Below are 56,525 nucleotides of genomic sequence, written 5' to 3'. Positions count from 1 at the left end.
CTCACCGCCATCGGCATCCACCGCGACGGCGGCTTTGCCGACTATGTGGTGATTCCGCAGAAACAGGCCTTTGTCCTTCCCGCCGATCTGAAGCCAACTCATGGTGCTTTCTGCGAGCCGCTCGGCTGCTGCCTGCACGGCGTCGACCTTGCCGAGATCAAGCCAGGCAGCTCGGTGGTCGTGCTCGGCGGCGGCGTCATCGGCCTGCTCACCGTGCAACTGGCGCGGCTGGCCGGGGCGACCACCATCATCCTGTCGACACGGCAAGCCTCGCGGCGCGCGCTTGCCAGCGAACTCGGTGCGACGGCGACGGTCGATCCCGCCGCCACCGATGTGATCGAGGCCATCGCCGGTCCGGCCGGACTAATGCCTGGTGGCGCCGACGTGGTGTTCGAATGCGCCGGTGTGCGCGAGACCGTCGAGCAGTCGATGCGGCTGGCAAGGGCGGGCGGCACCGTCGTTATCGTCGGCGTGACGCCGCAAGGCATGAAGGTGGAATTCGAGCCCTTCGACCTGTTGTTCCGCGAACTCAAGGTGGTGGGCTCATTCCTCAATCCCTACACGCATCGCCGCGCCGCCGAGCTTATCGCGTCGGGCGTGATCGAGATCGATCAGTTGATCTCCAGGCAAGTCACGCTCGAGGAGGCGCCAGGGGTGATCGCCAATCCGCCGGCTCCGGGTGAAGTGAAGGTGCTGGTGGTACCAGCTATGGGCTGAGGTTCAGGCTTCGCGGCATTTGGCGATTGCCGTCGCCGTCGAGCAAAGAAAAGCCCCGGGGAACAAAAATGCCCCGAGGCTTTCGAAAAGCAAAGTACGATCGCCTACAGCTTGCCGCTGCGCTGCTGGACCATCATGAAGGTGTCGTAATTGTATTCGGCCACCTGCGCCCAGAGATAGTGCTCCTTGCGGAAGCCCTTGATCGATTCCCAGATCTTCTTGAACGGCGCGTTCGAGGCTTCCATTTCGGCGTAGACCTCGTTGGCCTTCTCGAAGCAGGCGGCCATGATCTCCTGGCTGAATGGGCGCAGTTTGGCGCCGCCGGCCACCAGCCGCTTCACCGCCGGAGGGTTCACATAGTCGTATTTCTGCAGCATGTTGGCGTCCGCGGCCTGGGCGCACGTCCGCAGCAGCGACTTGTAGGTCGGCGAAAGCTCGTCGTATTTCGCCTTGTTGAACATCAGGTGGACGGTCGGGCCGCCTTCCCACCAGCCGGGATAGTAATAATAGGGCGCGACCTTGTAGAAGCCGAGCTTCTCGTCGTCATAGGGGCCGACCCATTCGGCGGCGTCGATGGTGCCTTTTTCCAGCGCCGGGTAGATGTCGCCGCCGGCGATCTGCTGCGGCACCACGCCGAGCTTCTGCACCACTTTGCCGGCAAAGCCGCCAATGCGCATCTTGAGGCCGGAGAGGTCGGCGACGGTGTTGATCTCCTTGCGGAACCAGCCGCCCATCTGCACGCCGGTGTTGCCGCCCGGCAGGCCGAACAGACCTTGCGTGGCGAGAAACTCATTGAACAGATCGATGCCGCCGCCATGGTAGTGCCATGCATTCATGCCGCGCGCGTTGAGCGAAAAGGGCACCGCCGCACCCAGCGCCCATGTCGGGTCCTTGCCCCAGTAATAATATGCCACCGTGTGGCAGGCCTCGACCGTGCCGGCCGTGGTGGCGTCGGCGGCCTGCAGGCCGGGAACAAGCTCGCCCGCGGCAAAGACCTGGATCTGGAAATTGCCGTCGGAGGCTTCCGACAGCATCTTGGAGAACACTTCGGCCCCGCCATAGATGGTGTCGAGCGACTTCGGGAAGGACGACGCCAATCGCCATGTCACCTTGGGGTTGGACTGGGCGATTGCCGGTGCGGCGAGCGTGGCCGCCGCCGCGGCTGCGCCGACGCCGGTGACGCCGGCCTTGCGGATAAATGAACGACGATCCATGCAGTTCCTCCCTTTTGGACCAACAAACCGACGTTCGGGAAATCCTCGGCTCCCGCATCGGTTCGCTCGAAACAATACACGGGCAAGGAGTCGAGTCCAGCACGCCGGCCGGATTTGATGGCGAAGCCATGCGACCCTGCAACTATAGTCTAACAGGCGGTTTCGTGGCCCATGCGACACGCTGAGACTTGGCTGGAAAAATGGCCGGGGATCGCTTAATTTAAAGGCAGGATATCCCTTGCCAGATGGAAGACAGACCCAAAATGCAGCAGCCGCTCGTCGCCATATCGACCGACGTCCGTCAGTTCGACAACTACACCTGGCATGCCGCCCCTCAACAATACCTGGAAGCAGCAATCGCAGGTGCCGGCGTTTTCCCACTGCTCGTGCCATCGTTCGGCGACCGGCTGGACTTCGACGAACTTCTGTCGTCGGTCGACGGCGTCATGCTGACGGGCTCGAAATCCAACGTCGACCCCTCGCTCTATGGCGGCGATGCCAGCGAAGCGAACGGCCCTTATGACACCGCGCGCGACGCCACGACGTTGCCGCTGATCCGGAAGGCGATCGAGCGCGGCGTGCCGCTGCTCGCCATCTGCCGCGGCATCCAGGAATTGAACGTGGCGCTCGGCGGCACACTGGGCACCGAGATCCAGGAGCGCGAGGGGTCGCTGGACCACCGTGCGGCGGTGAGCGACAAACAGGATGAGCGCTTCGCCATTCACCAGACCATTTCGATCAAGACAGGCAGTTGCCTGGCCGGCGTGTTCGGCGCCGGCGACATCAAGGTCAATTCCTTGCATCGCCAGGCGATCGACCGGCTGGGATCGAAGCTCGAGATCGAGGCTGTCGCCACCGACGGCACGGTCGAAGCGGTTTCAGTCAAGGGTGCCCGCGCCTTCGCCGTCGGCGTCCAGTGGCATCCCGAATACTGGGTCAAGTCGGACAGCAATTCCGCCAAGATTTTTCGCGCTTTCGGCGATGCGGTGCGCCTGCATGCCGCCGCGAAAGCCGGCGCGCGGGCGGCGGCGGAGTAGTCAGTCTCTAGGTTTCAAGCCACCGTCTGATGCCAGCGACAGCAACGGCAGGGCCGGCGCGTAGGATTCGTAGCCATCGCCATCAGCCACGGCAAAGGTGACGATCGGATCGATGCCGTTGGCGCTGAAGGCAACGGTTCCGTCGTTTTGCTCGCGCCAGAATTTAGCCCGCTCGAGGCCCGGCAGGAGCCGTCGGCAATTCGGCGCCACCGTCAGCAGCGACAGGCCATCCGAGACCGAGGCGCCGCGCGTGACCGCGCATGCGCCTTCGTCGCCGTTGGCAATCAGTCTGTAGGCATTGGAAGGCGTGGCCTCATTGGCAATGCTTTCCCCGCTGCCGTCATGAAACAGCTGAACGCCGCCAAACAGCGCGGCGGCACCGATCAATGCGAAAAGCGTTTTCATCATTCCTCATCCAGCACACAGGATGAAGAATGATTTCAAAGGGTTAAGCCGACGTTAATAAATATGGCAGTGCCACCGCTCAAGGGCGAGCCTTCACATGCGCCGTCTCGGGCACTGGTGTCAGCGGCCTGCGGTCGCTGAACCACGACACCAGATTGTCGACGCATAGATCGGCCATGGCGCGGCGTGTGTGCTCCGAGGCCGAGCCGACATGCGGCAACAGAGAGGCGTTTGGTAAGCCGAGCAACGCCTTGGGGACATTCGGCTCGTCGGCGAAGACATCGAGCCCGGCGGCGGCGATGGTGCCGTCGGCGAGAGCGGCCGCAAGCGCCGCCTCGTCGACGGTGCTGCCGCGGCCGATGTTGACGAAGACGCCGTTCGCGCCGAGCGCCGACAGGATCTCGGCATTGACCGCTTTCTGTGTCGAAGCACCGCCGGGCGCCACCGAAATCAGCGTGTCGACTGCCTCGGCCAAGCCCTTCAGCGTGTCGTGGTATTGATAGGACAGGCCTTCGACCCGGCGTCGGTTGTGATAGGCGATCGGCAGGCCGAAGGCCTCCAGCCGCCGTGCAATGGCTTGTCCGATGCGGCCCATGCCGAAAATACCGACGCGGCGCGCGCGCAAGGTCAGCCGGCTCAGCGGATAGTTGCCCTTCTTCGCCCAGCTGCCGTCACGCAGCCAGGTTTCGGCACGCGGCAGATCGCGCACCGTGTTGATCAGCAGCCCGATCGCGGTGTCGGCGACCTCTTCGGTCAGCACGTCGGGCGTGTTGGTGACCATGATGTTCTTCGCCGCCGCATGGCCGACATCGACCGAATCGTAGCCGACGCCGAACGAGGCTATGAGTTCGAGCTTCGGCAACGCATCGATCATCGCCGCACTGATGCCGGCAAAGGATGCGATGCCACGCACCGCGCGGCGCATCTCGTCGGTGACCAGCGCGGGATCGGCGCGCTCGATGCCGATGCGATTGAACGTCCGGTCGATACGCGCGACGGCGTGGTCGCTGAAATCGGCCGGCACCAGAATGGCAACGGCTCCCAATTGTTCGGCCTTGGTCATGCACGCTCCACCGGCTTGCCGGTCGACTGGCGCACATGCAGTTCCGGCTTGATCAATTCCTGCGAGGGCCGCACCGTCTGCCCGTTGAGCTTGTCGAGCAGCGCACTGGCGGCGCGGCGGCCGACCTCGCGCTGGCCGTTCCAGACGGTGGTCAGCGCCGGCGTGGCTATCGCCGCCTCTTCGAGGTCATCATAGCCGGTGACGGAGATGTCGACGCCCGGCACAAGGCCGGCACGCGCAATGCCGTTCATCAGGCCGATGGCGACGAGGTCGTTCCAGCAGCAGGCCGCGGTAGGCCTGTCCTTCAGCGCCAGAAACTGCCCGGCGGCCTCGAAACCGGCCTGCTTGGTGCGCGGGCCTGATATGCGCCAGGATGGCCTGACTTCAAGCCCGGCTGCCTCCATGGCGTTCACATAGCCCTGATAGCGATCGCGGCCGGTCGAGGTCTGGTCGGTGCCGCCGATCATGGCGATGCGCTTGTGGCCAAGCGAGATCAGATGGTTGGTGGCGAGGCCCGTGCCATAGGCATCGTCGCCGCGAAACACCGGCACGTCGGCGCCCTCGACGGTGCGTGCGATCAGCACCGCCGGCAGCCCATTCTCCTCGGCCATGACGATATCGGACGCCGGCGTGCCGATAGCCGGCGACATGATGACGCCATCGGCGCCGAGCTGCAGCAATGTATCGATGAAGGTGCGCTGTTTTTCGAGCTGATCGTAGTGATTGGACAGGATGAAGGTCTGTCGGCTGCGGTCGAGCTCACTCTCGATCGAGCGCAGAATCTCGGCGAAGAACGGGTTCATGATGTCGTGGACGACGACACCGACAATGCCCGAGCGCGAGGTGCGCAGGCTGGCGGCGCGGCGGTTGTAGATATAGCCGATGGCGCGCGCATGTTCCTTAATGCGGTCGCGCGTCGAGCCGGCAACCAGCGGGCTGTCGCGCAGTGCCAAGGATACGGTGGCCGTGGACACGCCGAGCGCATCCGCGATCGTCGACAGCTTGATCTTCTGTGCCAGCCTTTCGCTCCCCGTCGTTTTTTTAAACTGTTTAAGGGCGGCCTTATGCCATCGATCCGGGCCAAATCAAAGTTTTTTTGCCAGCGCCTCGGCCTCGACATCCGAGGCCGCACGGCTGCGCAGCCTGAGCCGATGTTCGCGATGGACGATGTAGAGGCCGCTGGCGACGATGATGGCGGCGCCGACCAGCGTCCAGCGGTCGGGGAACTGCTTGAAGACAAGCCAGCCCGAAATGATCATCCACACCATTTGCGAATAGGGATATGGCGCGAGCGCTGTGGTCGTCGCCAGCCGATAGGCTTGGACCAGCAACCAGTGGCCGACACCGCCGAACACGCCAAGCATGAGCAGCACGGACCAGTGCCAGCCATCATGCGGCAGGGAAAATGAAAACGGCAGCAAGGGCAGCAGCAGGACCGTCGGCGCCAACGCCGAGAACAAGATCAGGCTCTCCGGAGTCTCGGTCGCCGACATGCGGCGCGTCATGATGACATAGAAGCAGTTCGACAGCATCGAGCCGAGCGCGAAGAGATGTCCGATGCCGAAAACGCCGACACCGGGCCGCGTGATGATCAGGACCCCGGCGAAAGCGGCCAGGATAGCCAGCCAGCGCCGCCATCCGGCCCATTCGCCGAGCAGCGGCCCGGCAAGGGCGGTGATCACCATCGGCCCGAAGAAATAGATCGACGTCGTCTCGGCCAGTTGCAGGGAGCGCAGCGCCAGGACATTGAACATGGTCGAGCCGAACAGGAACGCGCCGCGCATCACATGCGCCGGCAGGTTGACCGGCCGAAATCGCCTCGGTTCGCGCCAGCCACGCAGCAGCGCTCCAACCAGCACGACATGCACGGCAAAGCGCACCCAGGCGACGATCAGGACGGAGACGCCGGCCAGGACGAGATATTTGCTGCTGGTGTCGAGGAAGGTGAAGAAGACATAGGTGGTCAGCATGCACAGGATCGCCACCGGCGGCGTCGCGCTTTCGACATGTCTTTGGGAAGGATTCACGTGCAGGCCGGGGAAAAGCTGGGCTGGAACCCCACCTTTGCGGGAATTGCGGCTTGCCGGCAAGCCAATTGTCGCCCGCAGCCGCGCCTAAGCTCGCTGGTACAACAACAGTCGGCGTCAGGCTTAGCCTTCGGGCGCTACGCGTGCATGCGGGCGTCCTTGGTTATCTTGTCGACCACCTTCTTCTCGGCGCGCAGCGCTATGCCGACCACCTTGGCATCTTCGGGCGCGAACTCGGCAAAGACGGCGCGGTTGGCGGCATCGAAGCCGGTCGAGAACATCTCCTCGACATAGAGCGAGGTGGTGACGCCGCGTTCCAGCGCACGCCGATGGATCGCACTCATCGTTGCCTGGTCGGCCGAGAGCACGATGACCGGCTGGATCGACAGGGGATTGTAGAGATTGCCGGTGCGGTCGCGATAGGGCTCGCCGATGATGTCGGGGAATTGCGCGACAATGCCGCTGGTCAGGAAGGCGGTGACGTTGAGTTTCTGCCAGACGGCCAGGTCTTGCCGCAGTACGATTGCAAATTTCGTATCGAACATGAGAAAACAAGCCATTCAAAGTTAGGCCCCGTGTAACGAGGCTGAAGGAGACGATGTCGTTCGATCTAGACCGCCAGGCCTTCGAGGGTCTTGGACGTTTGTGCGCCGATGCCGCTGAAAACTGCATCATCTCCGCTCGCGACCCCGTGGGGATGGAGCGCATCGAGGCGCGGTTTCACGGCAGCGCCTTCGATCCGCATCGCCACGACACCTACGCGATCGGGGTGACGCTGCGCGGCGTGCAGACCTTCCGCTATCGCGGCGCGGCACGGCTGAGCCTGCCCGGCCAGGTCATCGTGCTGCATCCGGACGAGTTGCACGATGGCGGCGCCGGCACGGAAGAAGGCCTGCGCTACAGGATGCTCTATCTTGAGCCGTCACTGATGCTCGACTGTCTCGGCGGCACGGCGCTGCCCTTCGTCAGGGACGGCGTGGTGACGGACGAGGCCTTCTGCGCGACCCTGCTGTCGGCGCTCGGGCCGTTGGAGCAGGAACTCGACGAGCTGTTCGTCGACGACTTCCTGGCGCGACTGATGCAAAGTCTGAACCGGCATGCCGGCAAGCCGGCAAAGCCAATAGCCGGGGCGGCGTGGCGGGCGGCGACACTGGCGGGTGAGTATCTCACGGAAAACCTCGACCGGCCCGTGCGTTCGGGTGAGTTGGAAGCCGTCACGGGTCTCGACCGCTATGCCCTGTCGAGACATTTCCGCGCGGCCTTCTCGACCAGCCCGCATCGTTTCCTGGTAATGCGCCGGCTTCAGCGCGCGCGCAGGATGATCGCCGCCGGCGTGCCCTTGGCACAGATCGCGATCGAGGCCGGCTTCAGCGACCAGAGCCACTTCAACAGGCAATTCAAGAAAGCGTTCGGCATGACGCCGGGCCGTTGGTCGTCCTTGATCCACGGAAATACCGCGGCAGCCTGACGGCCGGAGAGATCAGTCATCCGACTCGGCGTCGTCATCGATCAGCACCAGTTCCTCGTTGGAGAGGTTGGCCTCGATGCGGGCGAGCAGCTTGAACAGCGCCTTCTGGTCCTTCTTGTCGAGGCCCTTAAGCGCCTGCTTTTCGGTCTTCTTCACCGACTTCTCAATGGCGCGGATGGTTTCACGGCCGGTATCGGTGAGGAAGATATGGGCCTGGCGGGCATCGGAGTCGGACGCGCGTTTCTCCAGAAAACCCTGTGCCTGCAGCCGGTTGATGGTCTTGGTGATGGTCGGCGGACGCACGCCGAGGCGACCGGCGAGATTGCCCGGCGTCTGGCCGTCCTCACGGTCCAGCGCCAGCATGATCTGGTCCTGGCCGGCGTAAAAGCCATGCGCCAGGAGCCGTGCCGCCAGCGCGGTCCTTGCCAGCCTTGCCGCTGAATGCAGCCGGCTCATCGTTGCAGTCTTGTCCGCCTTGGCCATGGTCATCCCTCTTCGGCCGTACCGGTGCGCACAGCATAGACGCAGCCGGCCGGTTGGCAATCGACGATCGAAAAAGATTCCGGCATCCGAAACAGCTTTGCCGGCAAGCATTTGCGGTGTCCGCCGTGGTGATGCCAGATGTTTATTTCAGTTAGATGACAAACGAGTTTCGGGTGAAGGGAATTCGGAGCGACCGCTGCGTGAATGCCATCCGACGACCGGACAGCCCTGGCAAGAGGCCCGTTGATCATTCCGCCGCCGGGGACGGCGGCCGCTTCCGCGGCCATGATGCCGGGACAATCCCGGTCGGCAGCTTTGGCCCATGGTTTGCCCCGTGCAAAAGCCCGGCGCACATCCTATATGGAACCGACAATCCCTTTTCGCGGCCTGAATTTCAGGGCCTAGTCATTTCGAGGCAAGCCATGAGCGAAGCGCAGACACAGATCCCCGTAACCGTCCTCACCGGCTATCTCGGCGCCGGCAAGACGACGCTGCTCAACCGCATCCTGTCGGAAAACCACGGCAGGCGCTACGCCGTCATCGTCAACGAATTCGGCGAGATCGGCATCGACAACGACCTGATCGTGGAATCAGACGAGGAGATCTACGAGATGAACAATGGCTGCGTCTGCTGCACGGTGCGCGGCGACCTGATCCGTGTCGTCGAGGGCCTGATGCGGCGGCCCGGCCGCTTCGACGCCATCGTCGTCGAGACCACGGGTCTCGCCGATCCTGTGCCGGTGGCGCAGACCTTCTTCATGGACGACGACGTGCGCTCCAAGACCAAGCTCGATGCCGTGGTGGCCCTGGTCGACGCCAAGCACCTGCCGCTCAGGCTCAAGGATTCCAAGGAAGCCGAGGACCAGATCGCCTTCGCCGACGTCGTCGTGCTCAACAAGACCGACCTCGTCACCCCGGAAGAACTCGCCAAGGTCGAGGCGACGATCCGCGCGATCAACCCGGCCGCCAAAATTCACCGCACGACGCGCGCCGGCGTCGCCCTGTCGGAAGTGCTCGACCGTGGCGCCTTCGACCTGTCCAGGGCGCTGGAGAACGATCCGCATTTCCTCGAAGCGCATGATGAACACGATCACCACGATCATGATCACCACGACCACGATGGGCACGACCACCACCATCACGCTCATCCGTCCGACATCCATGACGTGACGGTGCAGTCGGTGTCGCTGCGCGGCGGCGAGATGGACCCGAAGAAATTCTTCCCGTGGATCGAGAAGGTCACCCAGATGGAAGGCCCTAACATCCTGCGGCTGAAAGGCATCATCGCGCTCAAGGGCGATGACGAGCGCTATGTCATCCAAGGCGTGCACATGATCATCGAGGGCGACCACCAGCGCGCCTGGAAGGACGGCGAAAAGCACGAAAGCCGGCTGGTGTTCATCGGACGCGAACTCGACGCTGAACGGCTGAAGAAGAGCTTTGACGCCTGCCGGGCCTAGGTTCAGCCACACGATTCAAAGCTTGAATTGTGCGATACGTACACATATCATGTGTACGTATCGCGATGAGGAATGACCATGCCTAGACCTGCGGACAACAAGACCGAGCGCTACCAAATCCGCATTCCCCCTTCGGAGAAGGCGATGATCGCGCGCGCCGCTGCGCTCTCGCACAAAGACATGGCAGACTTCATCCTCGATAAGATCGTGCCTGCGGCGCAGGCGGTGATTGATGCGGCTGAAGTGACGAAGGTGTCCGACCGCGACTTTAAGCGCATCCTGGACCTGCTGGAACACCCGCCAAAACCCAACGCCAGGCTCAAGGCGGCGATTGCGGCCTTGCCGGACACTTTGTGACTCTTCCGTCCTGGCACGAGGAGCCAATAGCAAAACGCCACGATCGAGCGTCCTTCGATTGTGGCGACCTGCAGATGAACGAATTTCTGCAGCGGTTCGCGCGACAGAGTCATGATCAGAATGCGGCCAAGACCTTCTGCGCGATCGGCGATACAGCTTCGGAACGTGTACTCGGTTTTTATACGATCGCGCCGTCCGCCGTCGCTCATGAAGCCGTTCCCGCAGCCCTGACGAGAGGCTTGGCACGACACGAAGTTTCCGGCTTCAAGCTTGGCCGTCTTGCCACCGATCGCACCGTCGCCGGGCAAGGCCTCGGAGGTCAGTTGCTTGCCGCAGCGGCATTGCGCTGCCTGCGGCTTGCGGGAGAAGGGGGCGGCATTCTGCTCATCATCGACGCCAAGAGCGAGCGGGCGGCAAAGTGGTATGCAAGCTACGGCGCCGAGCGTCTCACAGGATCGGATTTGACTCTGGTGATGCCGTTGGCAGCATTCGCTGCGGATCTACGAGCCAAGGGGCTGCTTTGACGCCTGCCCCTTCATCACTTGCCAATCCCGATGGTTGTCGGAACCGCAAACGTCGAGTAAGCCGCTTCTACAATTCTAATCCAGTCGAACAAAGATAACCCATGCCCACAGTTGCCCCGCTTGATCTCGAAGGCCATTGCGTCGCCGCCGTCTTCCTCGGCGACGTGCCGCATTTCGCGCTGGCCGATGGTGCTGTCCATCGGCTCGACAATGGCCACAAGACGGTGCAGGCCAATGACGGGCTGCTTGCCGCCTTCCATGACGCGGCCAACGACCGGCTGATCACCGGCGGCGAGGACGGCAAGGTTTTTGCCGTGAAAGCCGGCGGCGAGACCCAGGAGGTGGCGAACGCGGGAAAAAAATGGATCACCAGCGTTGCCGCCGGGCCGCAAGGCGCCATCGCCTATGCCACGGGCAAGACCGCCTTCGTGCGCTTCGCCGATGGCAAGACCCGGGAATTTGCCCATCCGCGCTCGGTCGAGGGGCTGGCGTTCTCGCCCAAGGGCATGCGCTTCGGCGTCGCCCGTTACAATGGCGCGACGCTGCATTTCCCCGCCGCCGAGGGCAAGCCGGTGGAGCTGGAATGGGCGGGCGCGCACACCGGCATCACCTTCTCGCCGGACGGCGCCTTTCTGGTCACCACCATGCAGGAAAACGCCCTGCATGGCTGGAAGCTGGCCGACGGCAAGCACATGCGCATGAGCGGCTATCCCGGCAAGGTCAAAAGCCTGTCATGGAGCGTGAAAGGCAAGTGGCTGGCCAGTTCCGGCGCGCCGGCGGCGATCGTCTGGCCGTTTTCGGGCAAGGACGGCCCGATGGGGAAGGCGCCGCTGGAGCTCGGCACGCGCGGCAATGCCATGGTGACGGCGGTCGCCTGCCATCCGAGCCAGGACGTCGTCGCAGTCGGTTACGACGACGGCATGGTGATGGCCGTGCGCTTTTCCGACGCCAAGGAAGTGCTTTTGCGGCGACCAGGCAAGGGCGCCATCACCGCGATGATGTGGGACAGGGAAGAACGCCGCGTCGCCTTCGGCAGCGCCGCCGGCGACTGTGGCGTCATCGACATCACGGCCTAGCCGGGATGGCCGATCACTCGGCCCCGCAGGAGACCTTGCCGGTCAGATCGACGGGCTTGCCGTCGCTTTCCTTGTCGGCCGTGCTGTCATAGACAGCGAGCTTGTAATGCCCGTCATAGACGCCCTCGTCGCTGGCCCTGGTCAGGATCGTTAATTCGACCGAACTGTAGATCTTGGCGACCTGCTGCTCGTGGTAGATGTTTAGCCGCAGTTCCTTGTCGTCGAGCCAATACTGGGTGAGGTTCGCATCCTCTAACACCGTCTTGCGCAATGGATCACCCGTGGGCCTTGCCTTGATTTCGAGGTCGCCGCGGAAATTGAAAGTCGGGCCGCCCATGCCCGTGGTGACGCCGGCATCAACCTGGAATTTGACCTGTGAATCATCGACGGTGCACCAGATACCGCCGGTCGCGAACGCCGTACCGGCCGACAGGAAGAGCATGGTCACGCAGATGATCGTCCGCATTCTTTCCCCCGCTTGTCGTTGCCGACAGCATTGGCGCCGACTTCGCAAGCGGGGTCAAGCGCCCGCCGCAGGCGACTGAGCCAATGCAGAACGGACGCACGGCCAATTGCCGTTGCGGAGGTGGATTGGGTAAGTAGGAATGAGCCAGAGGGATTTTCATGCACGGCAGCGATAGTTCAAAGACCATCGGCGGGATCAGCCGCGACCGCATCGCGCAATTGCGCGAGACGGAAGGGGCAGCCTTTCGCGAGGCGCGGCCGAGATCACAAACCAAGGTCGGCAACGGCCTGCCCGGCTTCTTCGGCGGCGTGCCGATGCACTGGATGAACGATTGGCCGACACCGTTTCCGATCCTGGTCGACAGCGCCCGAGGCGCCACGATCACCGACATGGATGGCAACAAGCTCGACGATTTCTGCCTCGGCGACACCGGTTCGATGTTTGGCCACTCGCCTCCACCGGTGGCGCGCGCCATTCGCCGCCAGGCCGGGCGCGGCCTGACCTATATGCTGCCTTCCGAGGATGCGCTGGCCATCGGGCCGCTGCTGCAGCAGCGCTTCGGCCTCCCGTTCTGGCAGATCGCGACCACGGCGACCGACGCCAATCGCTTTGCGCTGCGCGTCGCCCGCGCCGTCACCTCCAGGGAGAAGATCCTGGTCTTCAACGGCTGCTATCACGGCTCGGTGGACGAGACGATGGTGCGGCTGATCGACGGCAAGCCCGTCAACCGGCCGGGACTGGCGGGCGAATTCCGCGACCTGACCCGCACGGCCAACGTCATCGAGTTCAACGACGTTGCCGCACTGGAAGCCGCGCTCAAGGACAGGGACGTTGCCTGCGTCATCGCCGAGCCGGTGCTGACCAATTCCTGCATGGTCCTTGCCGACCCTGGCTACCATGATGCGCTGCGAAAATTGACGCGTGAAGCCGGCACCCTGCTCTTGATCGACGAGACGCATACGATCTCGACCGGTCCTGGTGGTTACACCAGTAAATATGGGCTGGAGCCCGACTTGTTCGTGCTGGGCAAGCCGATTGCCGGCGGCGTTCCGGCGAGCGTCTGGGGCATGAGCGAGGAGGTCGCCTCGCGCTATGCCGACTATAACAGGACGAAAGAGCCGGGATATTCCGGCATGGGCACGACGCTGTCGGCCAACCCGCTGCAGTTCGCCGCCATGCGCGCCACGCTCGAGGAGGTGATGACGCAGGAGAATTATGACCGCATGGATCATCTGGCGCGGCGGCTCGATGCCGGGCTGACCGGCGTGATCGATCGTTACAATCTGCCCTGGCATGTCTCCCGCGTCGGGGCACGCGTCGAGTTCATCTGCGCGCCCGGCCCGCTGCGCAATGGTGCCGAGGCGGAAGTTGCGCATGCGCCGGAACTGGAGGCTGCCCTCCATGTCGCGTTGGTCAATCGCGGCGTGCTGATCGCACCGTTCCACAACATGATGCTGATCTCGCCGGCAACGTCAGGCACCCAGGTCAACCGGCTGATCGCCGCGTTCGGCGCGGTTGCGGCAAAGCTTGCGGCGTGAGACAAGCGCCCAAGCCAAATTTGAGTGCGATCATGACCTCACCTTCGGGCTCGACGCCCACCGAGGCGCAAGCCTTCCTCGACGCCCATCCCGAGATCGAGGCCTTCGATATCGTGCTGACCGACGCCAATGGTGTGGGGCGCGGCAAGATCGTGCGCAGGCATGAGCTGAAAAGCATTTTCGAGGGCGGCCGGCATATGCCGATCTCCATTCTCGGCCTCGACATCACCGGCGAGGATGTGCACGAAACCGGGCTGATCTGGGACAGCGGCGACGGCGATCTGAGGGCCTGGCCGATTCCGGGCACGCTGGTGCCGCTTTACGGCACGAAGCCACCGCGCGGCCAACTGCTGATGGCGATGTATCATCTCGACGGCCAGCCAATGTCGTCGGATCCGCGGCTGGCGCTTGCCCGGCAGGTCGGCATATTGGCGGCCAAGGGACTCTATCCCGCCGGTGCCTTCGAGCTCGAGTTTTTTCTGCTGGCCAATGAGCGCGACGCCGACGGCAAGGTGCAGCCGGCGCGCGCGGTGCTCGATGGCCGCGTCTCGGGCAAGACCGAAGTTTATTCAGTCGACCATCTGCACGGCATGGAGCCGTTGTTCTCCGACATCTACGCCGCCGTCAAAGCGCAAGGCATTCCGGCCGAGACGGTGATTTCCGAATATGCGCCCGGCCAGTACGAACTGACGCTGAATTACCGCAAGGACGTGATGCGGGCGGCCGACGATCTGGTCATGCTGAAGCGGCTGGTGCGGGCGCAGGCGCGCCGCCATGGTGTCACCGCCTGCTTCATGGCCAAGCCGATCGAGAAATATGCCGGCTCCGGTATGCATTTCCATGTCTCGCTGCAGGACAAGGACGGCCGAAACGTCTTTGCGGAAACCGCCGGCGAGAGCTGGTCGCTGCCGCTGCTGCGTGGCCTCGGCGGGCTGATCCAGACCATGGCGGAATCAATGCTGGTGTTTGCGCCGCATGCCAATTCCTGGCGGCGCTTCGTCTCGCAATCCTATGCGCCGGTGGCGCCGAGCTGGGGCGTCAACAACCGCTCGGTGGCGTTGCGCGTGCCGGCCGGCGATGCAAAGAACCGGCGCATCGAGCATCGTCCATCAGGCGTCGACGCCAATCCGTATCTGATTGCCGCGACGGTGCTTGCCGGCATCGTCAAGGGCCTCGACGAAGGGCTCGATCCCGGCCCGGAAACGACCGGCAATGGCTATGAAGCGGCCGTCACCCGCACGACGATGCCGGCCGATTGGCGGGCCGCCATCGAAGCGGCCAAGGCGTCCAGCTTCCTGAAGGGCGCGCTCGGCGAGGACCTGCACCGCACCTTTGTGGCGATCAAGCAGTCCGAGTACCTGCGCGTGGCGCGCACGGTGAGCGAGCTGGACTATCATCTCTATCTGCACGAAGTCTGATGCGGGGGACCGGCGGCGATCACTTTTTCGCCGTCACCATCAAATGAGCTGGCGCATTGGCCTTTCGGAACATATCATGAACAAATGAGCGCACTCCCTGTTCGTGAGAAACTGGCAATCCTGTCCGACGCCGCCAAATACGACGCCTCCTGCGCCTCATCGGGCGCGGCGAAGAAGGATTCTTTAAAATCCGGCGGCATCGGCTCCACCGAAGGCATGGGCATCTGCCATTCCTACGCGCCGGATGGCCGCTGCATCTCGCTGCTGAAAATCCTGCTGACCAATTTCTGCATCTACGACTGCAGCTATTGCATCAATCGCTCGTCCTCGAATGTCCGGCGCGCCCGCTTCGGCATCGACGAGGTGGTGAAGCTGACCATGGATTTCTACCGGCGCAATTATATCGAAGGGCTTTTCCTGTCCTCGGGCGTCATCCGTTCGCCTGACGAGACCATGGGCGAGATGGTCGAGGTGGCGCGGCGGCTGCGGCTGGAGGAAAAATTCTCCGGCTACATCCATCTCAAAACCATCCCCGAGAGTTCGGCGGACCTGATCGAGAAGGCCGGGCTCTATGCCGACCGCCTGTCGATCAATGTCGAATTGCCCACCGACGAGGGCGTGAAGAAGCTGGCGCCGGAAAAGAGGCCGGAGACAATCCGGCTTTCCATGGCCAATTTGCGCCGGAAGATGGAGGAAAAGCCGAGCCGACGTTGCGGACCAAAAAACGCGAACGCTTCGCCCCGGGTGGCCAGTCGACGCAGATGATCATTGGCGCGGACAACACCTCCGACGACGGCATCCTGCACGCCAGCGCCCGGCTGTATGGCAGCTACCATTTGCGGCGCGTCTATTACTCGGCCTTCAGTCCGATCCCCGATTCCTCGTCATCGCTCCCGCTCCGGAAGCCGCCGCTGATGCGCGAACACCGGCTCTACCAGGCCGACTGGCTGATGCGCTTCTACGGATTTTCGCAGCCTGAAATCCTGGCCGGCAGCAGCGATGGCATGCTCGATCTCGCCATCGATCCGAAACTTGCCTGGGCGCTGCGCAACCGGGGACGCTTCCCCGTCGACGTCAACCGCGCCGACCGCGAAGCGCTGCTGCGCGTGCCTGGCCTGGGAACCAAGGTTGTCGCGAAAATCCTCGAAACCCGCCGCTACCGGCGACTGCGGCTCGAGGATGTCGGCCGGCTCTGCCATTCGATCGCCAAGCTCAGGCCCTTCATCATCGCCGAAGGCTGGTCGCCAGGCGCGCTCACAGACAAGGCCGGACTGCGCGGCAAGATCGTGCAATCCTGCGAACAACTGGCGCTGTTTTGACGATGCCGCCAGCCGAGCTCGACCTCACCCGCCACACCGTTTGGCTTGAAAGCCAGACCGATTTCGCCGGCTGGCGCGACGCGGCTCGGCGGCTGGCGTTGAATGAGGTCAGCCCCGGGGACATCAGCTGGCATGTCGTAGCCGGTCTCGACCGGCCGCCAAGCGAATTGCCTGACGTGCCGCAGGGCGCTGAGCTCATTGTGCCACGCGATTTCATCGGCCACGCCGAGACCGCCTTCTGCCATTCCGATCCCGGACGTTTCGCCTTTCTCTACAGGCTGCTGTGGCGGCTGCGCACCGAGCCCAAATTGCTGGCGATCGCATCGGATCCCGACACCAAACGGCTTGAAACCATGGAAAAGGCGGTGCGGCGCGACAGCCACAAGATGCACGCCTTCGTCCGCTTCCGGAAGATCGGTGACGGCGAGGATGAACACTATGTCGCCTGGTTCGAACCCGACCATTTCATCGTCGAGCGCAATGCGGATTTCTTCATCAGGCGTTTTACCGGCATGCGCTGGACGATCCTGACGCCTTACGCGTCCGCCGATTGGGATGGCGAGAGGCTGGCGATCGGGCCGGGCGCGGCCAAGGGCGATGCGCCAGACAAGGACGACACCGAGACGCTGTGGAGGACTTATTTCGAGCACATCTTCAATCCGGCACGCCTCAAGGTGAAGGCCATGCAAAAGGAGATGCCGAAGAAATATTGGCGGAACCTTCCCGAGGCCTCGCTCATTCCTGACTTGATCGCAGGAGCGGACGAGGCCGCTAGGGATATGATTGCGAAGATGCCGACAACGCCCGCGCCGCACCACGCCAAGGTGCAGTCGAGGCACTGGCCTAAGCATGAGCCTACCGAAGCGCCTGATGACCGCGACGCGCACACGGTTTCCGAATTGCGCGAGGCCGCCAAGGGATGCCGCCGCTGTCCGCTTTGGCGCGATGCGACGCAGACCGTATTCGGCGAGGGGCCTGACAACGCCAAGGTGATTTTCGTCGGCGAACAGCCGGGCGACCAGGAAGACCTCGCCGGCCAGCCGTTCGTCGGCCCGGCGGGCAAGGTTTTCGATGCCATATTGGACGATGCCGGGGTCGACCGGCTGAAGGTCTACGTCACCAACGCGGTCAAGCACTTCAAATTCGAACCGCGCGGAAAACGCCGCATCCACTCCAAGCCGAATGTCGGCGAGGTTCAAGCCTGCCGCTGGTGGCTAGACCACGAGTTTGACCTGATCAAGCCGAATCTCGCCGTGGCGCTCGGCGCCACGGCGGCGCTATCCCTGCTTGGCAAGGCGGTCCCGGTGACCAAGATGCGGGGCCAGGTGATCGAACGCGAGGATGGCTTGCGTGTCTTCCTCACCATCCATCCGTCTTTCATCCTGCGCATTCGGGATCACGCCGACAAAGAAGCCGAACGCGAGCGGTTTTTGCAGGATATGAGGCAGGTGAAGAAGCTGATGGCAGCTTGATCTGCCGGTTTAGCGAACGAGAATTGCCCTGAGATCATTCACGTTCGTGCCGGTCGGGCCGGGCACGAAGAGATCGCCAACGGCATTGAAGGCCGTCCAGGCATTGTTTCCGGCCAGCATCGCCTTGGCATCCACACCCGCCGCGCGCATGCGCGAAACGGTCGAGCCGTCGGCGAAGGCGCCGGCATTGTCTTCCGAGCCGTCGATGCCGTCAGTGTCGGCCGCCAGGGCGTGAATGCCTTCGATGCCATTGATGCCAATGGCGAACGCAAGCAGGAATTCCGAATTGCGGCCACCCTTGCCTTTGGCCCGCAGCGTGACGGTGGTCTCCCCGCCCGAGAGGATCAGAACCGGCTTTTGGAAGGGCCGGTTGCGCGTTGCCACTTCGCGGGCGATTGCCGCGTGGACGCCGCCGACCTCGCGTGCTTCGCCTTCGATGGCATCGGAGAGGATGACGGCTTCGATGCCTTGCCGCCTCGCTTCCACCGCTGCCGCTTCCAGCGACACGCCGGCCGATGCGATCAGATGCACCTCGTTGCGCGCAAAGCGCTGATCGCCGGGATCTGGTGCGTCGGCCGCCGGCGACTGGAGATGCGCCATCACCGCATCCGGTAGTTTCATGCCATAGGCTGATATCGAAGCCAGGGCATTCTCACGGCTGCCGACATCGGGAACGGTTGGGCCGGACGCGACAAGGGCCGGATTGTCGCCGGGGATGTCGGAAACCACCAGCGACACCACCTTGGCCGGCCAGGCCGCGGCAGCCAGCCGGCCGCCTTTGATGGTGGAGAGGTGTTTGCGGATGGTATTCATCGCCGCGATCGGCGCGCCGGAGGCAAGCAGCGCCTCGTTGACGGCGATCTCGTCGGCCAGCGTCAGGCCGGCGGCCGGAGACGGCAGCAGCGCCGAACCGCCGCCGGAAATCAGCGCCACGACCAGATCGTCCGCTGTCAGCCCTTGCACCTTCTCCAGCAGGCGCCGCGAGGCCTCGAGCCCGGCGGCGTCCGGCACCGGGTGCGCGGCCTCGATAATCTCGATGCGCTCGCATTTGGCGCCATAGCCGTAGCGGGTAACGACCAGGCCTTCGATCGTCCCATCCCAGACCTTCTCGAAGGCCGCCGCCATCTGCGCCGAGCCCTTGCCGGCACCGATGACGATGGTGCGGCCCTTCGGCTTTGCCGGCAAATGATCGCGAATGGTCTTTTCCGGATCGGCGGCCGCGACGGCGGCGTCGAAGATGGAGATGAGGAAGGATTTGGGATCGAGCACGGTCATCCTTGGCTGCCATCGGCGATTTGCGAATAGCCGCAAGGCTGGCTCCGCCCCTCATCCGCCTGCCGGCACCTTCTCCCCGTATAGTGACGGGGAGAAGGGAAGCGCTCCAGCGTTGGTACGCCCCTCTCCCCGTCTCTATACGGGGAGAGGGTGAGGGTGAGGGGCAGCGCTGACGTCACGATTTTTCTTCCGGCGGCAGAGCAAGCTTGCCTGCATCGATGGCCAGGTAATCGCACAGCGCATCGACCACCACGCCATGATCCTGGCGCTCAGGCAGGCCAGAGACCGCGATCACGCCGATAACACCGACGCCCTTGACCGCAACCGGAAAGCCGCCGCCGGCCAACACATAGTCAGCAATATCGAGCCCCTCGCCGATCTTGAAGGTGCGGTCGGGGCGCTGCTGCTCCAGCACCAGCCGGTAAGTGCTTCTGAGATAGCGCTTCACGACATTGATTTTGCGCCGCGCCCAGTCGGGATTGGAAGCATTCGAACCAGGCATCGCCGCATAGAACAGGGGCCGGTCCCACAGCCTGATATCGACTATAATCGGCAGGTTCTCTGCTGTTGCACGACGACGGATGGCCGAACCGATCTCGAAGGCGACAGCCTCGTCGAAGGCCGCGAAGACAAGCGTCTCTTCCTGTCTCTTGATCAGAGCGATGTCGTCAGCAACGGCCATGTCGTTCCCCTGTCAACTTCGCCGCACGCTTTGACCGATGGCTGCCGCCGGGTCAAGCGGGGAACACGCCGCAGTGCTAAATTGCGATGTCGCTCTTGGCAGGCCGCCCCGCGACATAGACCTCGCGCACCGCGCGGTCGTCTCCCAGCGTCTGCAGCAGGAACAGTTCCTGCGCCAGCGTCTCGACCGTTTCCATCCTGACCCGCATCGCCGGCGTCGCCCTGGCATCGAGCACGACGATGTCTGCGTCGGTGCCATCCTCCAGCGTGCCGATCCTGTCCACTACCGACAGCGCCTCGGCGTTGCCGCGCGTGATCTGCCAGAAGGACTGGAACGGGTTGAGCTTCTCGCCATTGAGCGCGATCACCTTGTAGCCCTCGTCCATGGTACGCAGCATCGAATAGTTGGTGCCGCCGCCGACATCGGTGGCGGTCGCGATGCGCAATGGCTTGTCACGGCGGCGAAAGCGCTGATAGTCGAACAGGCCGGAGCCGAGGAACAGATTCGAAGTCGGGCAGAATACCGCCACCGAACCGCTGTCCGACAGCGCGTCCGCCTCACGCTCCGACAAATGAATGCAATGACCGAACAGGCTCTTTTTGCCAAGCAGCCCGTAATGTTCGTAAACATCGGTGTAGTCGCGCGACCAGGGGTAGAGCTGTTGCGTGAAGGCAATCTCGGCGTGGTTTTCCGACAGATGCGTCTGCATGTGCAGGTCGGGATGTTCGCGGCACAGCGCGCCGGCCATCTCCATCTGCTCCGGTGAGGAGGTGATGGCGAAGCGTGGCGTGATGGCATAAAGCTGGCGGCCCTTGCCGTGCCACTCGGCGATCAGCGCCTTGGTGTCGTCATAGCCGGATTGCGGTGTGTCGAGCACGCCTTCGGGCGCGTTGCGGTCCATCATCACCTTGCCGGCGATGTTGAGCATGTCGCGCGCGTGCGACTCGGCGAAGAAGGCTTCCGCCGACGCCCTATGCACCGAACAGTAAGCGGCGACCGTCGTCGTGCCATGGCGCACCGTCTCATCAAGGAACAGGCGCGCGATGCGGCGGCCATGCTGCGCGTTGGCGAATTTTGTTTCCTCTGGAAAGGTGTAGGTGTTCAGCCAGTCGAGCAGTTCGGCGCCATAGGAAGCGATGATCTGCATCTGCGGGAAATGCACATGGGCATCGATGAAGCCCGGCAGCAACAGATGCGGCCGGTGATCGATTTTTTTTGTCCCCTCGCCCGCCTGTTTCTCGACATCGGCGTAGGCGCCCGATGCAACGATCCTGCCGCCGCTTATCAGCAGGCCACCATCTTCCTCGTAGCGCCAGGCGGAGTGGTCGTCGATGGCTTGCGGCCAGCGCACGAAGGACAGCGTGCGGCCGCGCAGAAGTGTCGAGGTCATGCTTATTTCCCCGCGCCTTCGAACCAGGCGACCAGCAGCGCCCGCTCCTTGTCGGTGATCTCTGTGACATTGGCGGGCGGCATGGCGTGGCTGCGGCCTGCCTGCAGGTAGATCTCGCGGGCATGATCGGCAATGCCTGCGTCCGTATCCAGCATCACCCCCTTGGGCGCGTGGTAGATACCCTCGTAGACCGGCTCCGCGGCATGGCACATCGAGCAGCGGCCGAGCACGGTGTCGCGCACCGCCGGGAAATGCGCCGAGGCGATATAGACTTGCGCCGAGGCGGAGGCCTTGGGTTCACCGGTCAGCACCTTCGGCACGGTCGACAGCCAGATGATGATGAGGAACAGGACAAGGGCGCCCAGCCAGGTCCAGTGCGGGTTGCCGGCACGTTTGTGCACGCTGTTGAAATAGTGGCGGATCAAGACACCGATGATGAACACCAGCGAGGCGATGACCCAGTTGAACTGCGTCCCGAATGCCAGCGGATAGTGGTTCGACAGCATCAGGAACAGCACGGGCAGCGTCAGATAGTTGTTGTGGAGCGAACGCTGCTTGGCGATCTTGCCGTACTTCGGGTCGGGCTTTCGGCCGGCGATGAGGTCGGCGACGACGATCTTCTGGTTCGGAATGATGATCATGAAGACATTGGCCGACATGATCGTCGCGGTGATGGCGCCAAGATGCAGGAAGGCGGCGCGGCCGGTGAACAGATGCGTCAGTCCCCAGGCGATGAACACCAGCACGCAATAGAGCACCAGCATCAGGCCGGTGTCGCTTTTGCCGAGCGGCGAGCGGCACAGGACATCATAGACCACCCAGCCGACGCCGATCGTTGCCATCGACAGCAGGATGCCTATTGGCACCGACATCGGCAGCACATTGGGATCGATCAGGAACAGGTCCGCTCCGGCGTAATAGACCACGCACAGCATGGCGAAACCGGACAGCCAGGTGGCGTAGGATTCCCACTTGAACCAGGTCAGATGCTCGGGCATCTCGGCCGGCGCCACCAGATATTTCTGGATGTGGTAGAAGCCACCGCCATGCACCTGCCATTCCTCGCCGAAGGCGCCGACGGGCATGCCTGGTCGCTGGCGCAGGCCCAGATCGAGCGCGACGAAATAGAAGGACGAGCCGATCCAGGCGATGCCGGTGACGACGTGCAGCCAGCGCACGGCGAAGCTCAGCCAGTCCCAGAAAATCGCGAAATCCATCATTGAAGTCGTCCCTGCCGATGACGCGACTTTAAGGTGTGGCGCGTAAACGGAAAGAGGCGAGGTGTGCGATGACTTTCAAAAAAAATTGGAAAATACTAGGTTGATCCCTGCAAACCGGCGAAGGTGCTCCGCATGGCCTATCTCGACAACATCGCCGTCTTCGTCCGCGTCGTCGAGCTCGGCAATCTGTCGGCGGCCGGGCGCGACATGCGCATTTCGCCGGCGGTCGCCTCGAACCGTATCAAGGAACTGGAGAAGCATCTCGGCGTCCGGCTGTTCAACCGCACGACACGGCAGTTGATGCCGACCGAGCACGGCACCGTGTTCTACTCGGGCGCGAAGCAGGTTCTGGAGGCGATTACCGAAGCGGAGGCGGCCGTCTCGGCACTGTCCGGCCAGCCGCGCGGCACCATCAAGGTGACGGCGCCGCTTGGGCTCGGCCGACGGCTGGTAGCCTCGGGCATTCCCGATTTTCACGACAAATACCCTGATATCGAGGTGCGGCTCAGGCTCTCGGACCACAATGTCGACATCATGAAAGAGGGCATCGATGTCGCCTTCCGGCTCGGCATCATCGAGGACTCCAGCCTTCGGATGCGCGGCATCATGGAATGCGAACGTGTGCTGGTCGCCGCACCCAAATATCTTGAGGCACGCGGCGAGCCCATGGATCCGCAGGAATTGATTGGCAGGAAACATGACTGCCTGATGCTGCGCTATTCCGGCGCACGCGAATACGTCTGGACCTTGCAAACGCCGGCCGGCCAGCAAAAATTCGAAGTGCACGGGCCCTACGACACCGATGACGGCGACGTGCTGACCGGTTGGGCTCTGTCGGGACGCGGTATCATCAACAAGCCGCGCTTCGAGGTCGAGCCGTTCATCCGCGACCGGCGGCTGAAGGTCATTCTCGCCAGCACCCCGCCTACGCCGGTGCAGTTCGCTGCCGTATATCCGCACAAGAAGCTGCAGGATCCCAAGGTGCGCCTGCTGCTCGACTTCATGGCGGAGCGCTGCCAGCGGCTGATCAAGGACATCCTGGCTGGGCGATAGAACAGGCCGGCAAGTGACCGCCGGCTGGTCCATTCGCCGGGCTTGTCTTGCTGCAGGACGAGCTTAGTTTCGTCCTGCGCGGTTTTGACCGGGCAATCCGCACCTTGGTCGAGGTACGAGCAAAGCCGATGGGTCATCGTTGCCGATTCCGGGGCGCCTCGACCCTCGCGCATCAGCCTATAATCTGGCGCGTCGCTTCGCGTCCCCTCAACGTCATCAGCCACGGCCGTGCCGGCTGGAACGCATCGCTGACCCAACCCGCGCGAGGCCACCAACGTCAGCAGGCCCGAAGGATTTTCGGACACGGCTTTTCGACGCTGCGCGGAGGAATTCACAGGCATCGTGCAGGGCCTGTGGCAGGACGCGGATGCTCTACTGTTCGACAAGAGCGGCGGTCACGCTGCCTGAACATCTCGGCTTGAAACGGCCGGCTTAGCCGCGGCGCAAGTCTAACTCGCCATCACCCTGTCATGGGGACGGTCGGAACTTGAGGCCGCCCCGTGCACGACTAGAGCCGCCATGATCTCGGCGGCCGCCAGTGCGGCGATCACCTGCGGGCGCTTGTCCTTGACGGCGTCGCCACCGATCGGCGAGACGAGGCGGGCAAATTCAGCCTCCGCGCCGTCCGCCGATTTCAGGAACCAGTTTCTGAATGTCGCCTTCTTGGTCTTCGAACCGATCATCCCGACATAGGCCGCATCGCCGCGTCTCAGCGCCTCTGCGGCGATCAGGAAATCGAGCGCGTGGTCATGGGTTAGGATGGCGAAGGCGGTGCCGGCCGGGGCGGCGCGAACCTCGGCTTCCGGCATCGGCGTCAGCCGCGTCTCGACGGTTTCCGGCATGCCTTCCAGCGCCTCGGCCCGCGTCTCGATGACGACACCGTGCACGGGAAGAAGCGCTACCGTAGACGCGAGCGCCTGGCCGACATGGCCGCCGCCGAAGATGTAGACGTGCGGCAGATGGGCTTCCTCGGCTTCCGCCGCCGCAACCAGTTCGGCGGCCAGCGCTGCATCGACCAGCCGGATCAGCACCTCGACCCGCCCGCCACAACACTGGCCGATCTCCGGCCCAAGCGGCACATCGAGCGTGGCGCAGATTTCGTCGACTTCGATGCGGGTTCCCCTCCCCCTCGAGGGGAGGGTGGCGGCGAAGCCGCCGGGTGGGGTCGTTGCGGCAGTGCTCGACCCCCTTGCGGTGCCTCCTGCGAGGACCCCCTCTGGCCGCTTCGCGGCCATCTCCCCCTCGAGGGGGGAGATGAGCATCTGCCTGGCTCTGTCGATCGCCATGTATTCGAGCTGACCACCGCCGATCGTGCCAAAGATCGCCGCCGACGAAACAAGCATGAAGGCGCCCTTCTCACGCGGCGTCGAGCCCTTGGTACCGGCCACTTCGACCAGGGCAAGTCGCGCGGCGCTGCCGAGAAAGGTTTTCAGGCTTTGAACGTTCGAGTTCATGGTTCACGGTTCCCGAATGCAAAATATAGGCTTTTTCGGCTGGGATTGCACGTTTGCCGGCCTTCAGGCGCCAGCCTTGACCTCTTTCTTCAACCGCTCGATCGCCATCAGCACGCGTTCGGGGGTCGCCGGCGCGTCGAGGCGCGGGCAGATCTTGTGGTCGGCGACGCTGGCCACGGCATCCGACAGCGCATGCAGCACTGCCATGCCATGCGGCAGCGGTGGCTCGCCGACCGCCTTGGAGCGATGGATGGTCGGCTCATAGGCCTGCGACCAGTCGGTCAGCGCGACGTTGAAGATTTTCGGCCGGTCCGAGGCCAGCGGGATCTTGTAAGTCGAGGGCGCATGGGTGCGCAGCCGGCCCTTGTCGTCCCACCACAGTTCCTCGGTGGTCAGCCAGCCCATGCCCTGGATGAAGCCGCCCTCGACCTGGCCGAGGTCGATGGCCCGGTTCAGCGAACGGCCACAGTCGTGCAGGATATCGGCGCGCTCGACGACATACTCGCCGGTCAGCGTGTCGACCGACACTTCGGCGCAGGCCGCGCCATAGGCATAGTAGTAGAAGGCGTGGCCCTGGCCCTTGCCGCGGTCCCAGTGAATCTTCGGCGTCTTGTAGAAGCCGGCGGCCGAGAGCTGCACACGCGCGATGTAGGCCTGCTTGACCAAATCGTTGAAGCTGACTTCCTGGTTGCCGACGCGCACCCGGTTGGGCAGGAACACCACCTGGTCGACAGGTATCTGATATCTCTCGGCGGCGAAGTCGGTCAGCCGCTGGCGGATCTGGCGCGCCGCGTTCTGCGCCGCCATGCCGTTCAGGTCGGCGCCCGAGGACGCCGCCGTCGGCGCGGTGTTGGGCACCTTGGCGGTGGTGGTGGCGGTGATCTTCACGCGGTCGAGGTCGATCTGGAACTCCTCGGCCACGACTTGCGCGACCTTGAGGTGCAGGCCCTGCCCCATTTCGGTGCCGCCGTGGTTCATGTGCACCGAACCATCGGCATAGACATGGACCAGCGCCCCGGCCTGGTTGGACTCGGTCTTGGTGAAGGAGATGCCAAACTTGACCGGTGTCAGCGCCAGGCCGCGCTTGACGAAGCGGCTGTTGGCGTTGAACGCGGAAATCTCGCGGCGGCGGCGCGCATAGCTGGCGCTCTCTTCCAGTTCCGCCACGATGCGCTGGATGATGCAGTCCTCGACCTTCTGGTGATAGGGCGTGACGCAGCGCGCGCCGATCGCCTCCATCGGGTCGTAGAAATTAAGCTTGCGGATTTCGAGCGAATCCTTGCCGACGGCGAAGGCGACCTCGTCGATGACCCGCTCGGCGCCGATCATGCCTTGCGGGCCGCCGAAGCCGCGGAAGGCGGTGTTGGAGACGGTGTTGGTGTAGAGCGGCGCCGACTTGGCCAACACCGCGGGATAGAAATACGCGTTGTCGCAGTGGAACAGCGCGCGGTCGCCGACCGGGCCGGACAGGTCGGCGGAAAAGCCGCAGCGCAAGGCATAGGTGAAGTCGACGCCGAGGATGTTGCCCTCGTCGTCGAAGCCGACTTCATAGTCGATGGCGAAATCGTGCCGCTTGCCGGTGGCGGTCATGTCCTCGTCGCGGTCGAGCCGGACCTTGACCGCCCGCTTCAGCTTCTTGGCGGCGATGGCGGCGATCGCGGCGCACTGGTTGGCCTGCGTTTCCTTGCCGCCGAAGCCGCCGCCCATGCGGCGCACCTCCACCGTCACCGCGTTGCTCGGCACGCCGAGCGTGTGGGCGACCAGATGCTGCGTCTCGCTCGGCCCTTGCGTCGAACAGTAGACGGTCACCTCGTCGTCCTCGCCGGGGATGGCGAGCGACACCTGGCCTTCGAGGTAGAAATGGTCCTGGCCGCCAAGCCACATGCGGTTCTTGATGCGGCGGGGGGCGACCTCGATTGCGGCGGCCGCATCGCCACGCCTCAGGATCAGCGGCGTCGTGACCTGCTTGTCCTTGGTCGGATCGAGGTCCCATATGTCGATGACGGCGGGAAGCTCGTCATACTCGATCCCAGCCAGGCGCACGGCGCGACGCGCCGCCTCGCGCGTCTCGGCAATGACCGCGAAGATCGGCTGGCCGAAGAACTGCACCTTGCCTTCCGCCAGCACCGGATCGTCATGCATGTTGCTGGGCGAGACATCGTTCTCGCCCGGCACGTCGGCATAGGTCAGCACGTCGACGACGCCAGGGGCCGCGCGCACCGCCGAGAGATCGACGCTTTTCAGGACGCCATGCGCCACCTTGGACAGGCCAAGACCGACATGCAGCGTGCCGGCCGGCTCCGGCATGTCGTCGATATAGACCGCGCCGCCGCTGACATGCTTGTGGGCGGAATCGTGCCGCTGGTCGGTGGCGACGCCGCCGACTATCTTCTCGGCCTTGAGGTTTGATGGTGCGTGCTTGTTCATCAGGCCGCCTCGCTGCGTGATACCTGGAACGGCGCCTTGGTGCCGGTGGTTTCCACGTAAAAGCGCAACAGAAGGTTCTTCGCCGCCAAAGCTCGGTATTCGGCGGTTGCGCGCATATCGGTCAGCGGGGTGAAATCGCTGGCATAGCAGGCCATAGCCGCTTCCACCGTCACTTCGGTCCAGGCCTTGCCGAGCAGCGCCTTTTCGACAGAGGACGCCCGCTTCGGCGTTGCCGCCATGCCGCCATAGGCGATGCGGATATCGGCTACCGTGCCGTCCTTGGCCAAGGCCAGATAAAAGGCGCCAAGGGTCGCGCTGATGTCCTCGTCGCGGCGTTTGGTGACCTTGTAGACGGCGAACTTTGTCCCCTTTGCCGGCACCGGCACATGCACGGCCTCGACGAACTCGCCTGGCTGGCGGTCCTGCTTGCCATAGGCGATGAAGAAATCCTGCAACGGGATCGTGCGCCGTGTCTTGCCCCGGCGCAATGTCAGCCGTGCACCGAGCGCGATGAACGGTGGCGGCGTGTCGCCGATCGGCGAGCCGTTGGCGACGTTGCCGCCGATCGTGCCCATGTTGCGAACCTGTTCGCCGCCGATGCGGTCGAACAACGGCCCCAATGCCGGGATGCGTTTCGACAGCGTCGAAAAGGCTTCGGTGTAGGTGACGCCGGCGCCAATCGATATGACACCATTGTCTTCCGTGATGGTGCAAAGCCCCGGCAGATTGCCGATGAAGATCGCCGGCGAGATGTCGCGCATCTGCTTGGTCACCCACAAGCCAACGTCGGTCGAACCGGCTACCACGGTGGCGGTCGGCTCTTTTTCGAAAACAGCCGCGAAATCGTCGGCATCGGCCGGCACAACCAGCCGCGTCCCGCCGGCGCCGATCTCGACCCTGGCGCCATCGTGCAACGCCTGCAGCCGTGTGGTGACGTCCCGGCGCTCCGCCGCCAAGGGGTCCTTCGCCACCTTGCCGTAGCTCGATATGGCGTGCGCGGCGCGCATGATCGCCTCATAGCCGGTGCAGCGGCAGAGATTGCCTTGCAAGGCTTTTTCGATGGCGGCGTCCGAAGGATCCGGTGACTTCATCCACAAGCCGTAGAGCGACATGACGAAACCCGGCGTGCAGAAGCCGCATTGCGAGCCATGGAAATCGACCATAGCCTGCTGGACCGGATGCAACTGGCCAGCTTCGCCGCGCAGGTGCTCGACCGTCACGACATGGGTGCCGTCGAGCGAGCCCAGAAAGCGAATGCAGGCATTGACGCTTTCATAGACCAGTCCGGTGGCCGAAAGTCTGCCGATCAGCACCGTGCAGGCGCCGCAATCGCCCTCGGCGCAGCCTTCCTTGGTGCCGCGCAGCGAACGGTCGAGCCGCAGCCAGTCGAGCAGGGTCGCGTCAGGCGCCACAGATGACAGCGCGACATCCCTGCCATTCAGAATGAAGCGGATTTCGCTGCGGATATTGACCTTGGCCATGCCTCAGCTCCCCCTGTAGGTGGAATAGCCGTATGGCGAGATCAGCAATGGTACATGATAGTGCAGCGCCTGCGCCATGCCGAAGCGGATCGGCACGCTGTCGAGGAAGGCCGGCTCGGGCAGCTTCGTTCCTTGGCCGCGCAGATAGTCGCCGGCCGCGAACACCAGTTCGTATTCGCCGATGCGGAAGTCGGCACCGGCCAGCAGCGGCGCATCGCAGCGGCCGTCGGCATTGGTGACGACCGTCTTCAGAAGCGTGCGGGCCAAACCCTCGAGACGGTAGAGCGCGATGGACAATCCAGCCGCCGGCCTGCCGGTCGCGGTATCCAGGACATGGGTCGTCAGACGCCCGCCATCGGCTTTCGCTGTCTCTGCCATTGGCCGCCTCCCATTTTCCAATACGAACAAATTGGCCGGTACAATCAAGCACTACTGATGAATTGTGCGCCAATTAAAGGCGATGCATAAGTCCCGGTCGAGCGGAGTGCGACAAAAACACTTTCAAAAATTTTGAGGGGAATGCGAGAAGCACCCTTTCGATATCCTGATCATACTTCCGGTGATGCCGGGCGCGGAGGGACGATGCGTTACACCAGGGACATGCGTGGCTACGGAGCCAATCCGCCGGATCCGAAATGGCCTGGCGGCGCGCATGTCGCCGTGCAGTTCGTCGTCAACTACGAAGAGGGCGGCGAGAACTGCGTGCTCCACGGCGACCAAGCTTCTGAGGCCTTCCTGTCCGAGATCGTCGGCGCGGCGCCCTGGGTGGGCCAGCGCCACTGGAACATGGAATCGATCTACGAGTATGGGGCGCGGGCCGGCTTCTGGCGGCTGCTGCGCCTGTTCAGCGAAGAGCAAGTGCCTGTCACCTGCTATGGCGTCGCCACGGCGCTCGCGCGCTCGCCCGACCAGGTCACGGCGATGCAGGAAGCCGGCTGGGAAATCGCCTCGCACGGGTTGAGATGGATCGACTACCGCGACCACGACGCCGAGGACGAGCGCCGCGACCTCGAAGCGGCGATCAAGCTGCACTACGAGGTGACCGGCCAGCGCCCGACCGGCTGGTATACGGGCCGCACATCGATCAACACGGTGCGGCTGGTGGCAGAGGAAGGCGGCTTCGACTACGTCTCGGACACCTATGACGACGAACTGCCCTACTGGTTCGAGCATGAGGACGGCACGCAGCTCATCATCCCCTATACGCTCGACGCCAACGACATGCGCTTTGCCACACCGCAAGGCTTCAACTCGGGCGACCAGTTCTTTGCGTATTTGAAGGACAGTTTCGATACGCTCTATGCCGAGGGCAAGGCCGGCCGGCCGCGCATGATGAACATCGGCCTGCATTGCCGTCTGGTCGGACGGCCAGGCCGGGTGGCGGCGCTGAAGCGCTTCGTCGATTATGTCAAATCGCACGACAAGGTCTGGCTGGCGCGGCGTATCGACATCGCCAAGCACTGGCAGGAAAACCACCCCTATCAGCCGGCCGCGCTACGCCCCTCGAAGATGGAATTCGAGACGTTCGTTCACAGCTTCGGCGGCGTTTTCGAACATTCGCCCTGGATCGCCGAGCGGGCCTACGAGCTGGAGCTCGGCCCGGCGCACGACACGGCGGGCGGCCTCCACAATGCGCTTTGCCGCATCTTCCGTTCCGCCAGCGAGACCGAACGGCTCGGCGTGCTCAACGCCCATCCCGATCTCGCCGGCAAGCTGGCCAAGGCCAGGCGACTGACGGCGGAATCGACCAGGGAACAGGCTTCCGCCGGTCTCGACGCGCTGACAGACAAGGAACGCGAACTGTTCTCCAAGCTCAACGCCGCCTACGTCACCACCTTCGGCTTTCCCTTCATCATCGCGGTGAAAGGCAAGACAAAGGAGGAAATCCTCGCCGAATTCGAAGCCCGCATCGGCAACGGCCGTGGCGTCGAATTCGAAACCGCCTGCAAACAGGTCGAGCGCATCGCGCTGCTGCGCCTCAAGGACATGCTTCCACAATAGGTTTGAACCCATGGATACGATCAGGATGCCCGAGCGAACCTATTATGCCCCAAAGGGCGGCCATTCCGGCCAGAGCGAACTTCTGACCGGCCGCGCCGTCTTTACCGAGGCCTATGCGGTCATCCCCAAGGGCGTGATGCAGGACATCGTCACCAGCGCCCTGCCGTTCTGGGACAAGACGCGTGTCTGGATCCTGTCGCGGCCGCTGTCCGGCTTCGCCGAGACGTTTTCGCAATACATCGTCGAGGTCGCGCCAGGCGGCGGCAGCGAGCGGCCGGAGCCCGATGCCGGCGCCGAAGGCGCCCTGTTCGTGGTCGAGGGCGAACTGGCGGTTCTGCTCGACGGCATGAAACATGTGTTGCGCCCCGGCGGTTTTGCCTTCCTGCCGCCGGCCAGCGGCTGGACAGTCCGCAACGAAGGCAAGGCGGCTGTCCGCTTCCACTGGATACGCAAGGCTTATGAGGCGGTCGACGGCCTCGAGATTCCGCAAGCCTTCTTCACCAACGAACAGGAGATCGCGCCGACGCCGATGCCCGGCACCGAGGGCCGCTGGGCAACGACGCGGTTCGTCGACCCCGCCGATCTGCGCCACGACATGCACATGACGATCGTCACGCTCGAGCCGGGCGCGGTCATTCCGTTCGCCGAGACGCATGTCATGGAACACGGGCTCTATGTGCTCGAAGGCAAGGCTGTCTATCGGCTCAACCAGGACTGGGTCGAGGTCGAGGCGGGCGACTATATGTGGCTGCGCGCCTTCTGCCCGCAGGCCTGCTATGCCGGCGGCCCCGGCAAATTCCGCTATCTGCTCTACAAGGACGTCAACCGGCACGCCAAGCTCGGCGGGGCCGGCATCGCGAAGCGGACGTCATGAGCCGCATTGTCGCGCGGCCGCTGACCCGTGAGGCCTTTGCCGAATTCGGCGATGTCATCGACATGGGCGGCGACAACCACTATCCGATCAATGGCGGCAAGGCAGAGCGCTACCATGACCTCGCCACCGCGCAAGCCACGGGGCCGAATGCGCGCGTGCTGATCTCGATGGTGCGCGGCACGCCCTATGACATGCCGCTGAAGCTGACCATGGTGGAGCGCCACCCCTTGGGCAGCCAGGCTTTCATACCGCTGTCGCCGCGTCCGTTCCTGGTCGTCGTCTGCCCTGACGGCAAGGACGGGCCTGGCGAGCCGCATGCCTTCGTCACCGCACCGGGGCAAGGCATCAACTACTTCCGCAATCTCTGGCACGGCGTTCTGACGCCGCTCGGAGAGCCTCAGGACTTTTTGATCGTCGACCGTGGCGGCGACGGCTCCAACCTCGAGGAATTCCATTTCTCGCACCCCTACGAAATCCACCTCCCCGACGAGAGCTTGTGATGACCGACATCTCGCTGGTCGACCGCCTGCTCGACGTCATCGAGCAAGACATCGTGCCGAAGACGGCAGAAGGCGTCGCCCACGGCAACAAGCTGTTCGGCGCGGCGATCCTGCGCAAGGACGACCATTCGCTGGTGCTGGCCGAGACCAACAACGAGATGGAAAATCCGCTCTGGCATGGCGAGGTGCATTGCCTGAAGCGCTTTTACGAGATGCCCAGGGCCGAGCGCGTCGACACCAAGGACGCCATCTTTCTCGCCACACACGAGCCCTGCTCGCTCTGCCTGTCGGCGATCACCTGGGCCGGCTTTGACAATTTCTACTATTTGTTCAGCCACGAGGATTCGCGTGACAGTTTTGCCATCCCGCATGATCTCAAAATTCTGAAAGAGGTCTTCACCCTCGACCCCGGCGGCTACAATGCCGAGAACGCCTATTGGAAAAGTTTTTCGATCCGCAGGTTGGTGAGGGCGCTGGCCGGGGCCGAACGCCAGCGGCTGGAGGAGCGGATCGGGAAAATCTCGGCGCGCTACGACGATTGTCGGGCGACTACCAGGCGAGCAAGGCTGAGAACGACATTCCGCTGAACTGAGCTTCCGTCTCAACAATCGCCGCTTGTGTTACCCCCTTTATGGGGGCATACTGGATTATGGATAAACGCTGACCCACTTACGATCTTGATGCAATCAAGACGACATTTGGGTCTGTCGACACGCTGGCGATCACAACGTCCGCACTGCGGGATGCTGTTGGGCTGGGCTTCGATCGCGCCGGTTTGATCGAGGTGATCGACAGCATGACGCGGAAGATGTTTGTAAAGTCGATGACGACTTTCGCGGATCATCGAGTGTGGCAGGATGTCTATCACGTGCCAGCGCGTGACATGCTTCTCTATGTGAAATTCCAGGCGGATGTCGTGACCGAATTCACGATCATGTCATTCAAGGAGAAATGACCATGGCGACAAGGGAGAGCAGTGAAACGAATAGGATGGTCTCCCCCGAAACCGGAGAAACGTTGATGCGCGGAGTCCGTCCATTCACCGTGACCTATAAGGGCGAGAGCATGATCGTCGACCTGCCCGGCTACTATCCGCCATCGGATGGCGAGGGTGTGCATGTCGGCGACGATATGGCCGCCGTTGATGCCGCGCTGCGCGCGCTCAAAGAGAAGATCGACGGCGTGCCGGCCCCGTCAACCATCCGCCGCATGCGCACGAAGCTCAAGCTGTCGCAGCGCGAGGCCGGATCCTTGTTCAAGGTCGGCGAGAACGCCTTCGACAAGTATGAAAGAGGCTTGATCGAACCGAGTGGCCCGACCATTCAATTGATGACATTGCTGGAGAAACATCCCGAACTGCTCGACGAATTGCGGTAGCGGCACAGGTCGCATATTTCGCTGCTCCAGTCGCGAATGGCGATTGAAAGTTCTCGTGCCGCGGAGCGTTATGCCTGCCATGAAAATCATCACCGAATTTCCCCGCAAGGTTGTCGAATTTCCCGATATGGGCATCGTCATGCCCGATGGCTGCCGGCTGTCGGCTCGGGTGTGGATGCCGGAGGACGCGGGCGACGATCCGGTGCCTGCCATCCTCGAACACCTGCCCTACCGCAAGCGCGACGGCACGATCTTTCGCGATCAGCTTACCCATCCCTATTTCGCCGGCCACGGCTATGCCTCGATCCGCGTCGACATGCGCGGCAATGGCGATTCCGAAGGGCTGATGGACGACGAATATTCCGAGCAGGAACTGCAGGACGCCTGCGATGTCATCGCCTGGGCGGCGGCCCAGCCCTGGTGCAATGGCAATGTCGGCATGATGGGTATTTCCTGGGGCGGCTTCAACTGCCTGCAGGTGGCGGCCAAACAGCCGCCGGCGCTCAAGGCGGTGATCAGCCTGTGCTCGACCGTCGACCGCTATGCCGACGACATCCACTACAAGGGCGGCTGCCTTTTGAACGAAAATTTCGGCTGGGCCTCGACCATGCTCTCCTATTCGTCGCGGCCGCCGGATCCGCTGATTGCCGGCGATAACAGATGGCGCGACCTCTGGATGACCCGGCTGGAGAACCTGGCCTTCATGGCGCCGCTGTGGCTCAGCCACCAGCATCGCGACGCCTATTGGAAGCGCGGTTCGATTTGCGAGGATTTTTCGGCCGTCAAGGCGGCTGTGCTGTCGATCGGCGGCTGGCACGACGGCTACCGCAACACGATCTCGCACCTCGTCACCAACATCGAGGCACCGGTCAAGGGCATCGTCGGACCGTGGATCCACAAATACCCGCACTATGCCGGCCCCAAGCCAGCCATCGGCTTCCTCCAGGAAGCGCTGCGCTGGTGGGACCGCTGGCTGAAGGGCGCCGAGACCGGCGTCGAGGCCGATCCCGACTACCGCGCCTATGTGATGGACAGCGTGCGTCCCGCGCGCTGGCATCCGGAGCGGCCCGGCCGCTGGATAGCCGAGCAGGAATGGCCATCGTCCAACATAACGATTGAAGCGCTCGAGCTCATGGCTCCGGGTGCAGGGCCTTCAACCGTCGCTTCGCCGCAAACCTGTGGGCTTGCCGGCGGCGAATACTTTCCGTTCACCTTCGGACCGGAACTGCCGGGCGATCAGCGTCCTGATGATGGGCTGTCGGCCTGTTTCGACCAGCCTGAGCTCACCAAACCGATCGAGATCGTCGGCGCGCCGGAGCTTCAGGTCCAGCTTGCCTCGGATCGGCCCCAGGCCAACATCGCTGTCCGGCTCTGCGACGTGCATCCCGATGGCGCCTCGGAACTGATCTCCTATGGCGTGCTCAATCTGACGCACCGCAGCTCGCATGAATTCCCCGAGGCGCTGGTCCCCGGGGAGACGGTTTCGGTCCGTGTCGTGCTCGATCAATGCGCCTACCGCGTGCCGGCCGGCCATCGTCTGCGCGTCGCCGTTTCGACCGCCTACTGGCCCGCTATCTGGCCCTCGCCCGAGCCGGTACGACTGACCGTGTCGGCGGCCACGCTATCGGTGCCGTTGCGCCTGCTGGCAACAGGCGACGAAGCCGTTTTCGCCGAGCCGGAAGGTGCTACGCCGTGGGCGACCGAGACGGTTCGGCCCGCCAATTCCGAACGCCATGTCGACCGCGACGAAAAGACCGGGATTGTCACGCTGTCGATAACGGACGACTTCGGCGAAGTGCGCGATCTCGACCACGGACTGGTCAACGGCAGCATTGCCCGCGAAACCTGGACCATCCAACCTGACGATCCCCTGTCAGCCTCGGGAAAGACACACTGGACGCAGACCCTGTCGCGAAATGGATGGTCGGTCCGTACCGAGACATGGGCGCAGATGCTGTCGGACACGCAAAACTTCATTGTCAGCGCCCGAATCGAAGCCTATGAGGGCGAAAAACTCGTCTTCGAGCGCGATTTCGACGAAAAGGTCCCGCGTGCGCTTGTTTGAGCGCAGAAATCATTGATCCAAATGCGACGTGCGATTTACGCCACGGCATGTCGCATTCGGTCTTGCTTACCGCTTTCCCTTGCGGTCATTATTCCCCTTAACAAGAAGCAAGAAAATCGACCGCAGAGTCGAACCAACAGAGTGAGGAACTCAAATGTCAAACGAACTGGAATTCCTTAGCCGGCGCGTTGCGTCCGGCAAACTGAGCCGTCGTGATTTTCTCGGTCGGGCGGCAGCGCTCGGCATCGCCGCGCCCTTCGCCAACGCGCTGCTTTCGAGCGCGGCGCGGGCGGCCGGTCCGGTCAAGGGCGGTACGCTGAAGGCCGGCCTGGTCGGCGGTGAATCCACCAACAGCCTGGACCCGGCGCTGATGATGACGCAGGTGCCGTTCGCCTTCGGCAAGTGCTGGGGCGAAATGATCGTCGAGCTGTCGCCGGAAGGCAAGCTCGAGAACCGCATCGCTGAAGACATCGGCTCGTCCAAGGACGCCAAGACCTGGACGCTGAAGATCCGCGACGGCGTCGAATTCCACAACGGCAAGACCGTGACCGCGGAGGACGTAGCCGCCACGCTCGAACGCCACTCGGACGAGAAGTCGAAATCCGGCGCGCTCGGCTACATGAAGGGCATCGACACCATCAAGGCCAGCGGCAAGGAAGTGGTGCTGACGCTGAAGGAGGCCAATGCCGACCTTCCCTATTTGCTCAGCGACTATCACCTGATCGTCCAGCCCAATGGCGGCAAGGACAAGCCCGATGCCGGCATCTCGGCAGGGCCATACGTGGTCAAGACCAACGAGCCTGGCGTGCGCCATGGCGGCGAGCGCTTCGCCAATTACTGGCAGGGCGACAAGATGGGCCATGCCGACCAGATCGAGGTCATCGTCATCAATGACGCGACCGCCCGCACGGCAGCGCTGCAGGGCGGCCAGGTCAACATGATCAACCGCGTCGAGCCGAAGATCGTCGACCTGATCAAGCGCGTGCCGGGCGTGACCATCCGCAACCATGCCGGTCCCGGCCACTACGTGTTCATCATGCATTGCAACACGGCGCCGTTCGACAATAACGACCTCAGGATGGCGCTGAAGCTGGCGATCGACCGCGAGGAGATGCTGACCAAGGTGCTGCGCGGCTACGGCTCGCTGGGCAACGATTTCCCGATCAACGCGTCCTATCCGCTGTTCAGCGAGATCGAGCAGCGCAAGTACGATCCCGACAAGGCCAAGTTCCACTACAAGAAATCAGGCCATGACGGCACCGTTCTGCTCAGGACCTCGGACGTGGCTTTCCCCGGCGCCGTCGATGCGTCCCAGTTGTTCCAGCAGAGCGCGGCCAAGGCCGGCATCAAGATCGAGCTCAAGCGAGAGCCCGGCGACGGCTACTGGAACGAGGTCTGGAACAAGCAGCCCTTCTGCGCCTCCTACTGGGGCGGCCGCTCGACGCAGGACCAGATGTATTCGACCGCCTATCTGTCGACGGCAGACTGGAACGACACGCGTTTCAAGCGCCCGGATTTCGACAAGATGGTGCTGGCGGCGCGCGCCGAACTCGACGAGGCCAAGCGCAAGCAGATGTACCATGACATGGCTGTCATGGTCCGCGACGACGGCGGCCTGATCCTGCCGATGTTCAACCAGTTCATCGACGCCACCGGCGCCAAGGTCGATGGCTGGGTGGATGATCCGCACCAGGAACTGATGAACGGCTACGCCCTGGCGAAGTGCTGGCTGCAGGCCTGAGTCCGGCTGTGCAGAGATGTCTTCACCCATCCTGAAACTCATTGCCCAGCGCATTGCGCTGGGCATCCTCCTTCTGTTGGCCATCTCGGTCCTGATCTTCGCCGGCACGCAGATTCTGCCAGGCGATGTCGCGCAAGCCATTCTGGGACAATCCGCGACGCCGGAATCGCTCGCCAATCTGCGCGAGCAGCTCGGGCTGAACGACCCCGCCTATGTCAGGTATTTCCACTGGCTCGGCGGCGTTTTGACCGGCGACCTCGGCACGGCGATGTCGAGCGGGCAGGATATCGCGACCTCGATCAAGTCGCGCCTGTGGAACACACTGTTCCTCGCCTTCTGGGCGGCGATCGTGGCCGTACCGCTGGCCATCATCCTGGGCCTGATCGCGGTGCGCTACCGCAACGGCTTGGTCGACAAGCTGATCTCCGGGCTGGCACTGGCCTCGACCTCCTTCCCCGAATTCTTCATCGGCTATGTGCTGGTCTATTTCTTCGCCGTGAAGTGGCAGATCTTTCCCGGCATCTCGACGGTCTACGAAGGCATGCCCTTCGGTGAGCGGATGCAGGCGATCGCGCTGCCGGCGACGGCGCTGACGCTGGTGGTGCTCGCCCACATGATGCGCATGACGCGAGCGGCGATCCTCAATGTCATGCAGTCGGCCTATGTCGAGACGGCGGAACTGAAAGGCCTGTCGGCGTTCAACGTCATCCGCAAGCACGCCTTCCCCAATGCCATCGCGCCGATCATCAACGTCGTCATGCTCAACCTCGCCTATCTCATCGTCGGCGTCGTCGTGGTCGAGGTGATTTTCGTCTATCCCGGCATGGGGCAATATCTCGTCGATCACGTCACCAAGCGTGATGTGCCAGTGGTACAGGCCGTCGGCCTGATCTTCGCCGCCGTCTACATCAGTCTCAACATCATCGCGGACATAGCGGCGATCGTCGCCAATCCGCGTCTCCGCCATCCGAAATAGGGGGGCTGATATGCTCGATATCAAACGCATCCCCATCCCCGCGCTGATCGGCATCGTCCTGACGGCACTGTTCGTGCTGGCGGCGATCTTCGCGCCCTGGATCTCACCCCATGACAACGCCGAAATCGTCGGCGATGTCTGGGAGCCGATATCGGCGGCGCATTGGCTGGGCACCGACAATCTCGGCCGCGATTTGCTGTCCCGGATGATCTATGGCGCCCGCATCACCTTGTTTATCGCCGTGCTGGCCACCGCGCTGTCGTTCTCGCTCGGCGCCATACTTGGCTTTTCGGCGGCCGTGTTCGGCGGCTGGTTCGATACGATCCTGTCGCGCCTCGTCGATCTCCTGATGTCGATCCCGACATTGATCATGGGCCTGGTGGTGCTCTCGGTGCTGCCAACCAACCTGGTGACGCTGATCCTGGTGATGGGCATTCTCGACTCGACGCGCGTCTATCGCCTGTCGCGCGCGGTCGCCGTCGATATCAACGTCATGGACTATGTCGAGGCCGCCAAGCTGCGCGGCGAAGGCAGCGCCTGGATCATCTTCCGCGAAATCCTGCCCAACGCGCTGTCGCCGCTGATCTCCGAGCTCGGCCTGCGCTTCATCTATGCGGTGCTGTTCCTGTCGACGTTGTCCTTTCTCGGCCTCGGCGTGCAGCCGCCGGACGCCGACTGGGGCGGCATGGTGAAGGAGAACAAGGACGGCATCGTGTTCGGCATAGGCGCCGCGCTCATTCCCGCGGCCGCGATCGCAGCACTGGCGATCTCGGTCAATCTTGTGGCCGACTGGGTGCTGAACCGCACGACAAGCCTGAAGGGAGGACGCGGATGACGGCCGACGTGAAGGCAAAGTCCACCCCTCTGCTCGATATCCGCAATTTGCGAATCGAGGCGACGGTCTATCCGCCAGGTGAGGCGCCGAAGAATATCGTGCTGGTGCACGACGTCTCGCTGACGCTGGAGAAGGGCAAGGTGCTCGGCCTGATCGGCGAATCCGGAGCCGGCAAGTCGACCATCGGCCTGTCGTCCATGGGCTATGGCCGTGGCGGCGTGCGCATCACCGGCGGCGAGGTGCTGCTCAACGGCCGCGACATCCTGAAGGGCGGCAAGGAAGGTTTCCGCAAGCTGCGTGGCCGCGAGGTCTGCTATGTCGCGCAGTCGGCGGCGGCCGCTTTCAACCCGGCGCACAGGCTGATGGACCAGGTGGTGGAAGCCACGCTGCTGCACGGGACGGCGACACGGGCGGAGGCCGAGAAACGCGCGATCGCGCTGTTCAAGAAGCTCAGCCTGCCGAACCCGGAAGCCATCGGCGAACGCTTTCCGCACCAGGTGTCAGGCGGCCAACTGCAGCGCGTCATGACGGCTATGGCGCTGTGCTCGGAGCCTGACCTGATCGTCTTCGACGAACCGACGACGGCACTCGACGTGACGACGCAGATCGACGTGCTGGCGGCGATCAAGGACGCCATCCGCGACACCCATGTGGCGGCGCTCTATATCACGCACGATTTGGCCGTCGTCGCCCAGGTCTCGGACGAGATCATGGTGCTGCGCCATGGCCGGCTGGTCGAATGGGGCGGCACCCGCCAGATCATCAAGGAGCCGCGCCAGGAATACACCAACGCCCTGGTTTCGGTGCACGAGATCGAACATGCCGAGCAGAACCCCGGCACCACGCCGTTCCTGTCTGTCAAGAACGTCACCGCTGCCTATGGCGGCGGCCAGGTCAAGGTGCTGAAGAACGTCTCGGTCGATATCTACCCCGGCCAGACATTGGCCGTGGTTGGCGAATCCGGCTCAGGAAAATCGACGCTGGCGCGCGCCATAACCGGACTTTTGCCACCCGAGCAGGGCACCGTCACGTTCGACGGACGCCCGTTGGCCAACCGGCTTGCCGACCGGCCGAAGGAGGATTTGCGCCAGCTGCAGATGATCTATCAGATGGCCGACGTGGCGATGAACCCGCGCCAGACCGTCGGCACCATCATCGGCCGGCCGCTCGAGTTCTATTTCGGCATGCGCGGCAAACAGCGCGATGCCCGCGTCGCCGAACTGCTCGACAAGATCGAAATGGGCAAGGGCTTTGTCGACCGTTACCCGGCCGAGCTTTCCGGCGGCCAGAAACAGCGTGTCTGCATCGCCCGCTCGCTCGCGGCAAAACCCAAGCTGATCATTTGTGACGAGGTGACCTCGGCGCTTGACCCCTTGGTGGCGCACGGCATCCTGAAGCTTCTGCTCGAACTGCAGAAGGAGGAGAACGTCGCCTATCTGTTCATCACCCACGATCTGGCGACGGTGAAGTCGATCGCCGATTCGATCGCTGTGATGTATCGCGGCGAGGTGGTGCGCTATGGTTCGAAAAGCAAGGTGCTGACGCCCCCCTTCGACGATTACACCGACCTTCTCTTGTCATCGGTCCCGGAGATGGAGATCGGCTGGCTGGAAAAGGCGATCAAGGGGCGGCGCATGGCCAGCGCGGGGAACTAGCGCAGTTCACCGTTTCACGGAAACGGTGAACTGCTCTATCTCTTTGTTTTCACGCAATTCCGGATGGAAAAACCGTTCACACTTTTCCTGGAATTGCTCTAGGCACCCAGCGATCCGCCAACCAGGGGAGATGGCGGCCGTCATCCGCATGCAACACTAGGGCGCCACACGTCCTTTGGACGGGCGCCACTGGTGCGGCGTTGTTTTCAACAAGGGGTAGGACATGAAGACTGAACTCGATCATCTCGCCGATCTCGCTGGCCAGGGCCGGATATCGCGCCGCGACTTTCTTGGCCGCACCGCGGCGCTTGGCGTGTCCGCCGCGCTGGCAACGACGCTGGCCGGGAGGGCCTTCGCGCAGAGCCCGGTCAAGGGCGGCATCATCAAGGCCGGCCTGCAGGGCGGTGAATCGACCAACAGCCTCGACCCTGCCCTGAACCTCAGCCAGGTAACCTACAGTTTCAGCAAGCAGTGGGGCGAGTATCTTGCCCGGCTAAGCCCAGACAACAAGCTGGTAAACCTCATCGCCGAAGACATCGGCGCTTCCAAGGACGCCAAGACGTGGACGATCAAGGTCCGTGATGGCATCGAATTCCACAATGGCAAGACGGTAAACGCCGAAGACGTTGCCGCCACCATCGAGCGCCATGCCGACGAGAAGTCGAAGTCGGGTGCGCTTGGTATCCTCAAGAACATCAAGGGCGTCAAGGCGAGCGGCAAGGAAGTGATCGTCACGCTCGGCGATGCAGACGCCGACTTCCCCTATCTGATGGCCGACTACCATCTCGTCATCCAGCCGAATGGCGGCAAGGACAACCCGAATGCCGGCATCAGCGCCGGTCCTTACAAGGTCACCGTCAACCAGCCGGGCGTACGCCATGGCGGCGAACGCTTTGCCAACTACTGGCAGGGCGACAAGGCCGGCCATGCCGACCAGGTCGAGATCGTCGTCATCAACGACGCGACGGCGCGTCTCGCTGCCCTCCAGGGCGGTCAGGTCCACATGATCAACCGCGTCGAGCCGAAGGTTGTCGATCTGGTCAAGCGCATTGCCGGCGTAAGTATCGAGAACGTGTCTGGCAAGGGCTACTACCCGTTCAACATGTTCTGCGACACCGCACCCTTCGACAGCAACAATCTGCGTATGGCGCTCAAGCTGGCCATGGACCGCGAGGAAATGCTGGAGAAGATCCTGCGCGGCTACGGCTCGGTGGGCAACGACTTCCCGATCAACGAAGCCTACCCGCTGTTTACCGCCATCGAGCAGCGCAAATTCGATCCGGAAAAAGCCGCCGCCCTCTACAAGAAGTCGGGCCATAGCGGCTCGGTCCTTCTGCGTACCTCCGATGTCGCCTTCCCCGGCGCCGTCGACGCCGCCCAGCTCTATCAGCAGAGTGCGGCCAAAGCCGGGATCAAGATCGAGATCAAGCGCGAGCCCGGCGATGGCTACTGGTCCGAGGTGTGGAACAAGAAGCCCTTCTCGCTCTCCTATTGGGGCGGCCGCGCCACGCAGGATCAGATGTATTCCACCGGCTATGTCTCGACGGCCGACTGGAACGACACGCGCTTCAAGCGGCCGGAATTCGACAAGATGCTGTTTGCGGCGCGCGGCGAACTCGATCAGGACAAGCGCAAGGCGATCTACCACGACATGGCGGTCATGATGCGCGACGAAGGTGGCCTGATCGTGCCCTTCTTCAACCAGTTCATCGACGCGGCCGCCACCAACAAGATCAGCGGCTGGGTCAAGAACCCGATCGGAGAAATGATGGATGGGTACGCGCTGGGAGAATGCTGGCTGAACGCCTGACATCTGTCTCATATTGAAAAGCGCCGCGTGTCCGAACGACACGCGGCGCACTCGTTTCAACAGGCAATCGCGTGGAGCAACCCGTGGCGATCCAATCCAAGCTTCTGCTGATCATCCTCGATGGCGTTCCCTACCGCAACTGGCGCCGGCTGATGGGCAATCTCGAGGGTTGGGTGCAATCGGGCGAGGCGCGGGTGTGGAAGATGCGCTCGGTGCTGCCGTCGACCTCGGCCTGCTGCTATGCCTCGATCCACACCGGCGTTTCGCCACAGGTGCACGGGATCCTGTCCAACGAAAACCGGTTTCGCGTCGGACAGCCCGATATCTTCTCGGAAGTCAGCAAGGCCGGCGGCAGGACCGGCGCGGTTACCCATTCCTACTGGTCTGAATTCTTCCGTTCCTACCCCTTCGACCTCGTCGAAGACATGGAATATGACGAGCCCGGCGGGCCGATCACGCATGGCCGCTTCCACACCATGACCGGCTACAATCTCAAGAACCAGATGACGCCGAGCGATGTCGACCTGTTCGCGACGCTGACCATGCTCACCCGGCGCCACGACATCGACTACGGCATCCTGCACACCTGCACGCTGGACTCGATGGGTCACCGCTTCGGTCATGACTGCCACGAGATGGACCATGCCTGCTACGCCATGGACGGCATGCTGGCGGCCTTCCTGCCGGGCTGGATCGAAGCCGGCTACGAGGTCATGGTCACCGCCGACCATGGCCAGACCGACCGCGGTCACCATGGCGGCCATGACGACGAGATGCAGGATTTCGCGCTGTATTATTTCGGACAAGGCAAAGGGCCGGAAGCCGACACGCTGCTCGACCAGTTGCAACTGGCGCCAACGGTGTTGAGCCGGCTGGGCGTGCCGGTGCCGGCGACGATGAAGGCGAAGGCTTTTCTCACCTGATCGAGCGGCTGGCGCCTCCCTCATCCGCCTGCCGGCACCTTTTCCCCCTAAACGGGGCGAAGGGATGCTCTGGCAACCGCCCCGCTCTTCGGTTAGCCTCCCAAAATTCCTTGGCGGAGGATGAACCTTTTTGGACCGATCGGCGACAGAGCAAACAGGAGCCAGGCGGCTCGACCGGCCATGACAGCGGCGACGGAGACCGATCGCGCGCTTGTCGACCGGGTCGCGAAGGGCGACCGGGCCGCCGTGCGGCTCCTGTTCATGCGTCACCACGCGCGGGTCTACCGCTTCGTGGCGCGCCAGACGGGATCGGAAATGATGGCTGACGATATCGCCAACGAGGTGTTTCTCGAACTGTGGCGCCAGGCGCCGGGTTTCGAAGGGCGCTCCGAAGTCTCGACGTGGCTGCTCGGCATCGCCCGCTTCAAGGCGCTGTCGCTGCTGCGCAAGAAGAAGGAAGACTGGATCGACGACGAGGCCGCCGCCGCGGTGCCCGACAGCGCCGACACGCCTGAGGTCGTCACCATGAAGGAGGATAAGGCCGCCGCCTTGCGCCGCCTGATTGACGCCCTGCCCGAGGAGCACCGCACGGTGATCGACCTCGCCTATTATCAGGGCCAGTCGGTGACCGAGATCGCCGAGGTGCTCGACATTCCGGTCGCGACCGTCAAAACCCGTATGTTCTACGCCCGCAAGAAACTCGGCGAAGCCCTGAAAGCCGCCGGTTACGACAGGGGGTGGCCATGAGCGCCGCTGAAAAGATGTCGCGCCGTGACGAAATGGAGACGCTGCTGCCGTTCTACCTGAACGGCTCGCTCGAAGGATCGGATCTGGAAGCCGTCGAGGAATGGCTGGCCAACGATCCCTCGGCACTTGCCGCGCTTGGCGAGGCGGAAGCCGAGTTCTCCGGCACGGCGGCGGCCAATGAGGCGATCCGCCCGCCGGCCGATGCGCTCAGCCGCTTCGCCAAGGCGCTGGACGCAGAGGCCGGGCCTGCACGCAGGCCGGCAGGATCGTCCTGGCTGGCGCAGGCGTGGGGCCGTTTCATGGCGGTGCCGGTCGGCGTCGCCTGGGCGGCGGCCGCGGTTCTGCTGGCCTTGATCGCGGTGCAGTCGCTGGTGCAGCCCGGCGGCAAGGGCGGCAATTTCGAGATCGCCGGCGCACAAGACGATCTGGCCAAATTGCCGTTTGCGCTGGTCAAGTTCAAGCCGGACGCCAGGATGGCCGACATTGCCGTCTTCCTCGACGCCAACAAGCTCAAGATCATCGGCGGACCGACCGCCGATGGCATCTTCAGGCTCGCCATTCCGGCGACGACAGCCGCCGACTACGAGAAGGCGCGCAGCCTTATTGCCGCCCAGCCTTTCGCCGAGACTGTGATCGAGGGAAGGAAACCTGTTGATGGCGGCTGAGGCGGTCATTCGATTTGCGGCTGTCCTTGCGGCGGCGATGACAATCGCCGCCGTGCCTGTGTCGGCGCAGACCAACGACGGCAATCCCGAGCGGGCCAAAATCGATTGCAGCAACGAGGCCAATGCAATGGCGGCCGACTGCGTCAAGGACGGCGGCGCCACCAAAGGCGGGTCGGGTGCGGCCCAGGCCAGCGCCGTTTTTCTGCCCGCCTTGATCGTCGACCTTTTCCCCAATCCGGCCGCCCCTCCTGCACCGGTGCCAGCACCACGGCCGGAGCCCGCGACTTCCCCCGGGGGCAACCAGGCCGGCCCGCCAGCAAGTGGACCGATCGTCTCGCCGACCGATCTCATCGCCGTCCAGTCGCGGCGCGCCGTGACCGGGGAGTTCGTGCCGGACGAGGTGCTGGTGACGGTCGATGGCGATGCCGGCGCCGTGCAGCAGATCGCCGCTTCCTTCGGCCTAGAAGTGCGCTCGCAGCGGCAGTCCCGGCTGCTTGGCGCCACTTTGGTGCGTTTCGGCATTCCCGATGGCCGCCCTGTCGGCGTGGTGCTGGCGCAGCTTGCCGCTGACGGCCGCACGCGGCGCCGCGAGCCCAACCACATCTACTCGCTGCAGCAGGCGGCCGGCATCGTCAACTATGCCTTCGACCGCATCGCGCTCGACGCCAAACGGGCCAGCGGCGAGAACGTGCGCGTCGCCGTCATCGATACCGGCATCGACGACAGCAATCCGGCGCTTGCCGGCGTCATCGCCGCGCAGTTCGACGCCATGCCCGACGTGCCGATCGAAAAGCGCGACCACGGCACTTCGATCGACGGTCTGATTGCCGGCGTCGGCCCGCTGGAAGGCATGGCGCCGGGCGCCAGGATCTACCATGCGCGCGCCTTCGAGGGCGGCAAGTCGACCATGGACGTCATCCTGTCGGCGCTCGACTGGGCGGCGGACCAGAATGTCAGCATCATCAATATGAGCTTCGTCGGACCGAAAAACGACCTGCTCGGCACCGCCTGCCGCAATGCACGGGCGCTTGGCATGGTGCTGGTGGCGGCGGCCGGCAATAACGGGCCGAAGGCGCCCTACGGCTATCCGGCCGCCTTTGACGGCGTCATCGCCGTGACGGCCACCGACGCCAAGGATGCGCTGATGCCGCAGGCCAATCGCGGCGCCTATGTGTTCATTTCCGCGCCCGGCGTCGAGATGGTGGCGCCGAGCGGCGCCGGCTCGGATGTCGTTACCGGCACGTCGTTCGCGGCCGCGATCGTCAGCGGCGCCATCGCCAACCTCATCCATGCCACGCCCGACCGCTCGGCCGACGACATCGAGAAGGCGCTTGCGGCGACCGCGAAGGATCTCGGGCTTAAGGGGCGCGACAATGATTTCGGCTACGGCCTGCTGGACATCAAGGCTGCAGGGACTGCGAAGGAATAGCCAGCGACGGCTCACGCGGCGCTTTGCCGGGACGAAGCAGGAACCAGAACGCGGCGATGTGCGTGATCATCAGCAGCGGCACGTAGATGATGGGGATCGCGTAGGTGGCTCCCAACTGCTCCGCGTGCTCGGGAAGGCCTTCCTGAACCGCGTGGTAATAGTCGACGACGAGGTCGGCCATTCCGACGAGATTAAAGGCGACGACGAACGACCAGAAGAGCAAGCGAACTCTGACCGTCAGCAATGCCAGCATGGCCAGCACCCCGGTGGCGAAGTCGCCATAGGCAGCGAACATGGCGAAGCCGGCAGGCAGATTGGGGCCGACGACGCCCGGAAGCAGGAACACGAGACCGAAGAAGCGGAAACTGTGCAGCGTGGCAATGGCGCGTTGCGCCGCCATCCGATCCATCGAGTCCAGCCATGGCAGGCCATATGCACCGAAGCAAAGCAGCCATGCGACATAGCCCAGGACGAGTTGGATCTGGAACAGCATCGGCGTTGACATCGGTTCCCTCGCAACAGGTGGTCATGCGGTCCCGCGCACTTCGACCGTTAGCTAAGACTGCTTTCATAGTTCGGCCATCCGCTGTAATCAGAACAGCCTATGAAGCAGAGATACACAATCCGGCACGGTGCGTTGGACGGGGTCGAGGTATTCCTGGCCGTCGCGCGGCATCGTAACTTCCGCCGTGCCGCGGCGGAACTGGCGGTAACGCCGTCCGCGGTGAGCCAGGCGGTGCGCGCGCTGGAAGCCCGCATCGGTGCGGCCCTGTTTGCCCGCACGACCCGAAGCGTCGGCCTGACCGAGGCTGGCCAGCGGTTCCTCGACCGCGCCGGACCTGCCTTCAAAGAGATCGTGGCCGCAGGCGAGGTCGCCCGCGATGTCGGCCAGCGGCCGACCGGGCTTTTGCGACTGTCCGTGCCCCGCGCGGTCGTGCCGCTGATCCTGGAGCCTATGATCGCGTCGTTCTGCCGGGCCTATCCCGAGATCGAACTGGAGATCGCCGCCAGCGACGAGATGATCGATCTCGCCGCCGGCGGATTCGATGCCGGCATCCGGCTGGGCCAGTTCATCGCGCCCGACATGATCGCGGTGCGGCTAACGCCGCCCTTCTCCTTCGTGGTCGTCGGCAGCCCGGACTATCTCGAGCGCCACGGCCAGCCAGAACAGATCACCGATCTGCGCCACCACGCCTGCCTGCGCCTGCGCCGCGCGAACGGCGCCATCGCACCCTGGTCCTTCGCCGACGGCAACGGGGCGATCGAGGCGGTCGTCTCGGGCCCGCTGATCGCGCATGACTATCCAACCTTGCTGGGGGCCGCGATCCAAGGCGTCGGCCTGGCGCAGACGCCTCGGCCTGTCGCCGACGGCGCAATAGAACAGGGAAAACTCAAACCGGTGCTGGAACACTTTGCCGGCGCGACACCTGGCGTCTTCCTCTATCATCCTGGCAAGCGTCAGGTCCTGCCGAAGCTGCGCGCCTTCATCGATCATCTTAAATCCGCGGGCTGAGACAACGGGTAGAGGCAGCGCAGAAGTCGTTCCAGCAATTGACCCCGCTGGCGAGTGGTCAGGCCGGCGCGCCGGCGACCGATCCCCTGACCACCAGGTCGACTGGCCAGACCTCGCCGCGCGCGCCCTCCTCCAGTCCCGATATCCGCGCCGCCAGCCGCTCGGCGATGCGTGCGCCGGCCAGCCGGATCGACGAGCGCGTCGTGGACAGCGGCACGGAAAAATTCTCCGGCTTCAGCCAGGGAAAAACGTCGTCATGGGCAATCAGCGAGACGTCGCCGGGAATGCTGAGGCCAAGGTCGCGCACCGCGCGCACGACGCCGAGCGCCATGATCAGGCTGGAACAGGCGATTGCCGTCGGCGCGTCGTCCTGTTCGAGCAGGCGCCGGGCGGCGCGATAGCCGTTCTCCTCGGTCATGACGAGCGAGCAGACATGGCGATCGTCCAATGCCAGGCCACTGGCGGCCAGCGCCCGGCGCAGGCCGCGCTCGCGGTGGATGGCAAAGGTCTCGCGGTCGTCGCCATTGATCAGCGCCAGCCGCCGGTGGCCGAGTTGGACGAGCAGCCGCGCGGCTTCGTGGAAGGCGCCTTCATTGTCGATGTCGAGAAAGGGATAGTCGAAATTCAGGCCCTCGCTGCGGCCATGGACGATGAAAGGAATGCCGAGCGTGTTGACCAGCGCCACGCGCCTGTCCTGCGGCCTCGGCGAAGAGATGTAGACGGCATCGACCTGCCGGTTGGCGACGATGCGGCGGTAGGTCGTTTCCTGGTCATCGGCATCGGTCGGTGACAGGACAAGGTCGAGCTCGTGCGAGCGGGCATAGTCGCCAAGACCGGACAGGAATTCGACGAAATGGGGATCGATGTCGACGGCTGCACCCGTCGGCAGGACATAGCCGATCATTCCGGACTTACCCGTGGCCAGCCGGCGCGCACTCGGATTGGGGCGATAGCCGTGGCGCTTGGCTGCGTCCACGACACGCCTGCGGGTTTCCTCGTTGACTTCGGGATAGCCGTTCAGCGCCCGGCTTACCGTGGTCTGGGAAAGCGCCAGCATATGCGCGAGTTGCTTGAGGTTCACGAGAGGCCTCCCTGCCTCAAAGCGCTTTTAAATTGAATCGACCCAAACGCCACAAGGGCGTGGCCAACTCCACATGGACCATAAGCGTGCCGGGGCCCGGTTTGAAACGAAAATTGCTGCTGCAGTGCCGAAAAAGCATGTTGCGGTGCAAATTTTTGGACCCTGGCAGACGGCGACTAAATCGATTAGTTCCTGCTCCCCCTTGACACCCGTCCGATTCAGTGGCGAGATCAACAAAGCCAAAGCGCTTTGGAAGACTGTTCGAAAGGTTGCGGTTCCCTTGCGACTGAGTCACAGTCCTGCGGCGTCGGCGGGCGGAATGGAGGTTCCGTCCGGTGTGTATGACCCACTGGGAGGAATACCGATGAAGAAAATGCTTTTACTGGGTGTTGCGTCTGCCGCATTCGCCCTGAGCGCGCCCGCGCATGCCGAACTGAAGTTCAAGCCGGGCGAGGACAAGCGCTTCAACTGGGCGAATTACGAGGACCTCAAGAAAGTCGACCTCAAGGGCGAGACCCTGACCATCTTCGGACCGTGGCGTGGCGAGGACGAGACGCTTGTCCGGTCGGTACTTGATTATTTCTCCGAAGCCACCGGCGCAGAGGTCAAATATTCCTCGTCCGAGAATTACGAGCAGCAGATCGTCATCGACACCCAGGCCGGCAGTCCGCCCAACATCGCCGTCCTGCCGCAGCCGGGCCTCATCCAGGACCTCGCTTCCAAGGGCGTGCTGACCCCGCTCGGCGACGACGTCGCAGCCTGGGTCAAGGAGAATTACGCCGCCGGCGACTCCTGGGCCAAGCTCGGCACTTACAACGGCAAGGACGGCAAGCCAGGCTTCTATGCCTTTCCCTACAAGATCGACGTGAAGGGGCTGGTCTGGTACTCGCCCGACAATTTCGAGGAAGCCGGCTACAAGGTGCCGAAGACGCAGGAAGAACTTGCCGAACTCGAGAAGAAGATCATCGCCGATGGCGGCAAGCCGTGGTGTATCGGGCTTGGTTCGGGCGGCGCGACGGGCTGGCCGGCGACCGACTGGGTCGAGGACATCATGCTGCGCACGCAGACTCCCGAAGTCTACGACAAGTGGGTGAAGAACGAGATTCCGTTCAACGACCCGGCCGTGGTCAACGCTATCGACATCTTCGGCAAGATCGCCACCGACGACAAGATGGTCGACGGCGGCGCCAAGGCGGTCGCGGCGACCGACTTCCGCGACAGCCCGAAGGGCCTCTTCACCGTACCGCCGAAGTGCTACATGCACCATCAGGCATCGTTCATCCCCTCCTTCTTCCCGGAAGGCGTGAAGCTTGGCCAGGATGCGGACTTCTTCCCCTACCCGCCCTACGGCTCCAAGCCGGAGCTCGGGACGCCGCTGGAAGTCGCCGGAACGCTGGTGATGATCACCAAGGATTCCAAGGCATCGCGCGAATTCATCAAGTTCCTGCAAATGCCGCTCGCGCATGAATTGTGGATGGCACAGAAGAGCTTCGTCACACCCTTCAAGGGGGCCAACAAGGACGCCTATGGCAGCGATGCGCTGAAGAAGCAGGGCGAGATCCTGGTCGGCGCCACGACGGTGCGCTTCGACGGCTCCGACCTGATGCCCGGCAAGGTCGGCGCCGGCTCGTTCTGGACTGGCATGATCGACCTGGTCGGCGGCAAGTCCGCCCAGGACGTCGCCACCGACATCCAGAAGAGCTGGGACGCCATCAAATAGGCCGCTCCGGCGCGACCTGATCTTTCCTCATCTTGCTACTGGATTCGGGCTACGGCCCGGATCCGACCGGCGGGGCACGCCGGAAGCTTCGCATTTCGATTGTTCCGAATAACTGAAAGTCGGCGCATCGGTCGCCAGCACCGCTGGCCGGTCACGCGCAGGGAGAGGGACCCATGGCGGCTCAGATTTTCTCGGCAATATTCGTCATCATCATCGGCGTCGGCGGCTGCGTCGCCTATTTCTGGGGCGCCAACAAACTGCTTGACCTGATCTTCCCCGCGCGCGGAGTGTCCGGAGCGGCTGCCGTCAACAATCTGCGCCGGCAGGGATTGGTGCGGCCCTGGTTGTTCGTGGGTCCGGCGCTGATCATCCTGACCATCTACCTGGTCTATCCGGTGATCGCGACGCTGTGGCTGTCCTTCTTCGATCGCGGTGGCACGAGTTTCGTGGGGTTCGCCAACTATGAATGGGCGCTGCGCGATCCGGATCTGCGAAACGCCATCCGCAACAACATATTGTGGCTGGCGGTGGTGCCGGCGGCCTGCACCTTCCTCGGCCTGATCATCGCCGTGCTCACCGACAAGATATGGTGGGGAACGATTGCCAAAAGCCTGATCTTCCTGCCGCTGGCCATCTCCTTCGTCGGCGCCAGCGTGATCTGGAAGTTCATCTACGAATATCGTGGCCAGGGCCAGATCCAGATCGGCCTGCTCAACGCCATCATCCAGTATTTCGGCGGCCAGCCGCAGGTCTGGATATCGCTGCCGTTCTGGAACAACTTCTTCCTGATGGTCATCCTGATCTGGATCCAGACCGGCTTTGCCATGGTCATCCTGTCCTCGGCGCTGCGCGGCATCCCCGAAGAAACACTGGAAGCCGCGGTCATAGACGGCGCCAATCCGTTCCAGATCTTCTGGAAGATCATGGTGCCGCAGATCTGGGGCACCATCGCGGTGGTATGGACCACCATCACCATCCTGGTGCTGAAAGTGTTCGACATCGTTCTGACCATGACCAACGGTCAATGGAACAGCCAGGTGCTGGCCAATCTGATGTTCGACTGGATGTTCCGCGGCGGCGGCGATTTCGGCCGCGGCGCGACCATAGCCATCATCATCATGATTGCCGTCATTCCGATCATGGTCTGGAACATCCGCCAGGCCAACAAAGAGACGGGAGGGCACTGAGATGGCCGTCGCGACCGGAAATTCCTTCGCCAGCCGTTTCGGCGTCCATATCGCAGTGCTCGTCTTCGTGGTGATCTGGACCATCCCGACGCTCGGCATCCTCGTCTCGTCGCTGCGCGACAAGGACCAGATCATCGCCTCGGGTTGGTGGAATTCCTTCGCCAGTTCCAGCCAGACGGAAGCCGGGCGACTGCCGGCCGCCTCCACACAGGTAGAAAAGGACGGCAAGTTCGTTCTCCAGGGCAACATCTTCGGCGACGGGGCCAAGCGCGCGATAAGCGCCTTCGGCGTCAAGGCGGCGGCACCGACGCAGTATCCTGCCGGCACATCAGCCGATCTCGGTGACGGCGTGACCCTGCAGCTCAACGCCGACGGCAGCTTCGTCATGGCCTCGCCAAAGGCGTTCGAGGGCGACAGGGGCCAGCGCGTCTACTATGCTTCGTCGGCGCCGCCGAAATTCACCACTGACAATTATCAGACCGTGCTGTTTTCCGAAGGCATCGGCCGCTCCTTCATGAATTCGCTAACGGTCACCATCCCGGCGACCGTCATCCCGATCCTGATCGCGGCCTTTGCGGCCTACGCACTGGCCTGGATGCGCTTTCCAGGCCGCGCGCTCCTGATCGCCGTCGTCATCGGCCTGCTGGTGGTGCCGCTGCAGATGTCGCTCATTCCGCTCCTGAAGCTTTACAATGGCGTCGGCACGTTCTTCGGCGTGCCGTCCAAGACCTATCTCGGCATCTGGCTGGCGCATACCGGCTTCGGCCTGCCCTTCGCCATCTACCTCTTGCGAAGCTATATTGCCGGCCTGCCGCGCGAGATCATGGAATCGGCGCGCATCGACGGCGCCAGCGATTTCGAGATCTTCGTCAAGATCGTGCTGCCGCTGTCCTTCCCGGTGCTTGCCTCCTTCGCCATCTTCCAATTCCTGTGGGTATGGAACGATCTCCTGGTGGCAATGGTTTTCCTCGGAACAGCGCCCGATCAGATCGTGCTGACGGCCAAGCTCAATGCGCTGCTTGGCTCGCGTGGCGGCAACTGGGAGATCCTGACGACATCGGCCTTCATCACCATCATCGTGCCGCTGATCGTCTTCTTCTCGCTGCAACGTTATTTCGTCCGCGGGCTGCTGGCCGGCTCGGTGAAAGGAGGTTGAGACCATGCAATCGGCTTTGAAGGCGACTGCGAAACCAGACCCCGCCATCGACCGCGACTGGTGGCGGGGCGCGGTGATCTACCAGATCTATCCGCGCAGCTATCAGGATTCCAATGGCGACGGCATCGGCGACCTCAAGGGCATCATCGGCAGGCTGCCCTACATTGCCGCCCTTGGCGCGGACGCCATCTGGATCTCGCCTTTCTTCAAATCGCCAATGAAGGATTTCGGCTATGACGTCTCGGATTATTGTGACGTCGACCCGATGTTCGGCACGCTGGCGGATTTCGACGCACTGACGGCGGAGGCGCACCGACTGGGCCTCAAGGTGATGATCGACGAGGTGCTGTCGCATACCGCCGACATCCACCCCTGGTTCAAGGAAAGCCGCTCGAGCCGCACCAATCCCAAGGCCGACTGGTATGTCTGGGCGGATGCGAGACCCGATGGCACGCCGCCCAACAACTGGCTGTCGATCTTTGGCGGCTCGGCCTGGCAATGGGACACCAGCCGCCAGCAATACTACCTGCACAATTTCCTGGCCGAGCAGCCCGACCTCAATTTCCACAACCGCGAAGTCCAGGACGCGCTGCTCGACGTCACCCGCTTCTGGCTGGAACGCGGCGTCGACGGCTTTCGCCTCGACACCATCAATTTTTACTTCCACAGCCAGGGGCTGGAAAACAACCCGCCGCTGCCGCCGGAACAGCGCAACGACCAGACGGCGCCGGCGGTCAATCCCTACAACTACCAGGACCATATCTACGACAAAAGCCGACCGGAAAACCTCGCCTTCCTCGAGCGCTTCCGGGCGCTGCTCGACGAGTACACGGCGACCGCAGCGGTCGGCGAAGTCGGCGATTCGCAACGCGGGCTGGACGTGGTCGCCGCCTATACCGCCGGCGGCAAGCGCGTGCACATGTGCTATTCCTTCGACTTCCTGGCGCCGGAAAAGATCAGTGCCGCCAAGGTCCGCTCGGTGCTGGAAGCTTTTGGCCGGGTGGCCAGCGATGGCTGGTCGTGCTGGGCGTTTTCAAACCATGACGTGATGCGACCGGCCTCGCGCTGGGCCGCCGACGAGGCGGACCCGTCGGCCTATCTCAAGGTCATCTCGGCATTGCTGATGTCGCTGCGCGGTTCGGTCTGCATCTACCAGGGCGAAGAACTCGGCCTCGGCGAGGCCGACCTGCGCTTCGAGGATCTGCAGGATCCCTACGGCATCCGTTTCTGGCCTGAATTCAAGGGCCGCGACGGCTGCCGCACGCCCATGGTGTGGGATGGCAATGCAAGGAATGGCGGCTTCTCCCAGGCAAAACCCTGGTTGCCGGTACCGGCCGAGCATCTGCCGCAGGCGGTCAACGTGCAGCAAGGCGACGAAACCTCCCTGCTTGAGCATTACCGGCGCTTTCTTTCTTTCCGCCGCGCCCATCCGGCGCTGGCCAAGGGGGACATCGCCTTCATCGAAAGCCAGGGCGACACCGTCGCCTTCACCCGCCGGTCGGGCAATGAGGAGATCGTCTGCGTCTTCAATCTGGGCGCAAGGCCGGCGAAGGTTGACCTCGGCAACCGAACCCTGCAACCTTTGCCGGGACACGGGTTCTCCGGGCAGGCGAGCACCGGGTCGGTCGAGCTCGGCGGCTATGGCGCCTGGTTCGGACGCATAGGCTGAAACATCCGAGGAATCACTGGAGGAAACCAATGGCCGATGTCAATTTGAGACAAGTGAAGAAGTCCTATGGCAATCTTAACATTCTCCACGGCATCGACCTCGACATCAAATCGGGCGAGTTCATAGTCTTCGTCGGCCCGTCGGGCTGCGGCAAGTCGACCTTGCTGCGCTCGATCGCCGGGCTCGAGGAAATCACGTCGGGTGAACTCAAGATCGACGGCCACGTGGTCAACGACGTGCCACCCTCGAAGCGCGGCATCGCCATGGTGTTCCAGTCCTATGCCCTCTACCCGCACATGACCGTCTACGACAACATGGCCTTCTCGATGAAGATCGGTGGGGAAAGCAAGGCCGAGATCGACAAAAGGGTTCGGCAAGCCGCCGAGATCCTGCAGCTGACCAAATATCTCGACCGTCTGCCCAAGGCGATGTCGGGCGGCCAGCGGCAGCGCGTCGCCATCGGCCGCGCCATCGTGCGCAATCCGAAGGTGTTCCTGTTCGACGAACCGCTGTCGAACCTTGACGCCGCATTGCGCGTTGCGACGCGCATCGAGATCGCCAAGCTCAAGGAATCGATGCCCAACACGACCATGATCTACGTCACGCACGACCAGGTCGAGGCGATGACGCTGGCCGACCGCATTGTCGTGCTGAAGGACGGGCACATCGAGCAGGTCGGCACGCCCATGGAACTCTACAAGAACCCCGGCAACCTCTTCGTCGCCCAGTTCATCGGCTCGCCGGCCATGAACATCCTGCCGGCGACGGTCGACAAGACGGGCAATCCGACCATCGTCAGCCATGTCGGCGGCCGCAAGGCGACGGTGCCGATCGCGACACCTGCTTCGGCAAAGGGAGCGGCGGTCAGCTTCGGCGTACGGCCGGAAGATCTCGCGATCGCCAGCGGTGCGGATTATCTGTTCGAGGGGACCGTCGATTATCTCGAACAGCTTGGCGAGGTCCAGCTGGTCTATGTCGATATCGGCCGGGCCGACCTGCCGCTGGTGACCAAGCTGCCGGGCAATGTCGAGGTCAAGCGCGGCTCGACGCTGCGGCTGACCGCCAATGCCGGCGATCTCCATATCTTCGATGCGGATGGTCGCTCCTTTGCCCTCCACGAAGCGGAAGCAAAGGCGGCCTGAAGACGGCCGTCCGGTAATGAAAGAACAAGAGCGGCGGGCCTGGCCCGCCGCTCTTCTTGTCTGCACAGGCTGGTTAGTTGTTGCCGAAGAGATTGCGATCGGCACCCTGATGGGCCGGCTTCTGCACGTCGCCGGACGAGTTGAGCAGCTTGTAGACAGGCGAATCGCTGTTGCGGATCGCACCTGTATGCGACGTATCGACATTGACAGTCGACGAAGCAGTGGGCTGGTTGACGCCGTTGGAGCCATAATTGTCGCTGCCGGCGAAGGCGCTGCCGGAGACGGCCAGAACGGCGGCGGCGGCAATGAGGATCTTGTTCATTTTAGGTACTCCTGAATTTTGGAAGTCCCGCGGACCGGCGGGCCAGAGCCCACCGGCCGTGGGATGGCCGTTAATGGCCGAAGAGGTTGCGGTCGCTGCCCTGCTGGACAG

General features: G+C 63.3%; 51 protein-coding genes and 4 pseudogenes (1 of these 55 running past the window's edge). 35 read left to right on the top strand and 20 right to left on the bottom strand.

Going from position 1 to position 56,525, the window contains the following annotated elements; genetic code table 11:
• Positions 1 to 717 carry the 3' portion of a zinc-dependent alcohol dehydrogenase family protein gene (locus tag LB524_RS04960; protein WP_140723388.1) on the top strand. The gene continues 312 nt to the left of window position 1, outside the view, so only the last 717 of its 1,029 coding nucleotides appear in the window; its start codon lies off the left edge, out of view; it ends in the stop codon at positions 715 to 717.
• A 104-nt stretch (positions 718 to 821) separates the two neighbouring features.
• Here LB524_RS04960 and LB524_RS04955 read toward each other — a convergent pair whose 3' ends face one another.
• The gene (locus LB524_RS04955) at positions 822 to 1,931 is read right to left on the bottom strand and encodes a TRAP transporter substrate-binding protein (protein WP_224524120.1); all 1,110 of its coding nucleotides are present in this window, start codon (positions 1,929 to 1,931) and stop codon (positions 822 to 824) included.
• 245 nt (positions 1,932 to 2,176) lie between these two features.
• Between LB524_RS04955 and LB524_RS04950 the strand changes: the two genes are divergently transcribed.
• Positions 2,177 to 2,968, top strand: a complete 792-nt coding sequence (locus tag LB524_RS04950; protein WP_224524119.1) for a gamma-glutamyl-gamma-aminobutyrate hydrolase family protein — start codon at positions 2,177 to 2,179, stop codon at positions 2,966 to 2,968.
• Here LB524_RS04950 and LB524_RS04945 read toward each other — a convergent pair whose 3' ends face one another.
• The 5 genes from LB524_RS04945 to LB524_RS04925 all read right to left on the bottom strand — a co-directional run bounded on the left by LB524_RS04945 (position 2,969) and on the right by LB524_RS04925 (position 7,008).
• On the bottom strand, positions 2,969 to 3,373 hold the full coding sequence (locus LB524_RS04945) for a hypothetical protein (RefSeq protein ID WP_411909896.1): 405 nt from the start codon (positions 3,371 to 3,373) through the stop codon (positions 2,969 to 2,971). It lies immediately after the preceding gene.
• Between the two features lie 79 nt (positions 3,374 to 3,452).
• Positions 3,453 to 4,436: a 2-hydroxyacid dehydrogenase gene (locus tag LB524_RS04940; protein ID WP_224524118.1), complete on the bottom strand. Its 984-nt coding sequence runs from the start codon at positions 4,434 to 4,436 to the stop codon at positions 3,453 to 3,455.
• The gene (locus LB524_RS04935; protein WP_023772401.1) at positions 4,433 to 5,455 is read right to left on the bottom strand and encodes a LacI family DNA-binding transcriptional regulator; all 1,023 of its coding nucleotides are present in this window, start codon (positions 5,453 to 5,455) and stop codon (positions 4,433 to 4,435) included. The genes LB524_RS04940 and LB524_RS04935 overlap by 4 nt, the downstream gene beginning before the upstream one ends.
• A 66-nt stretch (positions 5,456 to 5,521) precedes the next feature.
• Positions 5,522 to 6,463: a DMT family transporter gene (locus LB524_RS04930; protein WP_015314295.1), complete on the bottom strand. Its 942-nt coding sequence runs from the start codon at positions 6,461 to 6,463 to the stop codon at positions 5,522 to 5,524.
• Between the two features lie 137 nt (positions 6,464 to 6,600).
• Positions 6,601 to 7,008: a DUF2000 family protein gene (locus LB524_RS04925; RefSeq protein WP_224524117.1), complete on the bottom strand. Its 408-nt coding sequence runs from the start codon at positions 7,006 to 7,008 to the stop codon at positions 6,601 to 6,603.
• Positions 7,009 to 7,061: 53 nt separating this feature from the next.
• Between LB524_RS04925 and LB524_RS04920 the strand changes: the two genes are divergently transcribed.
• Positions 7,062 to 7,931 (top strand): AraC family transcriptional regulator, encoded by an 870-nt coding sequence (locus LB524_RS04920; protein WP_224524116.1) that lies wholly within the window; start codon positions 7,062 to 7,064, stop codon positions 7,929 to 7,931.
• Between the two features lie 12 nt (positions 7,932 to 7,943).
• Here the strand turns inward: LB524_RS04920 and LB524_RS04915 are convergent, their stop codons facing one another.
• On the bottom strand, positions 7,944 to 8,414 hold the full coding sequence (locus LB524_RS04915) for a MarR family winged helix-turn-helix transcriptional regulator (RefSeq protein ID WP_015314298.1): 471 nt from the start codon (positions 8,412 to 8,414) through the stop codon (positions 7,944 to 7,946).
• A 2-nt stretch (positions 8,415 to 8,416) separates the two neighbouring features.
• The gene (locus LB524_RS04910) at positions 8,417 to 8,701 is read right to left on the bottom strand and encodes a hypothetical protein (RefSeq protein ID WP_224524115.1); all 285 of its coding nucleotides are present in this window, start codon (positions 8,699 to 8,701) and stop codon (positions 8,417 to 8,419) included.
• A 135-nt stretch (positions 8,702 to 8,836) separates the two neighbouring features.
• Between LB524_RS04910 and LB524_RS04905 the strand changes: the two genes are divergently transcribed.
• The 4 genes from LB524_RS04905 (at position 8,837) to LB524_RS04890 (ending at position 11,831) form a co-directional block, all read left to right on the top strand.
• On the top strand, positions 8,837 to 9,874 hold the full coding sequence (locus LB524_RS04905) for a CobW family GTP-binding protein (protein WP_224524114.1): 1,038 nt from the start codon (positions 8,837 to 8,839) through the stop codon (positions 9,872 to 9,874).
• A gap of 78 nt (positions 9,875 to 9,952) precedes the next feature.
• Positions 9,953 to 10,231 carry a DUF1778 domain-containing protein gene (locus LB524_RS04900; RefSeq protein WP_015314300.1) on the top strand — a complete coding sequence of 93 codons (279 nt, stop codon included), beginning with the start codon at positions 9,953 to 9,955 and terminating at the stop codon, positions 10,229 to 10,231.
• A complete protein-coding gene (locus LB524_RS04895) occupies positions 10,228 to 10,755 on the top strand; it encodes a hypothetical protein (RefSeq protein WP_015314301.1) in 528 nt (175 codons plus the stop codon). Before LB524_RS04900 ends, LB524_RS04895 begins: the two co-directional genes overlap by 4 nt.
• Positions 10,756 to 10,856: 101 nt before the next feature.
• On the top strand, positions 10,857 to 11,831 hold the full coding sequence (locus LB524_RS04890) for a WD40 repeat domain-containing protein (protein ID WP_140723408.1): 975 nt from the start codon (positions 10,857 to 10,859) through the stop codon (positions 11,829 to 11,831).
• Between the two features lie 13 nt (positions 11,832 to 11,844).
• Here the strand turns inward: LB524_RS04890 and LB524_RS04885 are convergent, their stop codons facing one another.
• Positions 11,845 to 12,297 (bottom strand): hypothetical protein, encoded by a 453-nt coding sequence (locus LB524_RS04885; RefSeq protein WP_140714361.1) that lies wholly within the window; start codon positions 12,295 to 12,297, stop codon positions 11,845 to 11,847.
• Between the two features lie 158 nt (positions 12,298 to 12,455).
• On the opposite strand from LB524_RS04885, the gene LB524_RS04880 reads away from it, so the two are divergent.
• From LB524_RS04880 to LB524_RS04865, 4 genes and pseudogenes are all read left to right on the top strand, one after another.
• Positions 12,456 to 13,835 carry an aspartate aminotransferase family protein gene (locus LB524_RS04880; protein WP_140615034.1) on the top strand — a complete coding sequence of 460 codons (1,380 nt, stop codon included), beginning with the start codon at positions 12,456 to 12,458 and terminating at the stop codon, positions 13,833 to 13,835.
• 32 nt (positions 13,836 to 13,867) lie between these two features.
• A complete protein-coding gene (locus LB524_RS04875) occupies positions 13,868 to 15,253 on the top strand; it encodes a glutamine synthetase family protein (protein WP_224524113.1) in 1,386 nt (461 codons plus the stop codon).
• An 84-nt stretch (positions 15,254 to 15,337) separates the two neighbouring features.
• A pseudogene (locus LB524_RS04870) lies at positions 15,338 to 16,572 on the top strand (putative DNA modification/repair radical SAM protein).
• Between the two features lie 2 nt (positions 16,573 to 16,574).
• Positions 16,575 to 18,044 carry a UdgX family uracil-DNA binding protein gene (locus LB524_RS04865; RefSeq protein WP_224524112.1) on the top strand — a complete coding sequence of 490 codons (1,470 nt, stop codon included), beginning with the start codon at positions 16,575 to 16,577 and terminating at the stop codon, positions 18,042 to 18,044.
• 9 nt (positions 18,045 to 18,053) lie between these two features.
• On the opposite strand, the gene LB524_RS04860 is transcribed toward LB524_RS04865, so the two are convergent.
• The 4 genes from LB524_RS04860 to LB524_RS04845 all read right to left on the bottom strand — a co-directional run bounded on the left by LB524_RS04860 (position 18,054) and on the right by LB524_RS04845 (position 22,611).
• On the bottom strand, positions 18,054 to 19,319 hold the full coding sequence (locus tag LB524_RS04860) for a glycerate kinase (protein ID WP_224524110.1): 1,266 nt from the start codon (positions 19,317 to 19,319) through the stop codon (positions 18,054 to 18,056).
• A 175-nt stretch (positions 19,320 to 19,494) separates the two neighbouring features.
• The gene (locus tag LB524_RS04855) at positions 19,495 to 20,001 is read right to left on the bottom strand and encodes a heme-degrading domain-containing protein (RefSeq protein ID WP_224524108.1); all 507 of its coding nucleotides are present in this window, start codon (positions 19,999 to 20,001) and stop codon (positions 19,495 to 19,497) included.
• Between the two features lie 76 nt (positions 20,002 to 20,077).
• On the bottom strand, positions 20,078 to 21,391 hold the full coding sequence (guaD, locus tag LB524_RS04850; protein ID WP_224524096.1) for a guanine deaminase: 1,314 nt from the start codon (positions 21,389 to 21,391) through the stop codon (positions 20,078 to 20,080).
• Positions 21,392 to 21,393: 2 nt separating this feature from the next.
• Positions 21,394 to 22,611, bottom strand: coding sequence for a urate hydroxylase PuuD (locus LB524_RS04845; RefSeq protein ID WP_224524094.1), 1,218 nt, complete (start codon positions 22,609 to 22,611; stop codon positions 21,394 to 21,396).
• Positions 22,612 to 22,743: 132 nt separating this feature from the next.
• On the opposite strand from LB524_RS04845, the gene LB524_RS04840 reads away from it, so the two are divergent.
• Together LB524_RS04840 and LB524_RS29060 are read left to right on the top strand one after the other, a co-directional pair.
• Positions 22,744 to 23,664 carry a LysR family transcriptional regulator gene (locus LB524_RS04840; RefSeq protein WP_140788588.1) on the top strand — a complete coding sequence of 307 codons (921 nt, stop codon included), beginning with the start codon at positions 22,744 to 22,746 and terminating at the stop codon, positions 23,662 to 23,664.
• Between the two features lie 155 nt (positions 23,665 to 23,819).
• A pseudogene (locus LB524_RS29060) lies at positions 23,820 to 24,060 on the top strand (nitrilotriacetate monooxygenase); the annotation flags it as partial.
• A gap of 53 nt (positions 24,061 to 24,113) precedes the next feature.
• On the opposite strand, the gene xdhC reads toward LB524_RS29060, so the two are convergent.
• From xdhC to uraH, 4 genes are all read right to left on the bottom strand, one after another.
• A complete protein-coding gene (gene xdhC / locus LB524_RS04830; protein WP_224524092.1) occupies positions 24,114 to 25,118 on the bottom strand; it encodes a xanthine dehydrogenase accessory protein XdhC in 1,005 nt (334 codons plus the stop codon).
• Between the two features lie 63 nt (positions 25,119 to 25,181).
• The gene (gene xdhB, locus LB524_RS04825) at positions 25,182 to 27,545 is read right to left on the bottom strand and encodes a xanthine dehydrogenase molybdopterin binding subunit (protein WP_224524091.1); all 2,364 of its coding nucleotides are present in this window, start codon (positions 27,543 to 27,545) and stop codon (positions 25,182 to 25,184) included.
• On the bottom strand, positions 27,545 to 29,026 hold the full coding sequence (gene xdhA, locus LB524_RS04820; protein WP_224524089.1) for a xanthine dehydrogenase small subunit: 1,482 nt from the start codon (positions 29,024 to 29,026) through the stop codon (positions 27,545 to 27,547). The genes xdhB and xdhA overlap by 1 nt, the downstream gene beginning before the upstream one ends.
• A 3-nt stretch (positions 29,027 to 29,029) precedes the next feature.
• A complete protein-coding gene (gene uraH, locus LB524_RS04815) occupies positions 29,030 to 29,404 on the bottom strand; it encodes a hydroxyisourate hydrolase (protein ID WP_224524087.1) in 375 nt (124 codons plus the stop codon).
• A 204-nt stretch (positions 29,405 to 29,608) separates the two neighbouring features.
• Here uraH and puuE point away from each other — a divergent pair, with 204 nt between their 5' ends.
• The 16 genes and pseudogenes from puuE to LB524_RS04735 all read left to right on the top strand — a co-directional run bounded on the left by puuE (position 29,609) and on the right by LB524_RS04735 (position 46,624).
• Complete coding sequence (gene puuE, locus LB524_RS04810) at positions 29,609 to 31,027, top strand: allantoinase PuuE (RefSeq protein WP_224524085.1); 1,419 nt, start codon at positions 29,609 to 29,611, stop codon at positions 31,025 to 31,027.
• A 10-nt stretch (positions 31,028 to 31,037) separates the two neighbouring features.
• A complete protein-coding gene (locus tag LB524_RS04805; protein ID WP_224524082.1) occupies positions 31,038 to 31,901 on the top strand; it encodes a bifunctional allantoicase/(S)-ureidoglycine aminohydrolase in 864 nt (287 codons plus the stop codon).
• Complete coding sequence (locus tag LB524_RS04800) at positions 31,898 to 32,401, top strand: ureidoglycolate lyase (RefSeq protein ID WP_224524079.1); 504 nt, start codon at positions 31,898 to 31,900, stop codon at positions 32,399 to 32,401. Before LB524_RS04805 ends, LB524_RS04800 begins: the two co-directional genes overlap by 4 nt.
• Positions 32,401 to 32,993 (top strand): annotated as a pseudogene (locus tag LB524_RS04795) (nucleoside deaminase). Before LB524_RS04800 ends, LB524_RS04795 begins: the two are co-directional and overlap by 1 nt.
• An 84-nt stretch (positions 32,994 to 33,077) precedes the next feature.
• Positions 33,078 to 33,356 (top strand): annotated as a pseudogene (locus LB524_RS04790) (type II toxin-antitoxin system MqsR family toxin); the annotation flags it as partial.
• Positions 33,353 to 33,778: a type II toxin-antitoxin system MqsA family antitoxin gene (locus LB524_RS04785; RefSeq protein WP_224524076.1), complete on the top strand. Its 426-nt coding sequence runs from the start codon at positions 33,353 to 33,355 to the stop codon at positions 33,776 to 33,778. The pseudogene LB524_RS04790 and the gene LB524_RS04785, both read left to right, overlap by 4 nt.
• 79 nt (positions 33,779 to 33,857) lie before the next feature.
• Entirely contained in the window at positions 33,858 to 35,843 is a 1,986-nt protein-coding gene (locus LB524_RS04780; protein WP_224524072.1) for a CocE/NonD family hydrolase, read from the top strand.
• A 154-nt stretch (positions 35,844 to 35,997) separates the two neighbouring features.
• Complete coding sequence (locus LB524_RS04775) at positions 35,998 to 37,584, top strand: ABC transporter substrate-binding protein (RefSeq protein ID WP_015314325.1); 1,587 nt, start codon at positions 35,998 to 36,000, stop codon at positions 37,582 to 37,584.
• Between the two features lie 16 nt (positions 37,585 to 37,600).
• Positions 37,601 to 38,560, top strand: a complete 960-nt coding sequence (locus LB524_RS04770; RefSeq protein WP_224524070.1) for an ABC transporter permease — start codon at positions 37,601 to 37,603, stop codon at positions 38,558 to 38,560.
• 10 nt (positions 38,561 to 38,570) lie between these two features.
• A complete protein-coding gene (locus LB524_RS04765) occupies positions 38,571 to 39,395 on the top strand; it encodes an ABC transporter permease (RefSeq protein WP_015314327.1) in 825 nt (274 codons plus the stop codon).
• A complete protein-coding gene (locus LB524_RS04760; protein WP_140615074.1) occupies positions 39,392 to 41,050 on the top strand; it encodes an ABC transporter ATP-binding protein in 1,659 nt (552 codons plus the stop codon). The genes LB524_RS04765 and LB524_RS04760 overlap by 4 nt, the downstream gene beginning before the upstream one ends.
• A gap of 223 nt (positions 41,051 to 41,273) precedes the next feature.
• Positions 41,274 to 42,860, top strand: coding sequence for an ABC transporter substrate-binding protein (locus LB524_RS04755; protein ID WP_224524067.1), 1,587 nt, complete (start codon positions 41,274 to 41,276; stop codon positions 42,858 to 42,860).
• A gap of 83 nt (positions 42,861 to 42,943) precedes the next feature.
• Positions 42,944 to 43,783, top strand: a complete 840-nt coding sequence (locus LB524_RS04750) for an alkaline phosphatase family protein (RefSeq protein WP_224524064.1) — start codon at positions 42,944 to 42,946, stop codon at positions 43,781 to 43,783.
• A 180-nt stretch (positions 43,784 to 43,963) separates the two neighbouring features.
• Complete coding sequence (locus tag LB524_RS04745) at positions 43,964 to 44,530, top strand: sigma-70 family RNA polymerase sigma factor (RefSeq protein ID WP_023772366.1); 567 nt, start codon at positions 43,964 to 43,966, stop codon at positions 44,528 to 44,530.
• Positions 44,527 to 45,195 carry an anti-sigma factor gene (locus LB524_RS04740; protein WP_224524063.1) on the top strand — a complete coding sequence of 223 codons (669 nt, stop codon included), beginning with the start codon at positions 44,527 to 44,529 and terminating at the stop codon, positions 45,193 to 45,195. Before LB524_RS04745 ends, LB524_RS04740 begins: the two co-directional genes overlap by 4 nt.
• Positions 45,185 to 46,624: a S8 family serine peptidase gene (locus LB524_RS04735; RefSeq protein ID WP_224524060.1), complete on the top strand. Its 1,440-nt coding sequence runs from the start codon at positions 45,185 to 45,187 to the stop codon at positions 46,622 to 46,624. Before LB524_RS04740 ends, LB524_RS04735 begins: the two co-directional genes overlap by 11 nt.
• On the opposite strand, the gene LB524_RS04730 is transcribed toward LB524_RS04735, so the two are convergent.
• Positions 46,596 to 47,129, bottom strand: coding sequence for a hypothetical protein (locus LB524_RS04730; protein ID WP_140875764.1), 534 nt, complete (start codon positions 47,127 to 47,129; stop codon positions 46,596 to 46,598). The two genes, LB524_RS04735 and LB524_RS04730, sit on opposite strands and share 29 nt — an antisense overlap.
• 99 nt (positions 47,130 to 47,228) lie before the next feature.
• On the opposite strand from LB524_RS04730, the gene LB524_RS04725 reads away from it, so the two are divergent.
• Positions 47,229 to 48,137 carry a LysR family transcriptional regulator gene (locus LB524_RS04725; RefSeq protein ID WP_224524058.1) on the top strand — a complete coding sequence of 303 codons (909 nt, stop codon included), beginning with the start codon at positions 47,229 to 47,231 and terminating at the stop codon, positions 48,135 to 48,137.
• Between the two features lie 58 nt (positions 48,138 to 48,195).
• Here LB524_RS04725 and LB524_RS04720 read toward each other — a convergent pair whose 3' ends face one another.
• Positions 48,196 to 49,218 (bottom strand): substrate-binding domain-containing protein, encoded by a 1,023-nt coding sequence (locus tag LB524_RS04720; protein WP_140660091.1) that lies wholly within the window; start codon positions 49,216 to 49,218, stop codon positions 48,196 to 48,198.
• A gap of 364 nt (positions 49,219 to 49,582) precedes the next feature.
• Between LB524_RS04720 and LB524_RS04715 the strand changes: the two genes are divergently transcribed.
• The 5 genes from LB524_RS04715 (at position 49,583) to LB524_RS04695 (ending at position 56,092) form a co-directional block, all read left to right on the top strand.
• Positions 49,583 to 50,938 (top strand): ABC transporter substrate-binding protein, encoded by a 1,356-nt coding sequence (locus tag LB524_RS04715; RefSeq protein ID WP_140615090.1) that lies wholly within the window; start codon positions 49,583 to 49,585, stop codon positions 50,936 to 50,938.
• A 173-nt stretch (positions 50,939 to 51,111) separates the two neighbouring features.
• The gene (locus tag LB524_RS04710; RefSeq protein WP_140615092.1) at positions 51,112 to 52,125 is read left to right on the top strand and encodes a carbohydrate ABC transporter permease; all 1,014 of its coding nucleotides are present in this window, start codon (positions 51,112 to 51,114) and stop codon (positions 52,123 to 52,125) included.
• Between the two features lies 1 nt (position 52,126).
• Entirely contained in the window at positions 52,127 to 53,281 is a 1,155-nt protein-coding gene (locus LB524_RS04705; RefSeq protein ID WP_140714409.1) for a carbohydrate ABC transporter permease, read from the top strand.
• Positions 53,282 to 53,285: 4 nt separating this feature from the next.
• A complete protein-coding gene (locus tag LB524_RS04700) occupies positions 53,286 to 54,950 on the top strand; it encodes an alpha-glucosidase (protein WP_224524056.1) in 1,665 nt (554 codons plus the stop codon).
• Between the two features lie 29 nt (positions 54,951 to 54,979).
• Positions 54,980 to 56,092: an ABC transporter ATP-binding protein gene (locus tag LB524_RS04695; RefSeq protein ID WP_015314340.1), complete on the top strand. Its 1,113-nt coding sequence runs from the start codon at positions 54,980 to 54,982 to the stop codon at positions 56,090 to 56,092.
• A 73-nt stretch (positions 56,093 to 56,165) separates the two neighbouring features.
• On the opposite strand, the gene LB524_RS04690 is transcribed toward LB524_RS04695, so the two are convergent.
• Positions 56,166 to 56,414 carry a DUF680 domain-containing protein gene (locus tag LB524_RS04690; protein WP_015314341.1) on the bottom strand — a complete coding sequence of 83 codons (249 nt, stop codon included), beginning with the start codon at positions 56,412 to 56,414 and terminating at the stop codon, positions 56,166 to 56,168.
• Positions 56,415 to 56,525: the final 111 nt, after the last annotated feature.

Source organism: Mesorhizobium sp. ESP6-5, assembly GCF_020164695.1.
Classification (GTDB): domain Bacteria; phylum Pseudomonadota; class Alphaproteobacteria; order Rhizobiales; family Rhizobiaceae; genus Mesorhizobium; species Mesorhizobium australicum.
This window is presented reverse-complemented; position numbering and strand designations above follow the sequence as displayed.

What these genes read in the sequence shown, in the direction of transcription:
- xdhA (WP_224524089.1), bottom strand. Translation starts at nt 29,026, where the DNA reads ATGGCCAAGGTCAATATCCGCAGCGAAATCCGCTTCATTCTGAATGGC.
- LB524_RS04805 (WP_224524082.1), top strand. Translation starts at nt 31,038, where the DNA reads ATGGATACGATCAGGATGCCCGAGCGAACCTATTATGCCCCAAAGGGC.
- LB524_RS04730 (WP_140875764.1), bottom strand. Translation starts at nt 47,129, where the DNA reads ATGTCAACGCCGATGCTGTTCCAGATCCAACTCGTCCTGGGCTATGTC.
- LB524_RS04800 (WP_224524079.1), top strand. Translation starts at nt 31,898, where the DNA reads ATGAGCCGCATTGTCGCGCGGCCGCTGACCCGTGAGGCCTTTGCCGAA.
- xdhC (WP_224524092.1), bottom strand. Translation starts at nt 25,118, where the DNA reads ATGAACTCGAACGTTCAAAGCCTGAAAACCTTTCTCGGCAGCGCCGCG.
- LB524_RS04690 (WP_015314341.1), bottom strand. Translation starts at nt 56,414, where the DNA reads ATGAACAAGATCCTCATTGCCGCCGCCGCCGTTCTGGCCGTCTCCGGC.
- LB524_RS04840 (WP_140788588.1), top strand. Translation starts at nt 22,744, where the DNA reads ATGGCCTATCTCGACAACATCGCCGTCTTCGTCCGCGTCGTCGAGCTC.
- LB524_RS04745 (WP_023772366.1), top strand. Translation starts at nt 43,964, where the DNA reads ATGACAGCGGCGACGGAGACCGATCGCGCGCTTGTCGACCGGGTCGCG.
- LB524_RS04760 (WP_140615074.1), top strand. Translation starts at nt 39,392, where the DNA reads ATGACGGCCGACGTGAAGGCAAAGTCCACCCCTCTGCTCGATATCCGC.
- LB524_RS04925 (WP_224524117.1), bottom strand. Translation starts at nt 7,008, where the DNA reads ATGTTCGATACGAAATTTGCAATCGTACTGCGGCAAGACCTGGCCGTC.
- LB524_RS04905 (WP_224524114.1), top strand. Translation starts at nt 8,837, where the DNA reads ATGAGCGAAGCGCAGACACAGATCCCCGTAACCGTCCTCACCGGCTAT.
- LB524_RS04875 (WP_224524113.1), top strand. Translation starts at nt 13,868, where the DNA reads ATGACCTCACCTTCGGGCTCGACGCCCACCGAGGCGCAAGCCTTCCTC.
- LB524_RS04950 (WP_224524119.1), top strand. Translation starts at nt 2,177, where the DNA reads ATGGAAGACAGACCCAAAATGCAGCAGCCGCTCGTCGCCATATCGACC.
- LB524_RS04915 (WP_015314298.1), bottom strand. Translation starts at nt 8,414, where the DNA reads ATGGCCAAGGCGGACAAGACTGCAACGATGAGCCGGCTGCATTCAGCG.
- LB524_RS04770 (WP_224524070.1), top strand. Translation starts at nt 37,601, where the DNA reads ATGTCTTCACCCATCCTGAAACTCATTGCCCAGCGCATTGCGCTGGGC.
- LB524_RS04900 (WP_015314300.1), top strand. Translation starts at nt 9,953, where the DNA reads ATGCCTAGACCTGCGGACAACAAGACCGAGCGCTACCAAATCCGCATT.
- LB524_RS04705 (WP_140714409.1), top strand. Translation starts at nt 52,127, where the DNA reads ATGGCCGTCGCGACCGGAAATTCCTTCGCCAGCCGTTTCGGCGTCCAT.
- LB524_RS04910 (WP_224524115.1), bottom strand. Translation starts at nt 8,701, where the DNA reads ATGGCCGCGGAAGCGGCCGCCGTCCCCGGCGGCGGAATGATCAACGGG.
- LB524_RS04860 (WP_224524110.1), bottom strand. Translation starts at nt 19,319, where the DNA reads ATGACCGTGCTCGATCCCAAATCCTTCCTCATCTCCATCTTCGACGCC.
- LB524_RS04855 (WP_224524108.1), bottom strand. Translation starts at nt 20,001, where the DNA reads ATGGCCGTTGCTGACGACATCGCTCTGATCAAGAGACAGGAAGAGACG.
- LB524_RS04775 (WP_015314325.1), top strand. Translation starts at nt 35,998, where the DNA reads ATGTCAAACGAACTGGAATTCCTTAGCCGGCGCGTTGCGTCCGGCAAA.
- LB524_RS04740 (WP_224524063.1), top strand. Translation starts at nt 44,527, where the DNA reads ATGAGCGCCGCTGAAAAGATGTCGCGCCGTGACGAAATGGAGACGCTG.
- LB524_RS04785 (WP_224524076.1), top strand. Translation starts at nt 33,353, where the DNA reads ATGACCATGGCGACAAGGGAGAGCAGTGAAACGAATAGGATGGTCTCC.
- LB524_RS04920 (WP_224524116.1), top strand. Translation starts at nt 7,062, where the DNA reads ATGTCGTTCGATCTAGACCGCCAGGCCTTCGAGGGTCTTGGACGTTTG.
- LB524_RS04845 (WP_224524094.1), bottom strand. Translation starts at nt 22,611, where the DNA reads ATGATGGATTTCGCGATTTTCTGGGACTGGCTGAGCTTCGCCGTGCGC.
- LB524_RS04725 (WP_224524058.1), top strand. Translation starts at nt 47,229, where the DNA reads ATGAAGCAGAGATACACAATCCGGCACGGTGCGTTGGACGGGGTCGAG.
- LB524_RS04780 (WP_224524072.1), top strand. Translation starts at nt 33,858, where the DNA reads ATGAAAATCATCACCGAATTTCCCCGCAAGGTTGTCGAATTTCCCGAT.
- LB524_RS04755 (WP_224524067.1), top strand. Translation starts at nt 41,274, where the DNA reads ATGAAGACTGAACTCGATCATCTCGCCGATCTCGCTGGCCAGGGCCGG.
- LB524_RS04765 (WP_015314327.1), top strand. Translation starts at nt 38,571, where the DNA reads ATGCTCGATATCAAACGCATCCCCATCCCCGCGCTGATCGGCATCGTC.
- LB524_RS04940 (WP_224524118.1), bottom strand. Translation starts at nt 4,436, where the DNA reads ATGACCAAGGCCGAACAATTGGGAGCCGTTGCCATTCTGGTGCCGGCC.
- puuE (WP_224524085.1), top strand. Translation starts at nt 29,609, where the DNA reads ATGCGTTACACCAGGGACATGCGTGGCTACGGAGCCAATCCGCCGGAT.
- LB524_RS04700 (WP_224524056.1), top strand. Translation starts at nt 53,286, where the DNA reads ATGCAATCGGCTTTGAAGGCGACTGCGAAACCAGACCCCGCCATCGAC.
- LB524_RS04735 (WP_224524060.1), top strand. Translation starts at nt 45,185, where the DNA reads ATGGCGGCTGAGGCGGTCATTCGATTTGCGGCTGTCCTTGCGGCGGCG.
- xdhB (WP_224524091.1), bottom strand. Translation starts at nt 27,545, where the DNA reads ATGAACAAGCACGCACCATCAAACCTCAAGGCCGAGAAGATAGTCGGC.
- LB524_RS04880 (WP_140615034.1), top strand. Translation starts at nt 12,456, where the DNA reads ATGCACGGCAGCGATAGTTCAAAGACCATCGGCGGGATCAGCCGCGAC.
- LB524_RS04955 (WP_224524120.1), bottom strand. Translation starts at nt 1,931, where the DNA reads ATGGATCGTCGTTCATTTATCCGCAAGGCCGGCGTCACCGGCGTCGGC.
- LB524_RS04885 (WP_140714361.1), bottom strand. Translation starts at nt 12,297, where the DNA reads ATGCGGACGATCATCTGCGTGACCATGCTCTTCCTGTCGGCCGGTACG.
- LB524_RS04865 (WP_224524112.1), top strand. Translation starts at nt 16,575, where the DNA reads ATGCCGCCAGCCGAGCTCGACCTCACCCGCCACACCGTTTGGCTTGAA.
- LB524_RS04710 (WP_140615092.1), top strand. Translation starts at nt 51,112, where the DNA reads ATGGCGGCTCAGATTTTCTCGGCAATATTCGTCATCATCATCGGCGTC.
- LB524_RS04890 (WP_140723408.1), top strand. Translation starts at nt 10,857, where the DNA reads ATGCCCACAGTTGCCCCGCTTGATCTCGAAGGCCATTGCGTCGCCGCC.
- LB524_RS04715 (WP_140615090.1), top strand. Translation starts at nt 49,583, where the DNA reads ATGAAGAAAATGCTTTTACTGGGTGTTGCGTCTGCCGCATTCGCCCTG.
- LB524_RS04695 (WP_015314340.1), top strand. Translation starts at nt 54,980, where the DNA reads ATGGCCGATGTCAATTTGAGACAAGTGAAGAAGTCCTATGGCAATCTT.
- LB524_RS04945 (WP_411909896.1), bottom strand. Translation starts at nt 3,373, where the DNA reads ATGAAAACGCTTTTCGCATTGATCGGTGCCGCCGCGCTGTTTGGCGGC.
- uraH (WP_224524087.1), bottom strand. Translation starts at nt 29,404, where the DNA reads ATGGCAGAGACAGCGAAAGCCGATGGCGGGCGTCTGACGACCCATGTC.
- guaD (WP_224524096.1), bottom strand. Translation starts at nt 21,391, where the DNA reads ATGACCTCGACACTTCTGCGCGGCCGCACGCTGTCCTTCGTGCGCTGG.